This is a genomic window from Microvirga sp. VF16, assembly GCF_016864375.1.
GTDB lineage: Bacteria > Pseudomonadota > Alphaproteobacteria > Rhizobiales > Beijerinckiaceae > Microvirga.
This window is the reverse complement of the sequence record NZ_CP069358.1, coordinates 57672-113581: the sequence shown is the minus strand read 5'-3', so window position 1 is coordinate 113581 and position 55910 is coordinate 57672. Positions and strand designations below refer to the sequence as shown.

At 59.4% G+C, this 55910-nt stretch carries 54 protein-coding genes and 8 pseudogenes (1 of these 62 only partly in view); 21 read left to right on the top strand and 41 right to left on the bottom strand.

The annotated features are described in order from the left end of the window. The 5 genes and pseudogenes from JO965_RS43430 to JO965_RS43410 all read right to left on the bottom strand — a co-directional run. Nucleotides 1-270 carry the beginning of an amino acid ABC transporter permease gene (locus JO965_RS43430; RefSeq protein WP_203447777.1) on the bottom strand. Its footprint begins 402 nt before the window's first position, so the window shows 270 of its 672 coding nt (coding positions 1-270); the start codon lies at nt 268-270; its stop codon lies beyond the left edge, outside the window. Nucleotides 271-335: 65 nt separating this feature from the next. Beyond that, nucleotides 336-1133, bottom strand: a complete 798-nt coding sequence (locus tag JO965_RS43425; protein ID WP_203447776.1) for a transporter substrate-binding domain-containing protein — start codon at nt 1131-1133, stop codon at nt 336-338. Nucleotides 1134-1163: 30 nt separating this feature from the next. Continuing rightward, a complete protein-coding gene (locus JO965_RS43420; protein WP_203447775.1) occupies nt 1164-1847 on the bottom strand; it encodes a GntR family transcriptional regulator in 684 nt (227 codons plus the stop codon). A gap of 518 nt (nt 1848-2365) precedes the next feature. Beyond that, nucleotides 2366-2734: pseudogene (locus JO965_RS43415) on the bottom strand (transposase); the annotation flags it as partial. Between the two features lie 56 nt (nt 2735-2790). After that, a pseudogene (locus tag JO965_RS43410) lies at nt 2791-3036 on the bottom strand (IS6 family transposase); the annotation flags it as partial. A gap of 123 nt (nt 3037-3159) precedes the next feature. On the opposite strand from JO965_RS43410, the gene JO965_RS43405 reads away from it, so the two are divergent. Then, the gene (locus JO965_RS43405) at nt 3160-4125 is read left to right on the top strand and encodes an IS5 family transposase (protein ID WP_203447773.1); all 966 of its coding nucleotides are present in this window, start codon (nt 3160-3162) and stop codon (nt 4123-4125) included. Between the two features lie 218 nt (nt 4126-4343). Here JO965_RS43405 and JO965_RS43400 read toward each other — a convergent pair whose 3' ends face one another. The 4 genes and pseudogenes from JO965_RS43400 to JO965_RS43385 form a co-directional block, all read right to left on the bottom strand. Beyond that, nucleotides 4344-4598 (bottom strand): hypothetical protein, encoded by a 255-nt coding sequence (locus JO965_RS43400; protein WP_203447772.1) that lies wholly within the window; start codon nt 4596-4598, stop codon nt 4344-4346. Between the two features lie 162 nt (nt 4599-4760). Beyond that, nucleotides 4761-4964 (bottom strand): hypothetical protein, encoded by a 204-nt coding sequence (locus JO965_RS43395; RefSeq protein WP_203447771.1) that lies wholly within the window; start codon nt 4962-4964, stop codon nt 4761-4763. Between the two features lie 412 nt (nt 4965-5376). Then, on the bottom strand, nt 5377-5562 hold the full coding sequence (locus JO965_RS43390) for a hypothetical protein (protein ID WP_203447770.1): 186 nt from the start codon (nt 5560-5562) through the stop codon (nt 5377-5379). 43 nt (nt 5563-5605) lie between these two features. Beyond that, a pseudogene (locus tag JO965_RS43385) lies at nt 5606-6025 on the bottom strand (transposase); the annotation flags it as partial. A 71-nt stretch (nt 6026-6096) separates the two neighbouring features. On the opposite strand from JO965_RS43385, the gene JO965_RS43380 reads away from it, so the two are divergent. Then, nucleotides 6097-6789, top strand: coding sequence for an IS6 family transposase (locus tag JO965_RS43380; protein ID WP_203447768.1), 693 nt, complete (start codon nt 6097-6099; stop codon nt 6787-6789). A 470-nt stretch (nt 6790-7259) separates the two neighbouring features. Then, nucleotides 7260-7706 (top strand): annotated as a pseudogene (locus tag JO965_RS43375) (RNA polymerase subunit sigma-70); the annotation flags it as partial. 69 nt (nt 7707-7775) lie between these two features. On the opposite strand, the gene JO965_RS43370 reads toward JO965_RS43375, so the two are convergent. From JO965_RS43370 to JO965_RS43340, 7 genes and pseudogenes are all read right to left on the bottom strand, one after another. Continuing rightward, nucleotides 7776-8474, bottom strand: a complete 699-nt coding sequence (locus JO965_RS43370; protein WP_203447897.1) for an IS6 family transposase — start codon at nt 8472-8474, stop codon at nt 7776-7778. Between the two features lie 196 nt (nt 8475-8670). Continuing rightward, a complete protein-coding gene (locus JO965_RS43365) occupies nt 8671-9615 on the bottom strand; it encodes an IS5 family transposase (RefSeq protein WP_203447767.1) in 945 nt (314 codons plus the stop codon). Nucleotides 9616-10706: 1091 nt separating this feature from the next. Further along, nucleotides 10707-11003 (bottom strand): annotated as a pseudogene (tnpA, locus tag JO965_RS48740) (IS200/IS605 family transposase); the annotation flags it as partial. 79 nt (nt 11004-11082) lie between these two features. Beyond that, complete coding sequence (locus JO965_RS43355) at nt 11083-11427, bottom strand: VanZ family protein (protein WP_203447766.1); 345 nt, start codon at nt 11425-11427, stop codon at nt 11083-11085. Between the two features lie 93 nt (nt 11428-11520). Next, a complete protein-coding gene (locus JO965_RS43350; RefSeq protein ID WP_203447765.1) occupies nt 11521-11970 on the bottom strand; it encodes a PACE efflux transporter in 450 nt (149 codons plus the stop codon). 53 nt (nt 11971-12023) lie between these two features. Beyond that, the gene (gene folE, locus JO965_RS43345) at nt 12024-12698 is read right to left on the bottom strand and encodes a GTP cyclohydrolase I (RefSeq protein ID WP_203447764.1); all 675 of its coding nucleotides are present in this window, start codon (nt 12696-12698) and stop codon (nt 12024-12026) included. Nucleotides 12699-13083: 385 nt separating this feature from the next. After that, the gene (locus JO965_RS43340; protein ID WP_203447763.1) at nt 13084-14346 is read right to left on the bottom strand and encodes an RNA-guided endonuclease TnpB family protein; all 1263 of its coding nucleotides are present in this window, start codon (nt 14344-14346) and stop codon (nt 13084-13086) included. Nucleotides 14347-14635: 289 nt separating this feature from the next. Here JO965_RS43340 and JO965_RS49925 point away from each other — a divergent pair, with 289 nt between their 5' ends. Next, nucleotides 14636-14938, top strand: coding sequence for a PilZ domain-containing protein (locus tag JO965_RS49925; protein ID WP_203447762.1), 303 nt, complete (start codon nt 14636-14638; stop codon nt 14936-14938). 446 nt (nt 14939-15384) lie between these two features. Here the strand turns inward: JO965_RS49925 and JO965_RS43330 are convergent, their stop codons facing one another. The 6 genes and pseudogenes from JO965_RS43330 to JO965_RS43305 form a co-directional block, all read right to left on the bottom strand. Then, nucleotides 15385-15543 carry a hypothetical protein gene (locus JO965_RS43330; RefSeq protein WP_203447761.1) on the bottom strand — a complete coding sequence of 53 codons (159 nt, stop codon included), beginning with the start codon at nt 15541-15543 and terminating at the stop codon, nt 15385-15387. A 228-nt stretch (nt 15544-15771) separates the two neighbouring features. Further along, nucleotides 15772-16224 carry a hypothetical protein gene (locus tag JO965_RS43325; protein WP_203447760.1) on the bottom strand — a complete coding sequence of 151 codons (453 nt, stop codon included), beginning with the start codon at nt 16222-16224 and terminating at the stop codon, nt 15772-15774. A 357-nt stretch (nt 16225-16581) separates the two neighbouring features. Next, complete coding sequence (locus JO965_RS43320; RefSeq protein WP_203447759.1) at nt 16582-17487, bottom strand: Hint domain-containing protein; 906 nt, start codon at nt 17485-17487, stop codon at nt 16582-16584. A 1937-nt stretch (nt 17488-19424) separates the two neighbouring features. Beyond that, nucleotides 19425-20758, bottom strand: a pseudogene (locus tag JO965_RS43315) (IS5 family transposase). A gap of 1652 nt (nt 20759-22410) precedes the next feature. Further along, nucleotides 22411-23160, bottom strand: a complete 750-nt coding sequence (locus JO965_RS49920; protein ID WP_371827042.1) for a thermonuclease family protein — start codon at nt 23158-23160, stop codon at nt 22411-22413. A gap of 366 nt (nt 23161-23526) precedes the next feature. Next, entirely contained in the window at nt 23527-24273 is a 747-nt protein-coding gene (locus tag JO965_RS43305) for a response regulator transcription factor (RefSeq protein WP_203447758.1), read from the bottom strand. A gap of 483 nt (nt 24274-24756) precedes the next feature. Here JO965_RS43305 and JO965_RS43300 point away from each other — a divergent pair, with 483 nt between their 5' ends. Both JO965_RS43300 and JO965_RS43295 read left to right on the top strand, forming a co-directional pair. Continuing rightward, complete coding sequence (locus JO965_RS43300) at nt 24757-24975, top strand: hypothetical protein (RefSeq protein WP_203447757.1); 219 nt, start codon at nt 24757-24759, stop codon at nt 24973-24975. Between the two features lie 98 nt (nt 24976-25073). Beyond that, nucleotides 25074-25868: an NYN domain-containing protein gene (locus JO965_RS43295; protein ID WP_203447756.1), complete on the top strand. Its 795-nt coding sequence runs from the start codon at nt 25074-25076 to the stop codon at nt 25866-25868. Nucleotides 25869-26107: 239 nt separating this feature from the next. Here JO965_RS43295 and JO965_RS43290 read toward each other — a convergent pair whose 3' ends face one another. Beyond that, a complete protein-coding gene (locus JO965_RS43290) occupies nt 26108-29101 on the bottom strand; it encodes an EAL domain-containing protein (RefSeq protein WP_203447755.1) in 2994 nt (997 codons plus the stop codon). An 804-nt stretch (nt 29102-29905) separates the two neighbouring features. Continuing rightward, nucleotides 29906-30202, bottom strand: coding sequence for a VOC family protein (locus JO965_RS43285; RefSeq protein ID WP_203447894.1), 297 nt, complete (start codon nt 30200-30202; stop codon nt 29906-29908). Nucleotides 30203-31803: 1601 nt separating this feature from the next. Here JO965_RS43285 and JO965_RS43280 point away from each other — a divergent pair. Continuing rightward, complete coding sequence (locus JO965_RS43280) at nt 31804-32082, top strand: hypothetical protein (RefSeq protein WP_203447754.1); 279 nt, start codon at nt 31804-31806, stop codon at nt 32080-32082. 224 nt (nt 32083-32306) lie between these two features. Here JO965_RS43280 and JO965_RS49915 read toward each other — a convergent pair. Beyond that, nucleotides 32307-32351, bottom strand: a pseudogene (locus tag JO965_RS49915) (hypothetical protein); the annotation flags it as partial. 260 nt (nt 32352-32611) lie between these two features. Then, nucleotides 32612-32734 carry a hypothetical protein gene (locus JO965_RS49120; protein ID WP_256451964.1) on the bottom strand — a complete coding sequence of 41 codons (123 nt, stop codon included), beginning with the start codon at nt 32732-32734 and terminating at the stop codon, nt 32612-32614. Between the two features lie 115 nt (nt 32735-32849). On the opposite strand from JO965_RS49120, the gene JO965_RS43270 reads away from it, so the two are divergent. Next, the gene (locus JO965_RS43270) at nt 32850-34196 is read left to right on the top strand and encodes an IS5 family transposase (protein WP_203447753.1); all 1347 of its coding nucleotides are present in this window, start codon (nt 32850-32852) and stop codon (nt 34194-34196) included. A 209-nt stretch (nt 34197-34405) separates the two neighbouring features. Here JO965_RS43270 and JO965_RS43265 read toward each other — a convergent pair. Beyond that, a pseudogene (locus JO965_RS43265) lies at nt 34406-35605 on the bottom strand (RNA-guided endonuclease InsQ/TnpB family protein). An 894-nt stretch (nt 35606-36499) separates the two neighbouring features. Between JO965_RS43265 and JO965_RS43260 the strand changes: the two are divergent. After that, nucleotides 36500-37924 (top strand): M10 family metallopeptidase, encoded by a 1425-nt coding sequence (locus JO965_RS43260; protein WP_203447752.1) that lies wholly within the window; start codon nt 36500-36502, stop codon nt 37922-37924. Between the two features lie 634 nt (nt 37925-38558). On the opposite strand, the gene JO965_RS43255 is transcribed toward JO965_RS43260, so the two are convergent. After that, complete coding sequence (locus JO965_RS43255) at nt 38559-39266, bottom strand: YecA family protein (protein ID WP_203447751.1); 708 nt, start codon at nt 39264-39266, stop codon at nt 38559-38561. A gap of 464 nt (nt 39267-39730) precedes the next feature. Here JO965_RS43255 and JO965_RS43250 point away from each other — a divergent pair, with 464 nt between their 5' ends. The 3 genes from JO965_RS43250 to JO965_RS43245 all read left to right on the top strand — a co-directional run bounded on the left by JO965_RS43250 (nt 39731) and on the right by JO965_RS43245 (nt 40734). After that, nucleotides 39731-40060 (top strand): hypothetical protein, encoded by a 330-nt coding sequence (locus JO965_RS43250; protein ID WP_203447750.1) that lies wholly within the window; start codon nt 39731-39733, stop codon nt 40058-40060. Continuing rightward, a complete protein-coding gene (locus tag JO965_RS49230) occupies nt 40045-40281 on the top strand; it encodes an HGGxSTG domain-containing protein (RefSeq protein ID WP_305846616.1) in 237 nt (78 codons plus the stop codon). The genes JO965_RS43250 and JO965_RS49230 overlap by 16 nt, the downstream gene beginning before the upstream one ends. A 198-nt stretch (nt 40282-40479) precedes the next feature. Further along, entirely contained in the window at nt 40480-40734 is a 255-nt protein-coding gene (locus tag JO965_RS43245) for a hypothetical protein (RefSeq protein ID WP_203447749.1), read from the top strand. Nucleotides 40735-40802: 68 nt separating this feature from the next. Here JO965_RS43245 and JO965_RS43240 read toward each other — a convergent pair whose 3' ends face one another. The 5 genes from JO965_RS43240 to JO965_RS43220 all read right to left on the bottom strand — a co-directional run bounded on the left by JO965_RS43240 (nt 40803) and on the right by JO965_RS43220 (nt 43242). After that, nucleotides 40803-41054 (bottom strand): hypothetical protein, encoded by a 252-nt coding sequence (locus JO965_RS43240; protein WP_203447748.1) that lies wholly within the window; start codon nt 41052-41054, stop codon nt 40803-40805. A gap of 279 nt (nt 41055-41333) precedes the next feature. Then, entirely contained in the window at nt 41334-41654 is a 321-nt protein-coding gene (locus JO965_RS43235; protein ID WP_203447747.1) for a hypothetical protein, read from the bottom strand. 266 nt (nt 41655-41920) lie between these two features. Continuing rightward, entirely contained in the window at nt 41921-42355 is a 435-nt protein-coding gene (locus JO965_RS43230; protein ID WP_203447957.1) for an IS5 family transposase, read from the bottom strand. Then, nucleotides 42274-42702, bottom strand: a complete 429-nt coding sequence (locus JO965_RS43225; protein WP_203447746.1) for a transposase — start codon at nt 42700-42702, stop codon at nt 42274-42276. The genes JO965_RS43230 and JO965_RS43225 overlap by 82 nt, the downstream gene beginning before the upstream one ends. Before the next feature lie 126 nt (nt 42703-42828). Beyond that, complete coding sequence (locus tag JO965_RS43220; RefSeq protein WP_203447745.1) at nt 42829-43242, bottom strand: hypothetical protein; 414 nt, start codon at nt 43240-43242, stop codon at nt 42829-42831. Between the two features lie 257 nt (nt 43243-43499). On the opposite strand from JO965_RS43220, the gene JO965_RS43215 reads away from it, so the two are divergent. Next, nucleotides 43500-43982, top strand: coding sequence for a hypothetical protein (locus JO965_RS43215; protein WP_203447744.1), 483 nt, complete (start codon nt 43500-43502; stop codon nt 43980-43982). Here the strand turns inward: JO965_RS43215 and JO965_RS43210 are convergent. Next, nucleotides 43979-44191, bottom strand: a complete 213-nt coding sequence (locus JO965_RS43210) for a hypothetical protein (protein WP_203447743.1) — start codon at nt 44189-44191, stop codon at nt 43979-43981. The two genes, JO965_RS43215 and JO965_RS43210, sit on opposite strands and share 4 nt — an antisense overlap. 296 nt (nt 44192-44487) lie before the next feature. Between JO965_RS43210 and JO965_RS43205 the strand changes: the two genes are divergently transcribed. Continuing rightward, nucleotides 44488-44715 (top strand): hypothetical protein, encoded by a 228-nt coding sequence (locus JO965_RS43205; RefSeq protein ID WP_203447742.1) that lies wholly within the window; start codon nt 44488-44490, stop codon nt 44713-44715. Between the two features lie 14 nt (nt 44716-44729). On the opposite strand, the gene JO965_RS43200 is transcribed toward JO965_RS43205, so the two are convergent. Continuing rightward, nucleotides 44730-45140, bottom strand: a complete 411-nt coding sequence (locus JO965_RS43200) for a response regulator (protein ID WP_246777304.1) — start codon at nt 45138-45140, stop codon at nt 44730-44732. A 160-nt stretch (nt 45141-45300) separates the two neighbouring features. Here JO965_RS43200 and JO965_RS43195 point away from each other — a divergent pair, with 160 nt between their 5' ends. Continuing rightward, nucleotides 45301-45501 (top strand): hypothetical protein, encoded by a 201-nt coding sequence (locus tag JO965_RS43195; protein ID WP_203447741.1) that lies wholly within the window; start codon nt 45301-45303, stop codon nt 45499-45501. 244 nt (nt 45502-45745) lie between these two features. Here JO965_RS43195 and JO965_RS43190 read toward each other — a convergent pair whose 3' ends face one another. The 4 genes from JO965_RS43190 to JO965_RS43175 all read right to left on the bottom strand — a co-directional run bounded on the left by JO965_RS43190 (nt 45746) and on the right by JO965_RS43175 (nt 47997). Continuing rightward, on the bottom strand, nt 45746-46258 hold the full coding sequence (locus tag JO965_RS43190; protein ID WP_203447740.1) for a MucR family transcriptional regulator: 513 nt from the start codon (nt 46256-46258) through the stop codon (nt 45746-45748). Nucleotides 46259-47203: 945 nt separating this feature from the next. Beyond that, complete coding sequence (locus JO965_RS43185) at nt 47204-47392, bottom strand: hypothetical protein (protein ID WP_203447739.1); 189 nt, start codon at nt 47390-47392, stop codon at nt 47204-47206. 29 nt (nt 47393-47421) lie between these two features. Further along, nucleotides 47422-47736 carry a type II toxin-antitoxin system RelE/ParE family toxin gene (locus JO965_RS43180; RefSeq protein ID WP_203447738.1) on the bottom strand — a complete coding sequence of 105 codons (315 nt, stop codon included), beginning with the start codon at nt 47734-47736 and terminating at the stop codon, nt 47422-47424. Nucleotides 47737-47742: 6 nt separating this feature from the next. Beyond that, nucleotides 47743-47997, bottom strand: a complete 255-nt coding sequence (locus JO965_RS43175; protein ID WP_203447737.1) for a transcriptional regulator — start codon at nt 47995-47997, stop codon at nt 47743-47745. 842 nt (nt 47998-48839) lie between these two features. Between JO965_RS43175 and JO965_RS43170 the strand changes: the two genes are divergently transcribed. The 5 genes from JO965_RS43170 to JO965_RS48730 all read left to right on the top strand — a co-directional run bounded on the left by JO965_RS43170 (nt 48840) and on the right by JO965_RS48730 (nt 50446). Next, nucleotides 48840-49106 carry a type II toxin-antitoxin system Phd/YefM family antitoxin gene (locus JO965_RS43170; protein WP_203447736.1) on the top strand — a complete coding sequence of 89 codons (267 nt, stop codon included), beginning with the start codon at nt 48840-48842 and terminating at the stop codon, nt 49104-49106. Continuing rightward, entirely contained in the window at nt 49103-49498 is a 396-nt protein-coding gene (locus tag JO965_RS43165; RefSeq protein WP_203447735.1) for a type II toxin-antitoxin system VapC family toxin, read from the top strand. Before JO965_RS43170 ends, JO965_RS43165 begins: the two co-directional genes overlap by 4 nt. A 213-nt stretch (nt 49499-49711) precedes the next feature. After that, nucleotides 49712-49912, top strand: a complete 201-nt coding sequence (locus tag JO965_RS43160) for a hypothetical protein (protein ID WP_203447734.1) — start codon at nt 49712-49714, stop codon at nt 49910-49912. Continuing rightward, nucleotides 49912-50190, top strand: coding sequence for a hypothetical protein (locus tag JO965_RS43155; protein ID WP_203447733.1), 279 nt, complete (start codon nt 49912-49914; stop codon nt 50188-50190). Before JO965_RS43160 ends, JO965_RS43155 begins: the two co-directional genes overlap by 1 nt. Before the next feature lie 82 nt (nt 50191-50272). Next, nucleotides 50273-50446: a hypothetical protein gene (locus tag JO965_RS48730; protein ID WP_246777303.1), complete on the top strand. Its 174-nt coding sequence runs from the start codon at nt 50273-50275 to the stop codon at nt 50444-50446. Nucleotides 50447-50508: 62 nt separating this feature from the next. Here the strand turns inward: JO965_RS48730 and JO965_RS43145 are convergent, their stop codons facing one another. Then, complete coding sequence (locus tag JO965_RS43145; RefSeq protein ID WP_203447732.1) at nt 50509-51984, bottom strand: hypothetical protein; 1476 nt, start codon at nt 51982-51984, stop codon at nt 50509-50511. Between the two features lie 51 nt (nt 51985-52035). Between JO965_RS43145 and JO965_RS43140 the strand changes: the two genes are divergently transcribed. After that, a complete protein-coding gene (locus JO965_RS43140; protein ID WP_203447731.1) occupies nt 52036-53382 on the top strand; it encodes an IS5 family transposase in 1347 nt (448 codons plus the stop codon). Nucleotides 53383-53396: 14 nt separating this feature from the next. Here JO965_RS43140 and JO965_RS43135 read toward each other — a convergent pair whose 3' ends face one another. After that, nucleotides 53397-55376 (bottom strand): AAA family ATPase, encoded by a 1980-nt coding sequence (locus tag JO965_RS43135; protein ID WP_203447730.1) that lies wholly within the window; start codon nt 55374-55376, stop codon nt 53397-53399. Nucleotides 55377-55910: the final 534 nt, after the last annotated feature.

Below are 55910 nucleotides of genomic sequence, written 5' to 3'. Positions count from 1 at the left end.
GAGTTCGGACAGCTGAAGACCAACAGACGGCAGCCCGAAGAAAATGAAGAAGAGCTGGATCAGGAATGGCGTGTTGCGGATCAGCTCTACATAAGCGGCCACACCTGGGCGAAGCCATTTCGGTCCGAGACTGCGAGTCCAAGCGCAGGCCGTGCCGAGGGCGATGCCGAGGACCGCGCCCACGACAGTGAGCTCGAGCGTGATCACAATCCCTTTCAAGAGGATGGGCAGGTATTCGGCCAGCCAACTGAATTCGAACTGGTAGGTCATTTACGCTCCGATATCATGGCGCAAGCGACCGCGCTGCCTTCAACAGCACGGCCTCAGCCATGGAGTTAGATGCCGGCGGGAAGGTCCGCCCCGAGCCACTTCTTGGCGATGGCATTGAGCGAGCCGTCGGCTTTGGCTTCAGCAATGATCGAGTTCACCTTCCCCAGGAGACCGGCCTCGTTCTTGTTCAGGCCGATAAAACAGGGAGAATTCGTGATCAGGAACTTGAGCTCAGGCCGCTTCGGCGGGTTGCGGGACAGGATGGCGGCGGCAACCACGTTACCGGTCGCGACAACATCGACCTGCCCGGAGAGGAAGGCCGTGATCGTGCCGTTGTTGTCCTCGTAGCGTTTGATGACGGCATTCGCTGGCGCCACCTTGGTGAGCTCGAGATCCTCAATTGCACCGCGGGTGACCCCGACGGTCTTTCCAGACAGATCCTCGGGTCTGGTCACCGCGATCTGCGCTGGCGCGAACACGCCGTTGAAGAACGGAGCGTAAGCGGCGGAGAAATCGATCACCTTCTCGCGATCCGGGTTCTTCCCGAGGCTGGAGATGACAAGATCAACCTTGTTCGTCTGAAGGTAGGGAATGCGGTTGGCGCTCGTCACCGGCACCAGCTCGACTTTGATGCCCATCTTTTTTGCGATGAGGTTTGCCATATCGATGTCATAGCCGACCGGCGCCATGTCGGAGCCCACGCTGCCGAACGGAGGGAAGTCCTGCGGCACGGCAACCCGGAGCGTTCCGCGCGATGCGATGTCCGTGAGGGCGTCTGCCTTGACGGATTGCTCGGAGCCAAGCACGGCGACGGCGCTCAACGCGGCTGCGGCGGCGAGGGACAAGAGAGTTCTACGTTTCATATAAGCTTCCTTTCTTGGTTAAGACGCAATTCAACTGTTCTTTGCAGGCAGTACGGGCGATAGAATTCGCCGCAATCCGGCGAGGTGGTCGGGCTTGGTCGTGAGGTCGAGACTGCTTTCAACACGGTCGATGTGTTCGGCCATCAGCGCTGCGGCCTGATGAAAGTCTCCCATCTCAAGCGCATCGATGATGCCGGCATGGTCGCCATTGGAAGCGGCGGCATCCTCGTTCGACTGGTAGAGCATCGAGACGAGCACGGTACGTGCGGTCAGGTCCTGAAGAATATCGGTCAGCAGCGGGTTGCCTACGGCACTTGCTAAGTGGACATGAAAGTCGCTGAGAGCACAGGTTCGCGCATGCGCGTCCCCTGACTGGACCTCAATCCGCTCCTGCTCGACATGTCGGCGAAGAGCGGCGAGCGCCTCAGGAGTGATGGTTCTGAGCGACCGGAGCAGACCTGTCTCGACCACCTTGCGTGCGTGGAACGCTGCCCGGGCTTCCGCGGCTGACGGCTCGATGACGAACCATCCGCGCCGAGCACAGACGCGGACGATGCCGCGCGCCTCCATCTTCATCATCGCTTCGCGGACGCGTGTCCGTGAGACGTTGAAGAGCTCAGCGAGCATGGCTTCGCCAAGCCGCGCACCGGGCTGTATCTTGCCGGCGAGAATTGCGGCAATCACCGTTTCTTCGATGTTCGGTTGATCGGCCATTCAGTGGTTCATCACCGTTGCATACAAGCTGCTTGGCACTGCCGTAGGCAAGAAATATGCCAATTCTGAAGAGTCGCTATCCGCACTACGAACCGAGAAACCTGAAAAGTCCCGAACGCAAGCTCATATCCCCAATGTGCCCAATCGCGCGTCATAATGGGCAAAAAGCAGTCGCAGAGGATACTCTAACGTCTCTGATGGGTCGTCTAATTGCGAACCATTTTGCAAGTAGTTTTTCAAAAATTCGCTGGCTCGACCCTGGGATCAGGGTCGAGGGGAACGAAGGAGAGCTCAGTCCAAGCGGATCAAAGGCGCACCGTGTGAGTGTGTGCCGAGAGCAGGGTCGTCTTCGCGGTCGACAGCAGTCGCCGCATGATGGCGCTTCGCGGGAGGAGCCTTCCTATGTGGACGCCGCACTCGGCTGAACCAGCGGTGCATCCCATCAGGCGGAATGGCGCGGCCCACGTCCCGGCAGGGACATCTCAGTGGCTTAGAGGCTGAACGCGATCCTCAATCCATCAAGCGACTGCGCCAACAGTCCGGTCGAAGAAGGTGCCGGTCTTGAGCATCGCGTGCATGATGACCGCCAACTTTCGGGCGACCGCAACGGCGGCTCGCTTAAAGCCGACCCGCTCGCGGAGTTTGAGGCCCCAGGTCCGCCGGCCGCTCTCGGCCGAGCTGCGGGTCAGGATGACCGTTGCGGCCTCAAACAGAAGCCCTCGCACCTGACGATCGCCGCGGCGGGAGATGTGGCCGTCATAGGCGACCTCGCCCGACTGGTAGCGTCGGGTGGTCAGGCCGAGCCAGGCGCCGACGGAGCGGGACCGCTTGAAGTTATCCGGATCCTCGACAGCGGTCGCAAACGATGTCGCGGTGATTGCCCCGACGGCATTGTCACATTAACCAGCGTTCAACAGCATTCAGGACGAGATGAGCCTCGATTTCAGACGGCGAGTGCCGCATAGCTGATATCCGCCCATGCCTCGAAGGCTTCCTTTCGAGCACTGCGATAGGTGGTGGCAGTCAACTGATGACGCCGCAGGTGAAATAGATTGCTGATCGGATCATGAATCGAGAGAAAACGTTGCGCCTGCCCGGCCGACTTGAAGCGCTTCATCTGGCGCTCTCGTCGGCGGGTGGGTTGGCGGGAGTTTTCCACCCGGTTATTTAACCCTTTGTGCTGCCGATGCTCGATGCGCAGGCCCATGTCCTTGCGAGCCGCACCGTAGAACCTTGGCGCATAAATCAGGCGGTGAGTGGCGACGAGGGGCTTAGGCGGGTATAGAAGCGTTCCGCTGAAACCGAGAGCCGCATGCCGTACAAGGCGAACGAGAGCCGCCGTCACAGGATCCCGAAGGCCCGTTACCGGATTCAGAACTGGTCGGCTTACGATGCGGCACTGCGTCGACGTGGTGACCTGACGATCTGGGTGACGCCTGAGGCAATCACGGCGTGGACGCCCGCCAGCACGAGCCGACGAGGCCGGCCGCGGCGCTACTCAGAGATCGCGATTGAGGCCGGATTGATGCTGCGCCTCGCGTTTGGCCGTCCGTGGCGGCAGACTGAGGGATTGCTGGGCTCGCTCATGCGCCTGCTCGGCCTGGACCTGCCAGTCCCTGACCACACGACCTTCTCGCGCCGGAGCGCCGACCTGACCATCGCTGCGGCGCTGAAGGCCGACGGAGCGGTGAACGTGGTGATCGACTCCACCGGCCTGAAGGTCTTTGGGGCCGGCGAGTGGCACCTGGAGAAGCACGGAGGAAAGCCGCGCCGGAGTTGGCGGAAACTGCACTTGGCCGTCGATCCAGACACTGGCGAGATCCTCGCCTCGGAGCTGACGAGCTCGGAGGAAGGCGATGCATCGCTGGTTGGCCCCTTGGTGGAGCAGATCGACCGGCCGCTTAGCGCGGTCCTGGCTGACGGCGCATACGACGGCGAACCCGTCTACCAAGCTGTCGCCGTGCACAGCCCAGGGGCGGAGGTGATCATCCCACCACGCTCCACGGCCGTGCCGAGCGATACCGCCCAGAGCGCGCCGACCCAACGCGACCGACACCTTCAGGTGATCTCCGCGTGTGGCCGGCTCGGCTGGCAGAAGGCTGTCGGATACGGCCGCCGCTCCCTGGTCGAGGTAGCGATGCTCCGCTACAAGACGCTGATCGGGCGCAGCCTTCGCGCTCGGACACTGCGCACCCAGAAGGTCGAGGCGACTGTCGGATGCAAAGTCATGAACATCATGATCCGCCTCGGTATGCCGATCTCCCACAAGGTCCTCTGACCACACGGCCTTCAAGGAAAACCCTGCTCGCATGCCGAATTGCGCACCAAAGTCACTATTTGGTGCTTCATTGGCAGACCTGAGAACGCTGCAAAGTGACGTCCCGGCCCAAGGTTTCCGCGAACAAAGGACTGGGGCGCCGTTCACACTCAGCAGGCAGTGGATCGGTCGTGAAAAACATGAACAAGGCAGACACGTCAGCCCAAGAGCCAATTGCTTCAGCGCATACGAGACCGAAGCAGAGTGACCAAGAGGCCGCCGAAGATCGCGCCTGCGCTGCTCCAGAGCATTCCATCAAGCCCAGGGTGCCGACCGGGAGAGAAGGTCTGCAAAAGCTCCATGAGGCCGCTATAGGCTGAAAGTGACCCCATGATCAGCCATACGGGCTGAACGGGATAGGCCAGAACCAAGAGACCAGCAGTCATCCCATAGGCAAAGGCGTGTTCAAGTCCCGGGGGCGCAGGGGTCCGCATCTCCAAATCCTGTGGGATGAGCGACAACCAAGCGATCAGGAACACGCAAAACCAAGCCGCACAACGGAAGATGAGCAAACGGCGCTTTGGAGACATAGCACCCATTGCTCACCGCCCCCGCTCGACTGGCTTTGATATCCATTGATATCTTATCAGTCGCTCTCAGGTCCGAGAACTCTCATCATGCCAGGGGGATCGGGTGGGAAATGTCAGGTCATAGGGATGGCGGGAGCTCTGGAGAATGCGAACGATCTGCTGGAGTGGTTCAGGCTTGCTGGGCTGCTCCTGATCGTCGGTGGGATGCTGCTTGATCTTGAGGATCATCTCTTTGATGTGCTTGGCAAGCTGATCGTCCATGTGTGTCATCGGGCACCCTCCCAAGGACACATCAGGCTCTGAGCCAATCGCGGCAACAATGCGCCCAGCTTAAGGCCATTTGGGTTCGACCACGACTGAGTGCTGAAGGATCTCTGATCACATTCCAAGAACAGCCTTCCACACGGTATGGCCGTTATTCCTAGATAGGAAACTGCTTGTCGGCTGCGTGATCCCGTAGAAGCGGCTTCCATCCACCAATTTGCCTGTCGGAGCAAAAGCGCGGGGGATCTCCGAAGATCTGCCAATAGCCCATGCGTGTCCGAGGGTTGAAGATCCAAAATCCCACGGTCAGAGGGAGAACGGGCGGGTTATCGTCCTCAGCCATCCAGAGGATCACAGGCGTGCCGTCGCGTGGCGCAGTGCTGATTGGAGACCAGTCGCCACTCATGGCTTTTTCCGATCACCCGTCAGCAGGAACGCCATGTTCCTCGGCGATCTGTTCGATAGCCTGCGCAAGGTCAATTTCGGCTTGGCTCAAAGCCTGCGAGCGAGTGATTTCGGCGCGGGTCTGCTCAATAGCCAGATGGGCCAGTTCAATCGTCTCCTCGACTGCCGCATCGAGAGATTGCATGTTCTGTTCAGCCATGTTCCTGGGCTACTCGCCCAATGGGGCTAATCCTTGGCCGGCATTATGAACCAAAGACAGCTACTTTCGAGAGAAGGTCGATGCCGCCAGCTTTCGTTCGGCGCATCTCGCGTCCGACCGCTGAGCGGAACACGGCTGGAAGTTGAAGTGCGGGCGGTACTCTCGCCCACAAGGTGTTGGTGACCTGCCGTCCCTTGCGTGTGCGACGGGGTGCTTGGCCCGTGACGACACGCTGTGACCAGCGAAAGCCAATCTCGTTGAAGTAGAGGTCCGCCAAATGCGGGCTGATGTGATGGAATACGCCGGAGACGGTGCGGCGGATCCGATCGTTGAAGCCCTCCGCCGAGTTGATGTGAATCGGACCACGCGCATACTCGCGAGCCTTATGGTGGACAGTGTCGTGGGCCGCGAAGGCGCTGCCCAGGGACACAAACGCCTTCCACTCATCGCTCATCAAATGTGCGCGGCTCTGTCGCAAACTTTTTGTTTCAAAGTTTCAGCTATGGTGCTTCGGTCTCGGTAGCGGAGGATGACGTGTTCAAGGGCAGGCATATTGATCGATCTGTGATCCTGCTCTGTGTGCGGTGGTATCTGGCCTACAATCTCAGCCTCCGGAACCTGGAAGAGATGATGGCCGAGCGCGGCATTGGCGTTGACCACGCGACAGTGCATCGCTGGGTTGTTCGCTACTCACCCGAATTGCTGGAGCGCTTCAATCGAACCAAGCGCCCTGTCAGCAGAAAATGGCATATCGACGAGACATATATCAAAGTGCGCGGGCGCTGGATGTACTTATACCGGGCCATCGACAGCAATGGCGACACCGTCGAGTTCTGGTTCAGCGAACGGCGTGATCTGACTGCCGCGAAGCGGTTCCTGCGCAAGGCACTCAAGCGGCATGGCAGGCCGGAACGGATTGTGATCGACGGCAGCCAGACCAATCGCGAAGCGATCCTGTCCTGTGATACGACAGACCGGCTCCAAGAAAGACGTAAACTGAAACTAATCCGAATCCGGCAGAGCGCCTACCTCAACAATCGTATCGAGCAGGATCATCGGGCCACCAAGAGGCGGGTGCGGCCGATGCTTGGTTTCAAGTCAATTGGCAGCGCTCGCGTGATCCTGGGCGGCATCGAGGTGATCCATATGATGCGGAAGGGACAGGCGAAGTATGCCTGCAATCCGCGGCCTTCACTTGCCGAGCAGTTCGAGCTGCTCGCCGCCTGAGATTGCTACTGAGTAATTGTCCGTTTCGCGTCTCCTCTCCGAGTTTGCGACGCAACCGTCGAAGGTGCACAGGTCGACGCAATCCGCACGGCGATCGCAAACAACCTTCCGGAGCTAGCAATTGAGTTTCCGGTTGGCCGACTCTGTGCTCGCTATGCGCAACAGACGGTACCGAACCAAAGAAGATCCTGAAGTCGCTGGAGAGAGCAGCCACGTTCAAGAAGAATCGTGATGCTTTCCTGCGGGCGAGACAGCAGGCTAGCATCGGTGATCTGAAGGTTGCATCTCGTTGATCGCGTGATTGCCCTAAAGAGAGCGGTGCATCGTTGGCCGCTCGTCTTGGCAAATTGGAAATTCCGGGGATTATTGCTCCGGGGGCTGACTTTTGCCCGAATTGGATGGCGTTGAATTCCTATAACAACCAGCTTTTCACCTGGCGGGCTTGGCTGACATCGATGGAGTGCGCTTCATTGACGACATTGAAGGAGTTTGAAGAGGCTCTGCGCGAGCAGGGCATGCACATGGCACTGGCGATCCTGGAAAAGCTCAAGGAGCGGGATCGTGCCCAGCGGACGATCCGGCCTGCGCGGCGCATTGCTGGCAAGAAGATGACGCCGGAACTGGCGCGGCGGATCATCGAGCTCAATCAGACGACTGCTATGACCCAGCAGGAGATCGCGTTTCAGCTCGGCATCAATCAGGGGAGAGTGAACGAGGTCTTGAAACGCGGGAAATGGCTTGAGGACAATCCGACCTCAGAGGAGGCCATCGCGTGGGACCGGGCCAAGGCTCGGATCGAGAAGGCCAAGGCCGAGAGTGTGCCGGTTAGCAGACGCAGGACCGCAACTCCACCGGAAGAGGTGCCGCGCCGTTCCCAGTTGAAGCCGCGGAATTCGTCGCAGCTGTCGATCGAGGACTTTATCAATTCGGCGGGCTTTGTTGCATTAACTTGGAATGGGCATAACGAACCCGGTCGACAGGGTCACTCAGGCCGCAAGACCAAAGAGTTGGTTCACAAGACGGATTTCGCCTATCGCGCCGTGTCGTGCCAGGATGCATTGCCCACGGCGGATCATTCGCATGACCTCAAAGCCTTTGAGGCTCGCCCGCGCCGTTTTTATCCGCTGGAAGCCGCGGGTCGGTCGGATCACACGCTTGAGTGCGCCGTGATCCGCCTCAATGATATTGTTCAGATATTTCGACGTCCGATGCTCGACATTTTTCGACAGCAGCCCTTCATCCTGCAAACGTCGAATCGCCTTGGGATAAGAAGCCAGTTTGTCGGTTGTGATCGAGGATGGTGGATGATCGCTCATCGTCTTCAGAGCTTTGCGCAGGAAGCGATAAGCCGCGCCAGTATCGCGCCGATCAGACAGCATGGAATCGATGAACTGACCGTGCTTGTCGACAGCTCGGAACAGATACTTCCATCTCCCTCCGATCCGCACGTAGGTCTCATCCACGCGCCATGATCCAGAACGGGAGCCCTGGTACTGGCGAATCCGCTGCTCGATCTCTGGGGCGTAGCGCTGCACCCAGCGAAAGAGGGTGGATGGGTCGACCTTGATACCACGCTCCTGCATCATTTCGGCCAAGTCGCGGTAGCTGATCCCATATTTGCAGTACCAGCGCACGCACAGCAGGATAATCTCGACCGGAAACCGGCGGCGTTTGAAGATCGACAACAGAGCGGCTCCTCGATTAGTCGCCCTTCGCTACAATGCCAAGGTTAATGCAACGGTGCCGTTCATCGCGGGCGTGGCTGCTGATGAAATGCGTCAGACCTGATGCGCCAGCACAAGACCACGCGGCGATGTCACGGTAACTGGCATTGGCGCAGGGATCGTGAATTTCACGGATTATGGTCTTTGATGCCGTCGTTTATGCGGTGGTTCCAATGCGACGGACGGATTTCGGGCGTGCGCATGCCAGCATGCGATTGAGGACGGTGCAGCCGAGGGCGGCCTCCGTCTGCTGGGCGCCGAACGACCGCGCCCTCAACCGTCTCCCGATGACAGCCTTGGATCGGCCGATCGCACTCTCGACCAGAGACCGTTTGCCGTAACCCATGACGGCTTGCCATGTCATCCGGCCATCCGTGGTGATCGCCGCAATATGGCGGTCCCGCTGGCTGGGCGGTTCGATCCTCGACCGATCGACGGCGTTGACCCGCGGCGGGATGACGACCGCCGCATTGGCGCTGTGGCTGGTGACGGCGTCGTAGGCCGGTTTGCCATCGTAGGCGCCATCGGCGGTGAACTGGCCGATCGGGACGTCGATCTGCTCGAGCACCGGCTCTACCTGCGAGGCGTCGCCGGTGTCCTGATCGGTCATGATATGGGCAATGATCTCGCCGCTGTCGGCATCCAGCGCCAGATGCAGCTTGCGCCATCCCCTCCGCGACCTGGCGCCGTGCTTTTCCTCCCGCCATGGGCCGGCGCCGTAGACTTGGAGCCCGGTGCTGTCGATGAGGATGTGAACAGGCCCTTCTCCTGGAACCCGGCGCCCCTGCCGTCCTACAGATGATTGCCAGGTCCATGCTCGCCGGCTGAGGGTGGTGTGATCGGGCACGGCGAGATCCAGCCTCATCAACTCCAGCACCGATGTGAGCAAGCCCTCCGTCTGGCGCAGCCGCAGGCCAAACACCAGGCCAACGGTCAGGGCCGTTTCGATCGCCAGATCGGAATCGCGCGGCTGCCCGCCGCGCGTCGTGCGCTTCGCCGCTTGCCAAGACGACAGCGCCTCCGCGGTCATCCACAGCGTCAGGCTGCCGCGCCGGCGAAGACCTGCCTCATATTCTGGCCAGTTCGTCACCTTGAACGTCATCGTGCCGATACGATGGCGGCGGGCAGCAAGCTATTTCGATGACCGCTCGACTACACAAGCACCGCTAACGATCCATGCACCAACGCCATGCGAGAGCTGTGTTTGCTATCTCGCGGATGGCCCGCGGCGGATGATCCGCGCACACCGAGCTTCTAGATCGACATAGGAGAATAGCTTTCTCGTCCGTTCATCTCGCCCGCGCGTTCGCTCCCTCCGACTGCCTGCGCCGAGTGAATCATACGAGAGCCTGCGTCGCCACGGACTTTTTCACCAGCCTGCTCGAGCGTCAGTCCCCCGTTACCAGCCCGCTCAACGGGGTTGTGGGCAGTGAACGCAGCCGGCAAAGGCCTTCCAGTGAACTCTGAAGACAGCTTTAGTATAAGAGTTAGAATCCCTTTGGTTACTGTTTTATCCGTTGGAATCGTTGCGAATCGAGAAAGCCGAGCCTTAGACCGTATTTGGTAAACGGTACGACTAGAATAAACGGTCTCCGAAAGGGTTCATTGGGGGCATCTTGGATTATCAAATAGGGCGTCTCGTTCGATTAGTTTACGGCACTGAGAGCGAGACCCGACTAAGGGCACATCAGCGCGAACTAAGCAGGGACCGGTTCCGCCTTTGTAATAGCAAATCGATCAAGCATCTCAACCTGCTCAAAGACATTAGCGTTGGGGAAGTGTTCTGTTCGGTGGCGACGATTCTTGGTCCACTGAACTTTCCAGCAGCGCAAAAGGTGCCTCCAGTAACAGGGGGTACAATCCAGTTGCGACAGGAGTCCTGAGTATATAAACCTTTCATGCAGAGTATAGCAGGTTAGCCTCTATGGATGACAATGACGACATACTAATCGTTTCTCAAGTCTCACCTGCAACTGATGGGCTCGCCCGACTCTTTAACTGGCTTGGCTTGTTCAGTGCACTAGGCGTTCTCGGCTGGGTGTTGCTGCAGGGACTTGCATAGTTGCAGAAACCAGAATTGACGATGACGGTCTGTCTTCCAAGAACTGAGTTTAGCAAACCTTGCGTCGAAAGCGGTCTCCCTTCGAGGGAGAGGATGTAGAGGCGCACGCGGCGTAAGCCGCGTCCCAGGTTCTTGATGTACGTCTTGAGGATTTCTAGGGGCGCTCCGCCCACCGACCCGGCAAAGTAGCTCGGCGACCACAGCATGCCCCGTCTCTTCCGCACGGACCAGAACGCGTTGATGGCGGGGAACTCCTGCTGCAGCCTGCGGCTCGACACGCCCTTGAGGCTGTTGACTAGGTCCGAAAGCCGCACCTTCGGCGGGTAGAATACAAGGAGATGGACATGGTCCGACTCCCCGTTGAACTCCCGCAGATCCACCTCGAAGTCGGAGCAGACAGAGGCGAAGAATTCGCGCAGGCGATCCAGGTGCCCAAGCTGAAGATCTCGTCACGCGTTTCACCGGGTCGCTTTTTGCGCGATCGGCCGCGGGATTCCGAGAAGTCCATTACTGACTGCGCTTATAGGGGGCCATGAATGTGGCAAAAGCCACTCCGAGGAGAACACCTGATGCCTTCACGATACCTTCCGGAAGGCGACCATGGCGGCCCGGCACATAGTTTTGAGCAATCTCCAGAAATCCTACAATTCCGAACAGCAGCATAAGGATGTGGAGGCGGTGTTTCGGGTAGCCCAGGCAGAACGCGGCCCCGATTACTGCGAAGGCCAAGAACCGCTCTAAACTGACTGGAGCCGCAGTGACAGGTCGAAGCTCGATTGGCGAGAGGGTGAAGATCGCAATGGCGCATACAAGCAGCCATGCCATCCAGCGGAAGAAGGTCTTGGGTGTCATGGTGATCGGTTTAGCTGGTAGCGTCGAGAAAATGCATATCTCTTTTGCGCCGTTGATAACACTTATGGGGGTGCGTGATCCTGAGACGGCTGCTTATAGGAGTACTTGGCTCGGTCTTGAGGCTTCGTGCCAAGTATGCAGGGGGAAAATGCGGTCATAAGCCCAATTGAACACGAATGTATAGACGACGTAAAAAAGGGCAAATGCCACATCCACGAGAAAAGCATGGAGGAGGCTTATGCCAAGATACCATGCAAGCATGGGCGTCAACATGGCCAATAGCCCCGTCTCAAAGAAGACAGCATGCAGGGCCCGCAGCTGGATACTCTTTTGAGTTCCGCCAGCCATACGCTGCATGAGGGCATCGAAGGCGAAATTATAGACGTAAGTCCAAACCGTTGCGATGATTGCACTCGCAATCCTGACCATGGTGATGTCAGCCGCCGGCAAACCCAACGTCCAAGCGCCAAGCGGCGAAACAAGAGCAAGCCCACCAAGTTCAAAGCTGATCGCGTGGCGAATGCGATCACGTGTCGAGCGCATGGTTTAAGGACCTCCATGGGATAAGTCGATGCGCCCAGCTGGGCTCAGAACGTCTATTCCGATCCTGCATAATCGAGTGCGATGCACTCCTGTAGGAACTCCCGCTTGGACTCAGCATTCTCCGCCATCTCGCCCCAGTAGTAGGTGTTGACCATGCGGCTGCGATGGCTGGCGCGTACGCCGCGCTGGGTCTTACACATATGTACGGCGCTGATGCGCACGGCTAGACCTCGGGGTGCGGTCATGTCCATGATGTACTGACCGATCTGCTTGACGAGTTCCTCCTGGATCTGCAGACGCGAGGCAAAGTACTCGACGATGCGGTCATATTTGGACAGGCCGATGATCTTGCCGTCGGCTGCCGGCAGAATGCCGATAGTGGCCTGACCATAGATCGGCATCAGATGGTGTGCACACGTGGAGCGCAGCGCGATCGGGCCGGTGACAATCAACTGATCGTAGGCCTGAGCATTGTCGAATTCGGTAATGCGCGGGGGCGCGTTGAAGCGACCCTCGAGGATCTCCTCGACATACATCTTGGCTACCCGCTGGGGCGTCTCGCGGGTGTTGTGGTCATTCCGATGGTCGATGCGCAGGATGTCGAACAGCTCTTCCACCTTTCGGGCGGCAGCTAGGATCATCGCCTCGCGCTCGGCCTCCGTCAGCGGCTTCGCAAGCGCGTCATTGCATAGGCGCGCAAGCCCGAGTTGATGCGTATGAAAATTCATAATGCCCCCACAGGCGATTTCTTGATTAGTGAACTGTTCCGAAAAGGCACGCGGCCAATAGGCCAAAGCCCACGACAGCGATGAACAAAACCCCAAGGATGGTTGCTTGACCTATCTTCTCATGACGTGCCAGTCGTGCATTGATGGCCTCTAGGCTTCGTTGCTTGGACTGCTCATGCTTTGCCCGCTCACTGTCGTTGTAGGCCTTCATTTAGTCCCCAAGCCAAAATCTGCCGTACAACCCCCTCTATCAGTTTCCTGCTGGTATGGGAAGATCGTCCGCAAGGTGCGCGTCGAAGTGTGCGACAGCTTGTCCAGGAACCCGAATTGCGTCCACATCTGCCACTGGTGAGACTCCTCGTCCTGAAGGGCGAGGCATCTTAGGTTAGGCGGCAAGCCGCTTGATCCCTTGATCTTTGGTTCCTGCTTCGCGGGCGCGTCTCGTACGGAGGCCTCCGCAGGCTGCCACCGGCGCTCCACCGGCGGTCGTCCATGATGCCGACCAGCGATGGCGGCCCAGCGCGAGGATGTTCCTTGCGGCGTTAATATCGGCATGCGCCTCATACCCGCACAGTGGGCAGACGAAGCGGTCGCGGGTCACGCGCCCATGCGGCAGGTGTTCGGTGCTTGCATCGTCCTGCGGATGCTGACCACACTCGGAGCAGCGCTGTGAGGTGTGGCGGGCATCGACCTCGACGCACTCGCCGCCGCTCCAGGCGGTCTTGTACTTCGTCATCGACCGGATCTGACCCGGCGACACGTCCAAAATCGAGCGGTTCAGACCGGCTTTCGCGGCCACGTTCCGGCCCGGCTCGGACAGAGTACCCTTGGCACTCGCCGTCATGGGCTTCAGGCGCAGGTCCTCGAAGGCGACGTGCGTGTGCTTCTTCGCGATCTGGCACGAGATCACGTGCGCCGCATTCCGCCGGCGCCGGGCGAGCTTGGCATGGAATCGGGCCAATGCCCGACGGGCCTTCATTCGGTTGCTCGAACCCTTTTTCTTCCGGTCGAGGCTTTTCTGGAGCCGCGCCAGCTGGCGCATCTCCTGGGGAGTGACCCGCGGCATCGGCCGGATGGCGCCGTCCGAAGAAACGGCCCCGGTAATCACGTTGAGATCGACACCGACCTCCGCGATTTCGCGGTGCTGCGGGTTCGGAACGTCAACTTCGCACGCGATCGAGGCATACCAGCGGTCGCCCTCGCGAGAAACAGTTACCGAGGTGGGACGGCCCTTCACCCTTCGGTGTGCCGCCATCTTCAACCAACCGAATTTCGGCAGCTTCAGGCGATGCCGCTCGATCGTGAACCCTTGCGGAAAGCGGCAGCTCTCGTACACGAATTTCCGCCGCGGTTTCGGATAGCCGGCAGTCTTCTGAAAAAAGCGCTGAAACGCATCTTCGAGATCACGCAACGCCTGCTGCAGGCATTGGCTCGGGGCGTCAGCGAAAAACGGAAATTCCCTTTTCAGCGCCGGAAGATCATTCGCTCCCGTGTTGTAGTTCAGGCTGCGCCCCTTGCGGCTGAACAGCCGGCGCTGTTCCAGCGCCAGATTATAGACCAGACGGCAGCAGCCGATCGTCATGCACAACAGCACGATCTGATCGAGCGTCGGATATATCCGAAAGCGATAGGCTTTTCTGACCTTCATCAGGCCAGAACATAGCGAGAACAGTCAGGCTGTTCAAGAGCCGCTATGTCACTTTACATTCTCTCCCTGAAGGAAGAGGTCTTTCAGTGAAGTTTGATAAGCTTCCGGCAAGGGAGAGGAGGCTACGAAACTGGATTCAAGAGCTTGTGCATTGCTGCGCGACCCACGGTACTTGCGCATACGGACGTCCCTGACTTCCCAGGCGCTGAAAACAGCGGCCTTTGTGCCTCGCATGTGTGTATGAAAACATGTATAGCCTAGACATCTTTGCCGGTCGGGGAGGGCAGCTATGAAGCGGGAGAGCGAGCGTCGTTGGCATCACCGGCGGTCGTCAGCTTTCAGTGCTCGAATAGTGTTCAATGACCACGCCCCAGAGATGACCTGCACCGTGCAGAATCTGTCCTCTGGTGGGGCGCAACTTGCTTTTGCGACCATCGTTGAACTTCCGCCCGAATTTGTGTTGGAAGTACCGAACCTGAACCTGCGGGTCGAGGCGGGCGTGGTCTGGAGTCGAGCCAAGCTACATGGAGTTACGTTCCTTTGGCCGCAACACAATAGGCGCATGAGACAATCATCGACGGATGACGCGTGAAGTCGTGCCTAGGGCGCTTGTGGAAGCCTAGCATGGTCTCAGCAACGGCCGGTAAGGGGTCTTTGGCGGAAGTTGATGGGATGTCACAACGAGGCTGGCTTCCGTTGAGGGCCTGACCAGTTGTCAGTAGAGCGCTCGTCGTCACAGGAGAGGATCGTGCCCCTTGGCGTGATGTGACCGAAGGCGGGTCATCACAATCACCGGCCATTACCAATTCGGCGCACGCCTCAGCCCACTTTTGGTCGGTCAGATCGCTGATGAAGCCTTCCAAGGTGAAAGGTTCGCCCGTCTGATCGTACACGAACCGGCCTCGGGCCCGAACCCATTGCACCTTGCCGTCGCGGGGGTCATGATCCGGTAGTCAGCGGCGAACAGATGACGGCTCCCGCAAGCCCGTAGGGCCGCACGCCGCAGCTTTTCCAGATCCTCCGGGAGGATATCCCAGCCTAGGCGACCCGCCCACTGGTGAATTCGCCGGTGGGGTAGCCTGTTAGGTCCTTGGCGCCGTCGTTGATCAGGGTTGGCGACCATGGTGATGTGGGGTCGGCCGTGTAAATGACGCCCGGCACGTTGTTGATGAGGGTAGTGCGAGCCTGGGAGCTCAAGTCCTCCGGCCGTCGATCCTTCGGTTCACGGGTAAGCCCGTGGGAGACAATGGCTGCCCCACTCATCTCATTAAGCTACCGCTGACTCGTGGTTCGGTTAAAGGACCGATGGAGCGCAAATAAGCTATCATTAGTATCGCTCTGACAACCAGTAGAGCCTGCAGCACTTAAGGAGGCAAGGCTGGGCTCCAGCTAGCCTTCCGCCAAAAGTTGAAAGAGCATTTGGGCCTATGCTGTTTGATTGAACCTGCTCCTGATCCACGCAATGCCAATGCCAAGTGCATACAGCAATGCTGATGCAGCCAATATCGAACAGCTAAAGATCGCCATCAGCGGATAATAATCGTCCAACTTTCGGGCGGATTGCTGAGCGTCATATGCCCCGATCGAATATGGGCGAATATCCAGGCTGCCTGCCGCCCTGCCGAAATAGATTGCACTGCAATCCACCCCATAGAGGGAAGTTGGCGGCTCCCGTAATTCAGCAATGGGCTGATTAATGTAGGGTTCGCACTTCTCCGATCTAAGCTCCTTGAGAAGCACTTGCCTGTAAGCTTCCTGCCCCGGGTTGCTGCGATAGACCATCGTCAGCGGATAAATCAACCCAAGAGACATGAAGCTTAAAGAACTAACAAGCAACCATAGCTGCTGCCATCCATTCATTCGGCCTAAGAAGCTCATCGCCCGCCTTGTCCCGGATCCTCATCGATTTGATGGAATGACGCTTCTTGCCGCCGCCGCGGCATGCGAGCCGCCGCCGTTGCAGAAGCGCGTGAAGAGGCGGTGGCTGACCGAGGGCGATAGTCGTGCTCTGGCCCGGTACTCGTGTTCTGACCTCGTTCTGCCAAACTGACGCTACAGGATCTATGGCTGTGCGTTGCAAGGCTGAAGCGGGTTTACACGACGTGGATCACGTGTGCGGAACGCCTGTGGATGCCGGACAGGCGACCATGACCGACGGAGAGACACCTGTTGGGTAACGGGGAGTGAACCCGCCCGCCGGTCCACTTCCCCTGTTGTTATCGCGCTGCGGATGGATTACGCAGCTCGTGTCGCAACGGCACCGAACAGCCCCTGGCCTCGGGCCGCGAGGCGCTCGCGGATAGCTACCGGAACCTGGCGGGCCGCTTTGGCGCGCGGGTAGGCCATCTCGACCAGCGGTGCCGTCTCGTCCAAAGCCTCGTGCTCGTCCCAGTTGTCAAAGGCCATCCGGTCGACGTTGTCGATGAAGCTTTCGGCCGGGACATTGTCGGCCAGCAGCAGTGAGTGGTCGGCGAGCTCGACGTGGTAGTAGGTGAAGGTCTGGGCCGGGGCGGGAGCGCGCACAATCGAGGTGCCGTTCACCAGCGCGCTGGCATGAACCAGGATGTCGTCGATCAGGATGGCATGATCGGGCGAGACGTAGAGATCGCGTGAGGGTACGTTTTCGGCCAGAGCGCCTGCCTTGATGCAGATCGGCAGAACCCGCAGCGGGTCGGCAAAGAACGTTGAAACGGTCTGACGGCCAATCCACCGCACCGGTACAGTGCGTCCGTCGGCGGTCTGGACCAAGTCACCGCGCTTCAATGTCTCGATGGGCACTTGGCCTTGGGCCGTTGTGATCTGTGTGCCCGGTAGGAAGCAGATGACCGTTGAAGTGCCTGGCTGCGGAACAACTGTTGTATTCTTTGCAGTCGAATCGCTGGTAAAGAGTACATACTCTGTATTATTATTTTTAGGATTAACTGTTGAGGCAATAAACCCATTACCGACTGCACCAACATAGGTGTACGTCGCGCTGTTGTAGGTAAATTGATCTCCAGTGACTTCACCCAGGGTCAAAGCGCTGTCAGACCCGAGGTTGTCGCTAATTGTAGCTGATCCACCGTCTTTCTGCTCAACAGTGTAAGTGGTGCCATTGAATCTGACGTCATAGGTATGAGTGAAGGTTCTGGTATCTGCCACGGTCGCCCCCGCTATTTTCTTTGGGAATACATTGCCGCGTCATGCTCGATCGCGGTGCTGCCTCAACGCATAACATTTGGAAGGCGAGAGCCGATGGCTGCGTAGGGATATAGACCCAGTCCTCTGGGATCGAGGATTATCCCAGAAGATATGCGGTCTATCCTGTGGGATAGGAAATCAGATTAGATCGATCAGTCATCCGTCTTGCGCCGGTTCACTTGGGATAAGAAACTGCCATACGCATAGCTGTCGGCCGCAACCGCAGGCGCTGGTCATTCACCGCAGGGCTCGCGGTGAGCTTTGCTTGAACCGATCGTCAGAGGATTCCTGAGCTCTTTTAGGCTCGCGGGCCTCGCTCGGCTGGATCGAGGATGCGGCGGCACAACCATCCTGCGTCAAGCGGTTGGTGCGGCGTTCAATCCGTCCACAAAATTCTGGAAGGCCGCCAACATCCGGCATTCGGTAGCAAACGCCACCAAGTTGGGCCTTAAGTTTTGATCCAGTTGGGAGTTCTTCAACTGAAAGAGACTATCCCTGTCACTCCTTGGTGCCCATTTCCTTCAGGAAACAGTAACGGAGCTCCATCCTTTCTCGCCCAGTTACCGTCATGGAGTTCCCTGGCCAATAGGAGGGATTATATTCAAAACGGAGGTATTCACCATGAAGGCACCGAAAGCTGCAACCTTGATCTCCCTCGGCATCGGATTGCTGTCCGCAGGCTTGGGAGTTGGAACTGGAATGGCCTCCGAGCATGTCGCGTTAGGCTTGATCGTTGGCCTTCTCACCTGCCTAGGCTCCGTCAGCTTGTGCTCTCTCCTGGCATGGATTTTCGAATGGCCAAGGCTCCGATGGGACGACGCTACGGCCCTTGGTTATCTTCTGCCTTGGCCCTGATAGACCTCAGCGGTATTCGCCCGACGGGGCACAGACGGGCATCAATGGACAAAACGACGGGCGAGAAATGCGACATTCGGCAGCAAAAGCCACCAATCGCAGTTGTGGTCTTCGCTTGGGACAAGTTACCTAAGGAACTTCAACATAGTTACGGTTCACGATTGTCTCATGACGATAAGCCTCCCTCGGACAAGCCTCCTGGCCCTTCTTTCATTTGCTGGTATCGGCACAAGTGCTGCTGTCGCCGATCCTCCTATACATGAGCCGCTACATCGTCTCCGGGTCATATGCCTCTTCGAGGTTGACGGTGAACGCTACATCGATGGCGAATGCACGATGAAGAGATCCCGACCCGTCGGAACAGAGACATTGGGGTCATTGCAACTGGAGGATGAGAGCTGCTACGTGCAGATGAATTACACAGCGGGCAACGAAGCCTATCTCCATTGGAGTGGGACCACCGGAGAGAAATGGACGCGTTCCGATCTTGGAAAACTCAAGTCCGATGGACTGGCGTGCTTTTTGAGCGACACGGTCAAGGCGTGCATGTGACCAATCCCGAAGCTGGGCAAGGGCTCGGCAGTCACGGCTGTGCGGTGCCTTGCGCAAGGGAAGGTCTGCAAAGGGAAAACCCAGCCTTAGTTCGTCGATCCTATTCCCTGAGCAACTTCGAAGGCGATGATCGGTGATAGGAAGGGGTCCGCCCTTCCCGGGCGATCTACTTAGGTTTCGCCGGCCTCGCACCGCCTCATGCCCGCTTCGAGATCTGGACCAACATGCTGAACATAAGGATCGAGATCCGAAGTTGCTGGTGGCGTTTGCTACCTAATCCCGAAATGGTCCGGAAGCACCAGCGTTCACGCTGGGGAGGCATCACACCAGCTTATAGCAGAGACGTCACGTCGGTCTGTGGCCTTTCTGCGCAGGGCTCAATACGGCGCGGTCCGTTGAGCAGAGAGCGACGCGGACCTTGATCGCAAAGCATCCCGTCTCCGAGACCTTGGGTAAAGTGTCGTCCGTGAAGAATTGTTTGGTAGCTTGAGTCACGCCCGTTGAGGCGATGGAGCAAAGCCGACGAGCAACAGAGTAAGGGCGCACAACAGGGCCGCTAGGCACCGCAGCAGGAGCGAGAAGTTGTATCCAACGGCTGCAGAATGGCATTGATGCGGTCGCCGTCACGACCTTTCAGATAGTTGCGCCCCATCCGGTGCTCGGCTTTCAAGTGCCCGATCACCGGCTCGATCGCCGCACGCCGCTTCATCTCACGCCGCAGGGCGGCTGTTGTCCGGCGCACCTGGCCTGAGATCCACACCTGGAAGCGGTTCGGGTGGTTGTGCCCGCGATAGCCCTTGTCCACATGGGTTCGTCTGACTTCAATCCCGGTCGTCGCCGCCACATCGGCGACCACGGCCGCCAGCGTGTGGCCGTCATACGGATTGCCGTGCAAGGCCCGGGCATGCAGCACGAACTGACCGCCCTTGGGCTGTGTCACCGGAGTGGCGATGCTGACCTTGCAGCCGAACTCATAGGGTGTCCGGGCTTTGCCCTTGCCGATGCACTCCACCTCCGGTGCATGCAGGGCGTAGACCTTGGGCCCGCGCTGGCGCTGGGTCTGCTGCCGAACCCTGATCGCCAGGGAAAGCAGCGGCTCAAAGCGCTCCTCCAGGGCCGCATCGCCGTGGATCTTGCGGCGCACGTCCCGGATCACCCGCCCGAGCCGGGCACGCAGAAACCGCAGCTCGCGGTTCGCCCGCTTGAATTGATGCGCATGCTGATAGCGGCCGATCCGGATCAGGGCGTGTTTGGCCACCCGGCGATAGCTCTGCCGCAGCCGGACACCGCACTTGCGGGCGAGATCCACAAGCTTGATCAGGGCCCGGTGCATCAGGCGGGCATCGGTGGGATAAGCGATCGCCTTGGGCTGAACCGTGGTGTCGACGGCGACCCGCTCGAGATCCCTGGTGGCCAGAGCGCCACTCTGGTGCGCCACGGAGAGGCTCTCCTGCAGCAGGGCGGTCAGATGCTCCTCGCCCAGCCGCTGACGCCAGCGCGTCAAGGATGAGCGGTCGAACGGCAGATCATGGCGGAAGCTGACCTCACCGCAGAAGAACTGCACATAGGGGCTGTCGAGAAAGCGGGCGCACAGCGCCTCGTCGGACAAGCTCTCCATGTGCTTGAGGATCATCAGGCCGGCGATCAATTGCACCGGCAAGGGCGGCTGGCCGGCTCCTGGCTTGTAGACGCCGCCGAGCCGGCGCTCGAGGAAAGTCCAGTCGATGCGCTGGGCCAGCAGCACCAGCGGATGCTTCAGGTCGATGATGCTGTCCAGGGCGGGGCGGAACAGGTCTTTCTGGCGCTCGTCTCGTGGGGTCGACATGAGCATCTCCGGCCGGGTGGAGTGCTCCCGATTGAATCAGACCCCGAGCCGGAGCGGCAACGGAAAACGCAGGAAATTCACCGCTGTCGCCCTGCAATCTTGCAAAATCGAAGGCGATAATGCGCTTGATATCCTAATCGTCTCAATGAGATCGGGATTCTTCACGGACGACTAAAGTGCCTTATGCCTGTAGGCGTGAGAGCAAGGTTTGATGGGCTCAGCAACTGAGGGGGCTCTTCTCAAGAGATTCAGTGCAAAATGCCCTATGAGAGGAGCACGACATCTCACTTCGCGCTTGGCCGAACGCGCTCAGGCATTGATATGACTGCATCGCAATGACGTCTACCTCTCCGCGTTGATCGATGAACGATGTGCTGGGGTAAACAGCCAAATATATCCCCATCCCCACATTTCACTGTAGGAGCGCAATGTCGCTTTGTCTCGTTGAGCATAACCCTTGTATCTAGGCCGCAGTTGAGCAATAGGAGCCTGTACAACAGAGGGCGAGAAATGACCGAGGAAGAGATCGACCATGTGGCGCAAGAGTTGGCCAAAGTCGGGGGTACGTCGTGGTATCCAGGGCGTACCACAGGCGGCCTGTTGAGGGATGTGGGCGAGCGCTACCGGGACCGGGCTCGGGTTGCGATTGCAGCTCTGGATCGACTGAGGGCCAGCAAGCAAGCGACTGACACAGCCACATCTGTGAGCGCTGGATTGGAAGACAACACTATCAGCGACAACTCAACTCGCTCTCCCGATGATAAACTTGAGGTTGGCACCATCGTTGTTTACCGGCCTCCGGGAGAGAAAAGGGCGATCTCCTGTCAGGTCACACAAATTGAAGACGGCCGCGCCTACCTAGTGCCACGTCCCCGACCTGATGTGGGATGGGTGGCCATCGAAAGCGCTGTACCCGTCACTGAAACAAAGGCTGGAACCGGAGAATAGCTACCGCAACACCACACCTGCTGTCGTCCAGTCCTTGGTGGGACACACGAGAGTTTACTGGGCTCCGACAGAGTGGGTGACTGGTGTCACGCATAAACCAGCGGAGTGCTGAAGCCCCGTGCCGCTGGATCTCACGCGGATCAAGGCTGGACCGGACCTGACTTGGGCCGAGTTGCTTGCGTAATGGAGAGGAAGCGGCTGGCATGCGTCTGATTGGCAGAGATCGCCTCATCAGGCATGTGGGACAGGTCGTGATTGAGAGATCACAGCTGACTGACTCCCACTCATAGCGGCGGGGGTATGCCTTCAGTAAAGCTCACAGGCGTGATAGAGGAGCAGTCTCTCGGGACCATACGAGGGCCGCAACGCAGGTGCTGCTATCACCTGCGAGACCACCTGATCGAAGCTCTTCGCGAGCTTCAAACGGCGTTGCGCCTATACTCCCAGGGATCAAGCGCAGGATGATAGTGGTACCGGCTCGAGCCGCGCCAGCCCCTGTGTCTCTCCTCGTACCCGCGAGGCTTCGGGTTTCATAATGTCAGTATCACGCATTTCTGGCGTCCACGGATTGTTTACCTCGGCTGTAGCAGGACGCCTAGGCCGGGCGCGTTGGGTATCAGCCCGACCGCGCTCCATTGCCCGGAGCGTGGAGGATGCACTGGCTGAGGATCTGCGACTCCCTCAGCTGGGGCGTTTTATTAAGGCTAACACCAACTCCGTCGAGCCCCATCCCAACGCCGGGCCAAGCCCTCGGCAATCAGCACATTGCCCAATGATCGCCCGTCACGCGTAATGAGGCGGAGTTTGCGCCCATAAACGTCCTCATCACGTCCGCCAGTGGCGGCCACCTCAAACGGGCCGGCATTCAGAAGGTCTAGCAGCCGGAGTTTTGCCTTCTGACCAAGTGCCAGCTCAGAAGAGCACTTCGGGCTGGAGATCTCAGGGGTATCAATGTCGGCCAGCCTGATCTTGATCCCACCCCAATGAATGGTATCGCCGTCGACCACGCAGTTCTCTGCAGCCGACGAGCCGCACAGTCGAAAGCTGACAGAGGAGGCAACGGCGCCCGAGCGGACTTCGAAGTGGGGGAGAAACTTGAACGCCAAGCCTCCGGCAACCGCACCGCCGACCAGACCCACCACGACCAACCAGACGGTCGACAGCTGCCCCCTGTGGGACCACGCCTTGGCCCCGTTTCCTGGCCGGAGTTCAAAACCCAACACTTTGCCCGATGCCGAGCCCTGCCTCTGTTCCCAAGGTCCAGAGGCGGCAATCGTGAACGACGCTCGTTTGCGGGTTCTGAACGCAGACCGCCAAATACGTTTCCCGAGGACGTACATCCCCCAGATCAGTGCCAGCACGACGGCCCCGAGCCCCACAAACTCCAGGGGTTCATCCAGTTTGAGCGAAAACTTGGGGACGGACTTCGCCACCACAGCGACGAGGACGAGCATAAGCACAATCAGCAGCTCGAACTGGTTTGGGGTCAGTCCCAAGGGACGCCGCCAGCGGCGTCCGCGGTAGCCAGAGTACGCCTGGCGAGGATGGAACCTGTTAGGCCTATAGGTTCCACTGTGGCTCGGTCGTCGAGGTTCATCCATTCAGTCAACGGCCCTTCTTGAGCTATATCCGGCTCCAGTTGCAGACTGATTTAATTGAAAACCTCATCGCCTTCGCAATCGCCATATCCGTCTCCCCAGCCGCGAAGCGCCTGTGCATTTCGTCCCTGCCACTTCCGACGGCGATGAGGCTTTCGGCGGATTCCGTCGACGCCGCCATATCCAAACGAGCAAGACTGCTCGACGCGCGTGAGCGGCAGTCTACGACGTTGAATCTTCGTCGTTCTGACTGAGGTACTCTGAGGCCCAGATCGCGGCTCGGGTGCGATTTTCCGCGCCAATCTTCTTCAGCAGCGCTTTGACGTGCAGTTTGACCGTTACTTCGGCGACATCGAGTTTGCGCGCAATCGCTTTGTTGGGTGCACCGTCCCGCAAGCCCCGTAGGATCTCCAGTTCGCGATTGGAGAACTCGCTGGTCGGGTTCGGGCCTTGCACCCTTCCGGTTGCAGCCTGTCCGCTGGGTTGGTGTTTTGGGTTGTGCTCGAGGCTGCCCATCATGGCAACGACCATGTCAGCCGGGAAGAGCGTTTCGCCTAGTATTAGCAACTGAAGCGATGCGACGAGCACTTCGGCGCTCACGGATGTCGACAGGAAGCCGTTGGCGCCGGCGCTGTGGGCCTGCTGAACGGAAGCCGGTTCAAACCGCTCCGCCAGCACAGCAATCCGCGCGCGCGGGCATTGCGCCTTCAACTGAGCGACAATCTCGGAGATGGTGGCTGAGTAACAGTCCGCGTCAACCATCGCCAGCACCGGCATGGTCTCCGGAGGGGAGGGCAGGCCTGAACGGCCGTCGAACGCTTCGTCGAGAACCAGGAAGCGGGAGCCCGACAGCATCTGCCGGAGGCCCGCGCGGAACACGGAACTTTTGCAGGCGATGACAGTGGCAACACCGTTGCTGTCGTGAGAGGCGCCCCCGCCCTGTGCTTCGTTCTGGTCGACTAAATACATTGTTGGTCCCAACAAGACGGAACGAACAGAGTCTTAACAGGCTCGCAGGGAATCGCAAGACTGCCTTCCTAGAACGTCGGGGACAAGCCTGGCTTACTGCAGCTTGTTCTTTAGGACGATACTCTCGCACCCTGAAGGGAGTGAGTTTCTTGGTTTTTAGGCAGCCTTAGGCAATGTCTGATGATGCGCCAGTGATCCAGATTCCCTTGGCAGGCCTAAAGTTACGCTTTGAAGGGCGGCCCAAACGTCTGACACCGACGCCCCGGGCCGTGTCCAGGCTGATACGGCGCATCTTCGCTAAAGCCCTAGAAATGACCCTTTCGATGTACCCACTTTGATATATAGCCAAATCAGGAACCTTAGCCATAGCGTGATCTTACTTGATGCTCAAATGTGGAGTGCAAGAAAAAATAAGTATTTGGCAAAGGCGCTCTCGAGCTAAAGTGAAATCAGGAAGAAACTAAAGAGTTAAAGCGGGGCAAAATGGGCTACCAAATTGAACACGTCGCACGCGCATTCTATGATAATGTGCACGATGGGAAAGTATGGGACAACGAACTGGACATCATAAAAGAAGAGTTCCGTCTGTGGGCTCGTGATGCTATCGCTCTTCTTCATCAACGGGAAGATGGAAGCCTGGTGGAGGCGTTCTACTCGGTTGCAACTTCAAAAGATCAGGTTGAACTCTCCGGCGTCGCCTAGGTCTGTCCTTAATGTACCGTGAGGAAACGGGGCGGCTGGCGCTGCGCCAGCCGGATGCTTCATAGATCTCATGGGCTCGCACATTCCCCGGAAGTCTTATGGCCTCAGAAATCCGATCAACCCGTCTCGCCGTCCTCATCGACGCCGACAATGCGTCGGCCAAGATTGCAGGCAGGCTCTTTGAGGAAATTGCCAAGATCGGAGAGGCCAGTGTGCGCCGTATCTACGGCGACTTTTCAGGCCAGCGTCTGAAGCCTTGGGCCGATATCCTGGCGCAGCATGCCATTATTCCCCAGCAGCAGTTCGCCTATACAGCAGGCAAGAATGCGTCGGATATCGCCCTGGTGATCGATGCCATGGATCTCTTGCATAGCGGCCGATTTGACGGGTTCTGCCTCGTCTCCTCCGACAGTGATTTTGCTCGCCTTGCATCCCGCATCCGTGAGCAGGGACTAGATGTCTACGGGTTTGGGGAGCGGAAAACACCAGAGAGCTTCCGGCAGGCGTGTCGTCGCTTTATTTACACCGAAAACCTCCTGCTTCCTGAGACTCCCACGCTTGGGGAAGAGACACCTAAAGCAGTGAGGCCACTACAATCCCCGAGCGCCGCAGTCCCGCTCCTCCAGAAAGCCTTGTCCCAAATCGAAGGCGAGGAGGGCTGGGTGAGCCTTGCGATGTTGGGCAAGCGGTTATTCAATATCGCAACAGACTTTGACCCTCGCACCTACGGCTATCGCAAGCTCAGCGATCTCGTGCGGAAGACCGGAGCATTTGAGGTCGCTCAGCTAGAGACTGGTGGATTGCGGGTCCGCCTCATGCTCCCGGAAACCAAAGCCCCGACCAAGAAACAGTCTCGGCAGAAAGGTACAGCCGCCAAGAAGCCGAGTTCCTGATTTTTCCTCGGATCAGTCTCAGCAAAAATCATTTTGTGGGTGCAGGCACAGCCAGCCTGATCTGTCCGAAGTCCGATCCCCGCCTAAAATAATTTTGCCCCGCAGCTCGATACCGTCAGATACCCTATGCGATGCTCCCCGGACTTGTTGGTCCAGTTCAGCAGCCTTCGGGCAGACCCGGTCGCCAGATCTCGAGAGGGTCCAAAGTTTGCTTCGGCTCTCGACAGCGCCTATGCGCGCTATTTCTCGATAAGAAGCAGTCGCTTCGCTGATATCTGCTGTGGGAACCAACCAGCCAGAAATCCCGGCACATCTGCGCCAGCCATCGGACTGGCATAGAGATACCCCTGAGCGCTGCCACAGCCCATCTCCCGCAGCCGCTGCGCCTGACCGGTGGTTTCCACCCCCTCAGCCGTGACCTTCAGGTTCAAGCTCCTGCCGAGACTGACCACTGCCGTGACGATAGCCTCGTCATCCGGGTCCTCCTCGATATCTCGAACAAAACTCCGGTCGATCTTAATGTGATCCACCGCGAACTGCTTCAGATGCGTCAATGAGGCATAGCCCGTCCCGAAATCGTCGAGCGCAATCTGGACCCCTCGCGCACGGAACCGGTCCAGCGCATCGGAAACGGCCTCCGATTGTGCATCGAGCAGCACCTTCTCGGTGATCTCAATCTCAAGGTGCTTAGGCGGGACCTTCGCAAGGTCGAGGATGCGAAGGATGTCCTCGGCTAAACCCGGTTGGATGAACTCCACCTGAGACAGGTTGATCGCCACATGGCCAAAGCTCAGGCCGCTGTTGAGCCAGCGGCGCATATCCGAGGTCACTTTTCCGATCAGGCGCTTGCCGACCGTGGTGGCAAGCTCAGGATCGTCAAAAGCATCGGCGAAGCTGCCGGGTGTGACGAGACCTCTGGTCGGATGTTGCCAGCGTGCGAGGGCCTCGAAGCCAACGATCTCGCCCGTCGCGAGGCAGACCTTGGGCTGGTAGAAGGGCTGGATCTGATCGAGAGAGATGGCTTCCCGCATCTCCCGTCTGAGTGTGACCCGGTGTTCGGTCGCGGCTCGCATTTCGGGCAAATAGGTCACGACGCGGTTCCGGCCCTCGGCCTTGGCCCGGTACAGGGCCATGTCCGCATCCTTCATCAACTCGGGCGCTGTCGCATCGTGGTCCGGGAAGGCTGCGACCCCGATGCTCGCATGGCTGGCGATCATCTGGCCTGCGTAGGGCACAGGCTGGCTCAGCTTTTTGGCAAGACCCTCGGCCAGTGTGGCGGCATGTTCCAGGCCAGTTGAGCCCGCCAGCAGAACCACGAACTCATCCCCGCCGAATCTTGCGACGGTGTCACACTTTCTCGCTATCGAACACAGTCGCACAGCTGTCTCCTTCAGCAGCGCGTCGCCCGCATCATGTCCGAACGAGTCATTGACATCCTTGAACTCATCCAGGTCGATGACCAGCAGGCTGATGCTGGTGCCGTGTTGCTTGGCGTCCGCAAGAGCCTGCTCCAGCCTGTTCTGGAACAGCATGCGGTTCGGCAGACCTGTCAGCGCATCATGGTTCGCCGACCGCCAGAGTTCACATTCGGCGACTTTGCGGTCATGAATATCAGAGAGACCTCCCACCCACTCCCGAATCGAACCGTCCGCATTCTTGATAGGTACGGCTCTGCTCAGCATCCAGCGGTACTCCCCGCTCTTGTGCCGCACCCGGCACTCGGCCTTGTAGGCGGTTCCCGATGCGACTGCTTCGAGCCATGCTCGCGTGATGCGATCCGTATCATCAGCATGAAGCGTATCGACGCTGCCCAGCCCGGCAGCCTCGTGATCACTCTGTCCCGTGATGTCTGCCCATCCTCTTGTCTCGGTGATCATCCCATCCGGTGTGGCGACCCAAAGCACAACCGAACTCGCCTGAACGAGCGCGCGATGCCGCTCCTCCTGCTGACGGATATGCTCGGCAGCACACTTCTGCTCATGAATATCCGTAATGGTCCCAACCCACTCCTGGACCGTTCCATGCTCATCGAGCATCGGTACGCCTTTGGCGCGGACCCACCGATCCTCTGCATCCGGATGCTCGACCCGGAACTCGGCCACCACAGGTTGGCGGCAGGCCAAGGCGTCCTGCCAGAGAGCCATGACCCGCTCCCGATCAGCCGGGTGGACTGCCTTCAACCAGCCATTGCCGTGACCCTCACCGGGTGCTTGACCACTGAGCGCTTGCCAATCGTGAGAGTTGCTGATCAGAGAACCATCAGGCTCCGCACGCCAGACAAGCGCAGTGCTTGCCTCAATGAGGGTGCGATAGCGCTTCTCACTTCTCGCAAGATCCTCCTCGGCTTGTTTCCACTCATGAATGTCGGTGTTAGTTCCGTACCATCGCCGAACCCGCTCTTGAGGATCATATGAGGCTGTCGCACGAGACAGAATCCAGCGGTACTCACCAGAGTGGTGGCGCTGACGATATCGACACTCATATGGCTCGCCTGTGTGCAGGGAATGCTGCCAGAGCGCTGTGATTTGATCCCGATCCTCGGGATGAATGAGACTGGTCCAATGATTTCTCTCGGCGAAACCGGGCTCGGTTCCAGTGAACTCGTACCACCGCCTATTTTTGTGATCGAGGCGTTTGTCCGGACAGGCCGACCAGATCATCTGCGGCAGCGCATCGGTGAGCGTGATCAGTTCCCTTTGGTGTTCCTCAAGGACTCTGTTGGCCTGTCTGAGCTTGAGTTGGCTCATGACCGCGTTGGCAAGAGCGGGCAGCGCCTCCCTCTGTGCGGGAGTGAGCCCCTCAGGACGGGGTTTGGTATCGAAGACGCAGAGCGTGCCGAGAGGCAGACCCTCTTCGGTGATCAGGGGAGCCCCGGCATAGAAGCGTAGGTGCGGCTCACCGGTGACCAGAGGATTGGTAGAGAATCGTGGGTCCTTCGTCGCATCCGGAACAACGAACAGGTCTGGCTGAAGGATAGCCTGGGCACAGATGGCGATCTCGCGTGGGATTTCCCGAACACCATTCAGGCCGATCGCACACTTGAACCATTGCCGCTGCTCGTCGATCAGGGAGATCAGGGCTACTGGGGCATCGCAGACGTGCGCGGCCACCTTGGTGAGACTATCGAACGTAGTCTCTGGCTCGGTATCGAGAACCGCGAAGCTGCGAAGAGCCGCCAGCCGGTCCGCCTCAGCCCAGAGCGGAACACTGCTCTCGGTACCACACATTGACATGGAGATCTGCCCAACAGAACATTGTTTCTTTTGATCTGGGCAGCATAGTACTTCGAAGGGTATGCTGAGGCGAAGTGCGGAAGTGTCTCAGTTGCCGAAATTCGTGAATGCCTCGTCCGGGAATAAAACAGTTAGGGGTGATGACCGCTGTAGCTGACGGTTCCTGATGCGATCTGGCGATGCGTCGAGGCTCCGCAATTCCCTCGCTCCAGGCCGTCAGCCCTCCTCGCTGACCCCAGTCGCCAGATCTTCAGACCATGAGTAAAATGATTTTAGCGATGAGGGAACAGTTGGTGCCAGCGCCGGACCGTGAGGAGGCCGACCCAACAATGGGGAACAATCTTGATCGAATGCCAAGATGTTCCTCGACGAGTTTTCAGCCAAAAATTGAGGATGGCTTTCAAACTCTTCGCCCTCAGATCATTTCTCCCAGGACGATGCCGCAGCGGCAACTACTTGCCCTGGTCGGCTTCATCAAGCTACTCCAGAGATCAGCCACCACACGAAACATAGGATCGAAAGACTGGAAAAGCCCAGCCCAGACGCCGTCCAGCGAGTGACACGCCTCTCCCAAACATGAGTTAGATGTTCGACTTCCTCTGTCAGGGGAGCCTTCAGGAAGGCCCGAAATTTTCTGTGAGCGTACCAGCCGTATCCGAGCGAAATAACAGCCAGCCATCCGGAGGTGAGGGCGAGATACCAGAAAACATCGCGTAGGCTTCCGACCGTCATGTTGCCTCCGGACAATCAGAGCTAAATGACCGCCGCAACCATGAGAAGCAGCCACGCTGGGCGCTCGTAGACCTAGTATCCCTTCCACAAGCCAGGTGTCGCAATCTCCAGCAGATGCCCGTCCGGATCACGAAAGTAGATGCTGACGCCGCCCCTCGGCCATTGCGTGCGGCCCTCCAGGGAGACACCAGCATCGGTCAGGTGCTGTTGCCACTCCTCCAGTTCATGTGCCGAAATCGAGAAGGCGATATGCATCGGCTCTTGACCGTCCTGCGAAAAGAGGAGAACCCCGTTCCCGTCCATGTCATAGGCCCGCATTCGGTGATCTTCATGGATGCACGGGAGCCCGAGAACATCGCCGTAGAAGATTCCATACTACGGCTTATGCAAAATTCATGTCGCGGTCGAATGACGGGACCAGCCTCATCAGGGCATCTTCTTTGAAGATGATACGCGAGCGAGTTCCTCTCGGATCAGTCGTGCCGTCTCGGGGCCGATGCCCGGGAGCCTGTGGATCTGGGCAGCCTGAGCCCTGAGCCGGTCCAAGGTCGTGATGCCCCTTTGCGCAGAGCCTCCCAGCGTGGAAGGGCAACCGCAACTCCCTGATTGGTCCGCCGATGCATTCCCACCTGGAATTAGGCATTCGTCTCTTCCCTGAGTCGGGCTCGTTTCAGGTGCAGGGGGTGAGATGACGAGCGAGCAAGTTCTGCTCTGATCATGCGGGCCGTCCTAACCCCGATGCCGGGAACCCAGTGGACCTGATCAGCGACGGCCCTGAGTTGATCGAGGGTCGTGATGCCTTCTCGCCGCAGCACGCCCCACACATAGGGAGGCAGAGACAAACCTCCGACCGGCCCCTGACAATCCTCGTGGATCTATTCGACATTGGCTCGGCTCCGACGTCTCCTGGAACTACGTAGCCTCGCGCGAGGAGTTCTGGGCGCGAGACTTGAGCCGGGAGAGGATGGCGCGAATATGCTCTCTGATCCGGGCGGCTTGGGCGTCCTTGACCAGGCTCTCAGCACTCTGAGCATCGGGGAGACGGCTGTCTTTCTTCATTACGGCTGGGCTTGGTCGATGGGAGCCAGCAAATCGTAACGTTAGGGAGTAAAGTCACAATACGTCAGAGGTAGTAGGACATAAGTCCATACAGGGCTCCTCGAACCCTCGCAGGAAAAGCGCCCCGGCCAAGGGGAGTCGTGGACCCTCAGCCAGGGCGACAGCGGAGGGCACCCCGCATCAAATCGGGCTGATACCGCAACGCGCCTGGCTCGCGCATTATGTCTTAATTGAGGTAAAGAATCCGTAACTGGCGGAACTGGTACATAGTCCCGCTGGAACGAGCGATTCACGCGTGTGAGAGCCAAAGGAAAAGGGCCGCGCCCGGTCTTGTGACCATGTTCGCGACCCTTGAGCCCGTTTCGCCCCTACGGGAGAAGCCCGCTTAGAATACCTCCGAGGGATTATCAAGATAAATCAGATTATTTGAAGATAATCCCAGGCGTCGGAATGGCGCGCTTTAGGTGTTGACACGCCCCATTCAGAACACGAAATGTCACATTTATGCCACAAGGCCAATCAATACACCAAACAACCGGCCTTTTATTTGCCCCTACGGGTCGGCTCCTGGAGCGCCCCTCGAAAGAGTGGGCGCTTTCTTTTTGTCGGCTTAGATTTTCAGGAACATTAGCCTCGCACCGCGACCCAGTCCATATGGCGCCATCTGCGAATCCCACCGCCCTTTTCTCAACCATCAGTGAACTGCCGCGGCTGCCGTCCTTACAAGTCCCGACAGCATCGTTGCTGGCGGTCACACCCCGTCCGAGGAATGGACTTCACTTCCGGGGGATAGTTTGTCGGATCCCGATGGCCTATCCTTCCCGTCGCCTGCCATTCCTTGACCTCACGGCAGGCTCTCGCTGCGCCACGACGCACAAGGCGCCGTTCATCCCTCCAAGGGAGGTTTTGACATGCACACAAGGATCCTAGCTGCCCTTGTTGTTTGCGTAGCTACCTCAGCTCCGGTCACTGCCGGTGAAATCAAGGGAACCGGCCAATTCATCGAGCATCGCGCATCGACTGGCCAGTCGGCCTGCCGCTTCTCGGGCCTGAACGACGGCTATTTCGGGGATCCCACAGCCCCGCGCACGCAGTCCTTCGGCCAGCTCATGCGCCAAGGCGGAAGGGAGGAGTACGAGGGGCCAACCCCCGGTGAGGCCTGCAATCCGACGAGCGAGGCCGACGAGTAGCCCCACTCGCAGGAATAACCTTTTGCGATTGGAGCGGTCGGCCGGTCTGGCGAGCTCATTTGCCTCCTGTCACGCCGGCAGGCATGACCGGATCGGCCGGCGTCATAGGTCCCGATAGCCTCGCCGGCGTTTCGCCCCGGCCAGGCGCTCGAGGCGCTAGCCGGCCTCTCCTCGCTCGCGAAGGTCTCGACGAGCTCCTGCCCGTTGGTGCCGATCCGGCCCCAATTGCGCACCAGGCGCACGGTCCCGAAGAGAGCCCGCTCGCTCATGAGGGAATAGAAACGGGTCACATGCTGGGCATGGTCGACCCGGTGCACGATGGAACAGATTGGGGGAACGCTCGTCCATCACGATCCTAGCTCATTCAACTCCCCGGTCTCCCGGCTGCGAAGGAGTTCGCGATGGATGACTTCGGCGGATATTTACCGTGGCTCCTGCTTGCGCTGGGGGTTGCGATAGCGGCCACACTGCTACTGTATGGGCTTGGATATATCCTGTAGACCTCCAAGAACCCAGCTCTGCCCTTCCCTCATCCGCCTCGCACATCAACAGCTTTGCCCTTGTAGGTGAAGGTCCAACTGTGGGCGATGACGAGCAGCGACCGAAAGCGCGACAGAGCCGCAATAATTTCCTCAACGATTCCATCGGCCAAGTAGTCGGTCCTGAATAACCCACAACTTGTTGGGACAGAAGGATTCTTCGTCGTCACGAAGCATTGTAAAATGCCGGCATCTGGGGATGGACCCGCTTAAACCTGGTGTTTTGCCATGGGACCCAAGCCGACGCTGCCGAGTTCCGGCGATCTCTACCGCAGCCGTCTCGATCAGATCCTCGATCAGCGTCACGAGTTGTTCCGGCTGGCTGGTCTGATCGACTGGGACAGGTTCGATCAGGAGTTTGGCCGCTTCTATCGTCCGCTCGGACGGCCCGCGAAGCCGACGCGCCTGATGGTCGGGCTGTCGTATCTCCAGCATACCTTCAACCTGTCCGATGAGGCAGTGGTGCAGCGCTGGATCGAGAATCCGTATTACCAGTGGTTCTGCGGCTGCGAGTACTTCCAGCATGAGCTGCCGTGTGATCCCAGCTCGCTGACGCGCTGGCGCAAGCGGCTCGGACCCGAGGGACTGGAGAAGCTGCTGGCGGCCACGATCCAGGCTGGGCTGGAGAGCGGCGCGGTGCGACCGTCGAGCCTGGAGCGGATCAGCGTCGACACCACGGTGCAGCCCAAGGCGATCACTCATCCCACCGACGCCAAGCTCTATCTCAAGGCCTTGCAGGCTCTGGTACGACAGGCCAAGCGGCACGGCCTCGAGCTGCGTCAGGCCCACACCCATTTGGCCAAACGCGCTGCCGTGCAGGTGGGGCGGTATGCCCATGCCCGTCAGATGCGGCGCATGCGGCGAGAGCTCAAGCGGCTGAAGACCTATTTGGGCCGGGTCTATCGCGATGTCGCCAGGAAAGTCGCCAGTGATGAGGTTCTCTCACGCCGGTTTGCTCCTCTGCTCGGCCTCGTAGAGCGCCTCCTGACGCAGGAGCGCACGAGCAAGAACAAGCTCTACAGCCTGCATGCGCCAGAGGTGGTGTGCATCGCCAAAGGCAAGGCACATCGGCCGTACGAGTTCGGCAGCAAGGTCGCACTGGCGGTGACCAACCGCGAAGGCTTCGTGCTCGCTTCCAAATCGCTGGAGGGCAATCCGTATGACGGCCACACGCTCAACACGACGATGGATCAGGTCGTGGCCATGACTGACGTGGAGCCCTCGCGCATCTACGTCGACCAGGGCTATCGCGGGCATGACTACGCCAAGACGGATCGGGTGTTCATCACCCGACAGCGGCGTGGCCTCACACCGACGATCAAGCGCGAGCTGAGACGCCGGTCTGCGATCGAGCCGATGATCGGGCACATGAAGGCGGACGGGCGACTGGGACGCAACCACCTGCTCGGCGCAGCCGGCGACGCGATCAATGCGCTGCTGGTGGCCGCCGGACATAATCTGCGGCTGATACTGACGTGGCTCAGACTGTTTATCGCTTGGCTCATGGCGGCTCTAATGGGCTCATCCGCGCAATCGGATACTTTCCCCGAACCCTGGAATCCAATTGCCGCCTGAGCAAACTGCATTGTTCAGGGCCGACCAAGTAGTCCTGTTCAAGGGCACCGCTCATGTTTCTGAACGGAAGCACCGCAATGGAGGGCTTATCGGGCAGGGGGAGCGATATGGGTAGCACGGCAATCCCATAGATGCGGAACCGAAGTGCCGTGCAGGAATGGACCTTGCGTGAATGGCTCCCCGACCCAAAGGACGGGGCTTCTCACGGCTCACGCCGCAATGTTTTCTGCTTCATCGGCCGCTGCGGTCACGTGGACTGTCTGACGCAGGCCTCCACAGCCAGGGACGTGCCAACCACCCGCCCTTAGTTCCAGAACGCCCAAGCGCTTGATGTTCCGCGCCGCGTTCTCATCCCGGTCATGCTCAGCGCCACAGGCTTCACAGGTCCAGCAGCGCACCTTCAGGTCCAACTTTTCGAGCTTGTGCCCGCAATACCAGCACGTCTTCGAGGTGGACGCCCAGCGGTCGATCTTGACCAGATGCTTGCCGCACCGCTCGGCCTTGTAGCCGATCTTCGCGATCGGGCCAGACCAGCCGGCATCCGAGATGGCTCGTGCGAGCCTTCGATTCTTGAGCATGCTTTTGACCGCCAACGTCTCCACAACGACCGCTTGGTTTTCGTCGACCAGTCGTTTCGGCAGCTTGTGCTGGAAGTCATCTTTTGCATTTGCCGAGCGCTCATGCGCCTTGGCGAGCGTCAGCCGGGCCTTAGCCCGGTTCTTCGATCCTTTATTTTTACGGAAGAGCGCTTTTTGCTTCCGCCGCAGATTGCGCTGCGCCCGCCTAAGGAAGCGCGGGTTCTTTGTCTTACGCCCTGAGCTCTCAGTCATAAGATCAATGAGCCCAGCATCGGCGCCAACAATCGCCTCTTCCCGCAGCACGGCAACCAGTTCCGGTTTCGCTAACCCGTCGTCTGCCAGGATTGAGGCGAAATACTTGCCCGTGACCGTCCTTGAGACCGTAATGGATTTGAGTTTGCCTTCGATCGGACGATGAATGACGGCCCTGATCCGGGTGGCGACCTTCGGCAGCTGGATCCAGTCTGCACCAAAGCCGATCTTGCCCGAGCAGTAATAGCTCGACTGCACACCATGTTTGCGCTTGAAGCGCGGGAACCTGGCGCGTCCCTCAAAGAAATTTTTGAACGCCTTGTCGAGATCGATGCAGGCCTGCTGCAGGGACATGCTGTCGTAGTCGGCGAGCTAGGCATACCGCCGGCTCTTTTTGGTAACGGCAAGCAGCTTCTTCAGATCGTGCTTGGCCGAGAGTTTCTGGCCGTGCACGCGGTACCGGTGCACCTTGATCGCCAGGGCCTTGTTGCGCACGAAGCGCACGGCCCCGAACTGCCGGTTGAGAAACTCAACCTCTTCAGCCGTCGGATACAGGCGGACCTTCGTGGCGCGGAGCATCCACCACCTATAGAACAGATAATGAACACTGCCAAGCTTCGAGCTTGGGAAAGAGGCCTATCTCTCCTCTCCCTGAAGGAAGAGGGCTCTCGGCCATTTTTGCTGAGAGGAAAGGGTCTCCCACGGATTGCTCTGGTTGGGCATGGTTCACCATTCGAAGCGATGGATTGCGTATCGGCGTGAGCTCAGGTTGTCTCTCCCCAACGCTTAAAGGTTGAAGGTCACTGATCCGATTTAGTATACCTAGGCGAAAGTAAGGCTCGCTCAGAGTCAAAGAGGATCCAGATGAGGGGATCTCCTGCCCAAGCCGAAGGGCATGCGGTGGGCGATCCATGATCGATGGATGACCTTTTAAGATGTCGGCAAGGAGATGCTCGATGAGCAACTCCTCAAGGCTGCGGCGCGGCTCATGAGTTAGCTGTCGGTAGGAGGAGAGGAAGCGCCTCCATCCGTGACAATTCTAGATGACGAAGAGGGCGTCGTACTTCAGCGCAAGACCTTTCGTCGGTGAGCGAACTCGACTGCCTGCCTAACCCCAGCTCGTTGCCAGTCTTATAGTCGGTCAGCGATCGAGCGCAACTCCCGCACCAAGTGTTTCCGACGAGCGGCTCGGGTGTGCGGGCGTGGGGACAGGCAAGATCAGATCCTGCACGAGAATGGGTGCCGCGAGTCATCGATGCACCAACCTGCTCGCCAATTGCCCAGTGCACTCGGTCCCACCAATGTTCGACCGAACAAATATCTCTGTATTTCCGCGAGGATATTTCTCCGAATCGGTAATACTGTGGCCCCTGTACTTAATCACAACTGGATATGACGTAATCCCCATGAGCCGATGAGAAGGATTTGGTTCGGGTCAATACTTTCTGAGGCCCGTCTTCTCCCGGTGAGATTATGGCTACTGCAGTCGTCGCAGGTCGAGCGAACAGTCCGTTGACTGACGGTGCTTTGTCTGGTCTGCAGTGGAACGGTCCGGAGGTGACTTACAGCTTCCCGGCCTGGGCCGATTTTTATGGACTAGGGTACGGATCGGGAGAGCCACAAAAAAACTTTGAACCCCTGAACGAGCTTCAGATCGCGGTTGCCCGCTCGATCTTCCGCATGATCTCAGCCACGACAAATCTTACCCTCACCGAAATTGAGGAAACTGCGTCCATACATGCGGACATTCGCCTTGCCATGTCCGGATTCGCAGAGACCGGTTGGGCCTACACCCTCGATGAGGCGGGGGCGGGAGGGGATGCCTGGTTCAATAGTTTAAGCGGTCGGTACCATGCACCGGTCATCGGCAACTTCGCGTTCTGGACCTTCCTCCACGAAATTGCACACACCCTTGGCCTGAAGCATGCTCACGAGGATGGAGTCTTCGGGCGGGTTCCGGTTGAGCTCGACTCCATGGAATTCTCCGTCACAACCTACCGATCCTATGTTGGGGCAGCCGGCGCGCGAGTGGAGAATGAGCCATGGGGCTATGCCCAGTCATTGATGATTGGTGATATCGCCGCCCTGCAATACATGTACGGGGCCAATTTTTCGGCCCGTGCAGCTTCTACCACTTACCGGTGGGATGCCAAGACCGGGCAGGCATTCATTGACGGCGTGGGTCAGGGCCTTCCCGGCGGGAACAGGATCTTCTGTACGGTGTGGGACGGCGGTGGGATCGACACCTATGATTTCGCGAATTATCGGACCGACCTGTCTGTTGATCTCCGTCCTGGTCACTGGTCGACGCTTTCACTCGGGCAACTCGCTTACCTAGGGGGATTCCGCTGGGCCCGTGGCAACGTCGCAAACGCTTTGCTCTATCAGGGTGATCCTCGATCACTCATAGAAAATGCCATTGGCGGGAGTGGCGATGATCGAATTTACGGAAACAGCGCCGGCAATCATCTGATCGGCCGGCAAGGCAAGGACAGGCTGTTTGGGCTTGATGGAGCGGATACCCTCAACGGAGGGCACGATCATGATATCCTTCGCGGTGGAGAGGGTAGCGATGTCTTCATCTTCAACACGCCGCCGAGTGCAAAACGCAATCGGGACGCCATCCCCGATTTCGACGTCAGGGATGACAGTCTCTATCTCGACAATGCTGTTTTCAGGTCCCTCGGTGCAGGCTCTGCCCATCATCCTCAGAAACTGAAGAAGGCTTTTTTTGTCATTGGGGAAGAAGCCCGAGATCACAATGACTTCATTGTCTATAACAAGGAAAACAAGGTTCTGCTTTACGATCGCGATGGATCGGGGCCAAGCAATGCTGTGCCGATCGTTACCTTCTCCAAAGAGCTGAAGATCACCAGCCACGATATCTTTGTTGTCTGAGGATCCTGGTGGACTCTTCAAACGATCCCAATGCAGGTGGTTTCCGCCTCCCGTGGGGTGGGTATTCATTTCATGGCGCCCAGCGGTTGCTGCGGCCAGTGCGAGCCTATGCAAAGGCGCGAGTAAGAACGCACGCTTGCTGTTGGCGACATCCGTCAACCCGAGGCTCTTGGCAAGGGCGGCAATCCAGCGATCGTTGTTGCCGATGAGATCACCGTGAGCCGCAAGATCACTGCGGATGACGCCATAAACATATGCTGCGTCGACGGCCGTCGGTCGGGCCAAGGGATATATCTGGGAAGTCTGGACCCGTCACGGGGTTCGTTCTGCCAAAGGGCAGAGGCCTGAGGGAAAAACTGACGGCTCACAATCTGATGAGTCCCCGATCAGCGGCATAAATCCACGCGTTCGAAAGATTGGTCCAACACCGCCTTGCACCATGGCACTGATAGCGGATCGAGGTGCCGCGTCACTATCTGACCTTGGAGCCGCAGCATGTGAGCCCAAAGATGTTCGCTGACTCTCTGCAGTGAGCGTTCCTGTTGCGTTGCTTTTGCCATTCGGCTCTCGTGTTCCGACGCCAACGTTGCGATCCCGGTTCATCTGTGCGGATCGGCAGGAAGGGCGATCCTCATCAGTGCAGTGTGGGTTTGCCGCAGCACCGCTTGTATTTCTTCCCGGAGCCGCAGGGGCACGGATCATTGCGCCCGATTTTGGGGACGGTGCGGCGGTAGGTGGATTGGCCACCCCTGAGCTCTGAGAACATCCGTCGGAGCGGCGCAAAGTAGTGATAGATCCCCGTGACCCCGGCGGCGGCGCCAGCGATGAGTTGCTCGCGCCGGTCCGCATCCACGGGCTCCTGACAAGGGCGCATGGTCGGATCGGGGTCGTGCTCATACGCCAATGCCAAGATCGGGATAAGCCAGCCACCATGATCTTCGTCGTCCAGGAGGTCTGCCCAATCCTCTCTTCGCAGATCCATGCCGCACATGAACCCTCGGGCCCAGTCGTTCGCGTGGGCGACGCCGTGATCGTCCTCGAGCAGCAACGGCAAAAACACATCACCGGATTGCAAGGTCTCGGCGACCAAGGTCCAATGGCGCATGAGGAGATCCAGGAAATCCTTGAGTTCCTGTTGGCTCGAGAAGGCCTCCTCGTCAGCCATTTCGCCTCCCCAAATCTCGGGCAGGTGCTCGCTTGGGTGAACATGAGCGGGGCCGCAGATGAGGGCAGCGAAGAAGCCATCAAGCTCTTCCAAATTCATCGCCTGCTCATTGCGGAACCGGTCGAGAACAGACGACATACGGTCGTATTCCGCGTCTGTCAGGGGTCTTGCAGTCATATGTGCCTCTCAGCGGCTGAAGGTTTGCTCACTCGCGAGTTGGCCGTCATCGCGGGACAGCGCCGTTAATCTCTGCCTCCGTCGGCGACGGCATAGCGGCGCACTGCTCGCAGAACAGCAGTCTAGCGTCAAAAGTCGAATTCAACCCTATGCAAAGTAACGACGGGGCATCACGAGATCAGCGTAAGCATTACTGTCACAGCGAGCGGCCATGCCTACTTACACTGTCTCGATGCAGTCAGTAATCCACAACAGACCTGCCAATTATCGCAGAAAGGCGGCTAGCGATCCACCCAACGGGGACGGTAAATCGTCTTTGGATCAAGAAGGGCCTTACACATGCCGACCTTGCCACAAACCAGCCCATGGGGCGATGAGGCTCCCACCGGCGTCGCCTGAAGGCGGCGACCGGCACCAAGGACCCTGGCCTGCAGGAGGTGCTCGTTCGCCAAGTCCAGGACACCATGCCGGCCTCACCTTGGGCCAATGCAACAAGTGATGCGAGCCTCAGCGAGGCAGCTATTGCGGCCCTGAGGGAGATGGGACCGCAGGATACGGTCGAAGGAATGCTCGCCGGGCAGTTCGTGGCGGTGCATTGCTCGAGTATGGACTGCTTTAAGCGAGCCGCATCCGCGGGCGCCTCGCCCACGGTTCGAGACATGAACCTGCGCCATGCCGAAAAGCTGATGGCCACCGGTCTCTGGCTGCTTGAGGCCCTTGAGCGGTGTCAGGGCAAAGGGCCGGCGCCGTGGCTGATCACCCGCGCAACACAGGGCCTATGCGCAGCAGCCTGAGATGTGGCGCCACAACCCACTCTGGGCTCTCCTGTCAAGCGCCCGCTGTGAGGGGCAAGCGGCGGTGTCGGATGCATGGTGGAGCTTCGGGCACGGGTGCGCCAAAAGAAAGCCGGAACGCGCTCAAAAGCGGGCTGCACACTCGGTCGATGATCGAGCAGCGCCGTGCCGTCAGCGCGTTGTTGCGACGCTCGCGGCACATGCTGGATGAACTGGAGTAGGCCGGCAAGCAGTGACCTTGGATGGCTCTGGTCCTTGGGGTATCCCGCGGTGGCTTGAGGTTGAGGCGGATGCTCGCGGGACCCGCTCTCTGTGTGCGGGAAGGCAGGTCCTCGCGGGGCGATCGAAGGTCTGGCCTGCGGTGGTGGACATTGGCAGTGACTGGTGTCGTTGTCGGATCGGTTAACTGATAACTGGAGGTGCAGCACCCTGACGTCGTCACTCACCCCTGTGGTTCTGACACGGTCGGGCGGATCATCCCACCCGGCGCGGCGAGGAGCGCCGGAGGCGCAGGCGCCCTTGCCGATTTCGGTTGGTCGTTGAGGCCGAAGCGGCTCCGTGTGGCACTGTTCTCTCCCGGCATGGCGCTGATGCACCGCCAGGCATGCTCACCCAAAGCCGAGTTCGGAGGGGTCGAGGCGCTGGCGCAATATGGGGATCCATCGGCGGCATGAGCGCCGTGTTGTGGCGGGTCACTGGATCAGCCGGATGGCTCTGCACCCTGTGGCTGCAATTCAGACGATCAGCGGACCGCAGGGGCCAAGTCGGTGACAAGGATGTCGCTGTTGGACAAGTCTGCGGAAACCTTGCCACTGGCGATTTCGCTCAGGATCACCTGCCGGGCGCGCTCCTTGAATTCGGACCATGAGCTCACCCGCACGCCACAGCCCGCACAAGCAAGATCGGCTGCCGCATGGATGGTGGCCGGGACGCTGATCGAGGGACTGCCGCACGCCTCGCAAGCGAACGGACGAAGGGAGCCGAGCGCGGTCAAGACATCCTCCCTGGTCCGGCTGAATGGGGCGCGCACCGTGGACTGAGCCCACCGGGTTGTCAAATGCCGGCAGGGCAGGGATGTGGTCCAACGGTCGAAACGACTGGGTCGGGGATTGGTCGCATCGCAGAAGGGGCTGGTCAGTTTTGAGGGAAATAGAATTTGCTTGCGCCGGGAGGGCACCTGCTGGCCTGCGCAGCCGTTGCGCTTGCGCGATCCACCGCGGGCACGGTTGCATAGCCGACAAGCACGATCCTCAACATCACAGACCCGCTCGCGTCAGCGCTTGTTCAGCGGGATCACGTTGGCTCCAGTCGTGCTGGTGCCCTTGGCCGGCTTGACCCGGCTGAGGACGGCAGGCGAGACGTTCCACCTCTGCCCGGTGTCGGTGATCACCGTCACGGTCTTCCTGTTGTAGCGCGTCAGCATGCCCTCAAGCTGACCCTGGCCGGGAGGCTGGAAGCTGACCCGGTCCCCAATCTTGAACTCCAGCATCTCCACATGAGCGCGCATCTGGTCGAGAAAGCGCAGGCGCTCGACGATGCGGTGGTTGAGATCGATCAACTCGGCCTCGGTCAGCTGGTCAATGTCGATCGTCATAACAGTGCCTTGGATGAGAACCGGGCTGGGCCCATCGAGCAACTGTCCGGTCAGCGCTGTTGCGTGTCAAGAGTCCGATGCAGCCTTCAAACACTGTCGTGCGGGAAGGCCGTGGTGCCTGGAATGGGGAGAAAAGCGCGAAGAAGGTTCCGATGGATGGAAGGGGCGAAGGATCTCGCTGGCGCAACCCAGCTTCCCCGGCAAGCAGGGTTCGAACCAGACCTTCAGCCGAAGCATCGCGGGGGCGGGGCCGAAGCGCCCGGTTATTAGGTCGTGTGGACGGATTTGATCAGGATGAAGCTCAAAGCAAGAGCAACGAACGAGCCGTAGTTCTCATCAGTCTTCTCGCAGCGTAAAGCAACGCGCTTGAAGCGCTTGAGCTTTCCCATGGTCTGCTCGATGCGAGCCCGTCCGCGGTAAAGCGCCTTAGGGAAGTACTTCGGCTTCTCTTTGGTGGTCGTCCGATATGGAATGGCCGGGCAGATGCCGCGCGAACGGGCGGCCTGTCGGTTGGCCCTCGAGTCATAGCCCTTATCGCCTACAGCAGCCCGAGGCGTGATGTTTGGCCCGAGGTCGAGCAGCGTCTCGAAATGCGGGCTGTCGCTGACCTCACCACCGGTCAGGTGAAAGCCCAGCGGATCGCCATCCCAGTCGGTCTTGAGGTGGATCTTGGTCGAGAAGCCACCCCGGGAGCGGCCCAACGCCTGTCGGCTCTGCCCCCTTTTGCGCCCGCGGCCGAGACATGCGCCCGCACGATGGTGGAGTCGAACATCTGCACCAGATGGGCGGTCCCGCTCAGCGCCGCCAGGGCCTCGAAGAAGGCCTCGAACACGCCGGCCCGGCTCAAGCGCCAAAAGCGCTTCCACACCGAGTTCCAATTGCCGAAGCACTCAGGTAAGGCCCGCCAGGTGATGTTGTGAACCGTGAAGTAGTGCAGGGCCTCAAGGAAGCGCCGATCGTTGCGGCCCTTAGCTCCTCGGCGAGAGCACGAGGCGGCAAACACCCGCAGCACCGTTGCCCAGTCTGCCTCTCTCATCCCCGTCAGCATGGTCGCGCCTCCTGAAGCCGACCCGCTATGAATCATCGCCGCACTGATTTGGGAATCTACCTACCCGTTGTTCGGCTCAATCCGTCCACATGGCCTAGAGAGCCTTCCAGAACTATACTTCGGGCACTAACCGACAGCTTGGGCTGTGCCAGCGTACTTTTCCAAGAGTTCCTCGCGAGTGTAGTATTCCCGCTGTCCATCCCCATCGGCGTCGAGATAGTATTCGAACTTGGCATTGAAGTTCTCATCGACCGCTACGATGTTGACGCCGTATCCATTGCCTTTGCTGAGCATATCGAGCAGTTCCAAGAACCGCACATCCTCATCCGAAGGCGGGCGGAGAGTGACGTGAGGAAAGTCTCCCACGAGAATTTCTGGCGCAGGCTCAGTATTACCGATGGGAGCAGGGATGCTGGTGGTGTGCGAGACCGCGACATCGAAGAGAGTGATGACAGCAGGCTCTGGTATGCTGAAGTCTGGCATATCAAACGTCAGATCGATGACAGGCTCGTCCATGATATAGAAAGGGATATCGTCCATATCGTTCTCCCCACCACAGCGAAAGCGTCCATAGGCTAACGATCTGTGGCAACGCATCCAAGAACGCACGCGACGTAGGACCTGAATGCAAAGGACGTAGGGCGGCACCCATCCTTTCCCCTCTTCGGTCGAGTCTTGGGGCCGAAGAAGTGGGGACAGGTCGGGGACGGGACTCAATCAGGTCAGGCAGATTGGTGGTTTTTGCTACCGAATGCCGGTTATTCCAACCGTCCACTGGGTAGCTCTGGGGAGACGCCATGCCTCGCTTCTTCTTTCACATGCGCTGCAAGGGTCGAGGCGTGAGTTGCGACGAGGCCGGCCTCGATTACCCGGATGTGAAGACGGCCTGGAGCGCAGTGGTGCAGGCTGCCCAAGACCTCAAACGTGTGTTCGCAGCTCGAGGTCGGGATCCACGGGACTATGCCATTGAGGTCACGAATGAGACAGGAGAGGTGACTTTCCGCCTGCCGTTCTCCGAAAACTTGAGGCCGATGTTGCCGCACTCTCACGCCACTTGCAAAATCGTCGGTAGCCATCTCGGCTGGCTGATTTATTGCGACGATGAGTTTGTTGGCGGCTTCGCACAACGGTCTTCGGCTGAGTTGTTGGTCTGGCAGATGGTCGAGACCCGATGCGCCGAGCACAAGGCGTCGCAAATCCTGATGGAAGACGAAGTTAGCTGCGAGAAGCGCCTTTGCCGCTGCTTCAAGGAAGCGCCTCCCGCAACCCTGCTGTCTTAGTCAAAATCCTGATAGCCCCGCTGCCGCTTGAGCCGGTTACGGATTGCGGCAGCGAGTGCAAACACAAGCGCACATGCCGTAACAGTGGCGATCAAGTGGGGAACAAAATGCTCGACCAAGGCTGCTGAGGCGTACCCGAGGTGGTCATGGCTGAAATGACGGATGGTGGCAACGAAGATGCCAGTCATAAATCCCAGGACAGCCGCCATGGGAATGCTCCACGGCTCTCCTGATGCGGGTCTCTTGCGAAGGCTGGTATTCATCGTGACGGCCCAACCCGAACTCTTGCATTCCACCAAAGCCAATACATGACCACCCGATAAGAAAGCTTAACGGATCGCGGCGGCTTTTATTCCCCGCGCGAGGGTCACCCAGTGGTTCTATTGGCAGAGGCCTAATCTGCGGCTAGATACCTGAATAGGACCTTAGCGATACTGATATCCCCTGAGGTCTCGGCCGGGCCGCTTGGACCCGCCTAGCCCGGCCGTGGATTCAGAGGCTATTGATGCGCTGTTACTTTTACTTGGTGAACGGCCACGAGACCGTCCGCGACAATATCGGCATTGAGGTCTCGGACTTGGCCACTGCACGGGAAATGGCCCTGCAGACTATTGAGGAGATCAGGAACGAGGCGATTCAAGTCGGTGCACCATGGCAAGGGTGGCAACTCGATATTGTGGATCCCTCCGGCCGTACCCTCGCATCGATCCCCTTGGAGCCCACCATCCACTGAGTGCATACAAATCGTCAGGCGCTCTGCACCATTGGCGGCTCCACCACCTGCGGCGTGGCCATTTGCCTGAACACGGCGATGATGGTGTTGGGCAGGTAGGGCTTTCCGAGGAACGCGACCCGGTCCGACAAATCGTCAGGGCCAGGGCGCTCCCGGCGCGAGGAAATCACAACGCCGACGCCGGACCAACGCTCCTGGATGGTGCGAGATAGCTTGAGGCCGTTCATGGAGCCTGTCGGCATCTCGATGTCGGTGACCACCACCTGAATGTCAGGGCGGGCCTGAAGGACGGTGAGAGCCTCGTCGGCATTGACCGCCTCGAAGACCTTGAACCCGGCCTCGTCGAGGAAGTCGGCCATGAACATGCGCACCAGGGTCTCGTCTTCCACGACAAGGACCACCATCCGGGGATCGGAAATAGACATATGAAATGGATCTACCAACGACCTAAGAGAACTCTCAACGGAGGAGGATGACCTCAGTTCCCCTGAACAGGGCGTTGTCCCCAAGGCTTCTCGGAAATTCGGAGTAATGTTCTCACGCACACGCGAGGCTGATAAAGCTGGGCGAGTGCGGAGATAACCTATGAAAGATGAGCGTTACGACGAACAGGAGCAACGCGAGAAGCTGAAGGTCACTCAGTTCAACTTATTCGGGAACGAGAGAAGGACCCGTATCACCCTGCTCCTGCTCGCCCTTCTGAACGTGGGCATCCTCGCTCTAGTGGCCGGATACCTCTTCAATTTGTCTTGGGACCCTTACAGCCCCGCCCGCCACCTCTGGTAGCCTGTTCGCCTCGTGAACCTTTAGGAGCAGCCGAGTATCTCTGTACTGTTCCCCAGCGTGCCAAAAGCGGCTTCCACGAAGTTGATTGCCTCTCGGCAACGGGATCCGAATCGCCCGATCCCTGCCAACGGCAGATGTAAAACCGGGTTAGGCTGCAAGCCTTGAACGGAGGGGGTAGGCAAGCCTCGCCCGAGTTAGATGGTTGGGACGGTGGTTTGCCAAGCCGTCCAGGGACGCTCGGAGCTTACTCGCTGGTCTTCTTCTTGGAAGGTGCGCGACGCTTGGGCTTTGAAGCCGCAGCCGGAGCCATGGCGGTCTCCTCCGGCGCTGCAACTGCTTTCGCGGCGGTCTTCCGCCGCTGCTGGCCGAGGCCGCTGCTTCTGGCGAGTTCAGAGCGCTTCTGCGCGTAGTTGGGTGCAACCATCGGGTAATCAGCCGGAAGCCCCCACTTTGCACGATACTCCTCAGCCGTCAGCCCTAGCCTCCCGAGATGGCGCTTGAGCGTTTTGTACTTCTTGCCGTCTTCAAGACTGATCAGGAAGTCAGGCGTGACAGACTTGCGGATCGCAACGACCGGCTGCAACTGCTTCTCAGGCTTCAGCTGCTTGGGAGCGACCAACCTCGCGAGTGCAGCATGTACGGACGCGATCACGGCCGGCAGATCGGCCCGATGGACTGCATTGTTCGCAACATACGATGAAACGATGTCGGCGGTGATGCTAGGAAGATCCGGCTTCTGCTGTTCTGACTGACCCATAACTCATCCAATACCAGGGAAGGCAGGGCGCAATCAGTTAGCCGATTGCGTTGTGGGGTCAAGCCATGGGTACACCGGCACTTGCCGATGGAAATCCGGCACTCCGGTTGAGTGCATCAGGATCGCACAGCAAGACGAGGCGGCCGACCATTGATTCCATCGATCGCCATCCACGACGCCTGGACCGCAAGGAATCATTTCAACGAAGCATAAGATTTTCCCAGATCTGTCGGCTATCCGACTGACGCCACGAGCATCGGACGCGTACGCAGGTTGAACCGGCTCCGTGGTTAGCAGCGGCGGGCCGCACCTTGAAGCGCCCTGGAGACGGTGGCGCTTTCTTCTTATCGGGGGCGCTTGCTCATCGGTCTGGAAGAGAACCCGTGCCTCTCCGGTCCGGTATCGGATCGATGTAGTCTACCGCCCCAAGATACGCCACGAGCGCCCGCGGCCGATTTCCTTCCTGCCGAGGCAGGCGAACGATCCTGATGTAGGACGGTGCGGAGCCAGCTATCGTTTGCAGGCCTGGAGATGCGGCGGCTCCGACTGATGATCGGGACCAGGCAAGGAGAGGCCGGAGATAGTGCCATTTCCGGCCTCTCCTCTTAGCCACGTTGAAACGCGACCGGGCCGGACGCATTGTAGACATGAAGGCTGTCCGTAGCCCAGCCTTCTGGCTCCCAGAAACCGGCCTCCTTGCCCGCATGTCTCGTAGGCAAGGAGGCGTTTCTTTGGCCCATGCCGTGCTAAGCATTCGTCAGTATTCGCGCGCTGGCTGATATCTGCTTCGAAGCCGGTTCTACTACGGCGCGGCGTTCCATAAGCCGACGGGAAGACGTCACGAAACCTTCAAAGCGCGTTCCGTACAACGTCTTCTCGGAAATTCTCGGCCCCGAAACGCCAGAATCCCCGGATCGCTCCAGGGCTTCAAGTGGGGGAGGTTCGTTACTTCGGAAAGTGCAAAGGAAGCGGCGCTGCCGCATGCATGGCGGGGCCGCCGGATCCGGTGCACCCCGCGGCAACCGCCATGCGCTCAAGACCGGGCTGCACACCCGTGAGATGATCGAACAGCGTCAGGCCGTGAGCGCCTTGTTGCGATGCTCGCGCCGATTGCTGGATGGCCTGAATTGACATCCTCCCCTCCGTGAACGGAGGGGAGGATGTCAATATCCAAAGTCGTCCTGAAATCGATCGATCTGATGCATGCGCTCATGCAGGATCGTCACGATGCCGATGTCGCCATTGCTGAGCTTCCGCCAGTAGACGAAGTGCCGCTCATATCGGAAGAAGTAACCATCAACCCCAAACTCGGCCGGAATCGGGCGAGACAACACCTCGTGCGTGTCAATCTTGCCAAAGGCGTCGAACAGCCCGGTGATATACCGCTCGGCCTGTTCGACACCCCATTGGTCGCGTGTGTAGCGGTAGATTTCGTCTAGGCGATGAGACGCTGCCTCCTGGACGCGGACAGAGGCCATGCCGCACTACGCCTTGTTGCGCGTGATGACTTCGGCGGCCGTGAGCGGTTGGTAGGAGGCCTCGGGCGCTGCGAAGGCTCGTGCTAGCTCCGCTTTAAGCCGCTCGAACGCTTCCTGCTCTACCCGCTCCTTGTCGCGCCGGATCAGATCGCGGACGTACTCGCTGACATTCTCGTAGGATCCAGTCTCGCTGACATTCGCGGCGACAAAGTCGCTCAGTGCACCACTGAGCCGGACCGTCATCGTCGTGGTGCGGGACATTACGATGCCTCCTTAGATTGATGTGTCTTAAATATAAACAAAAATGAATACAGAACAAGGCCTGACCCTGCTGCTGCAACCGTCCAGCTTTAGCAGTTGGGGAGTAGGTCTGGTGACGATTAAGACCCAATTCCTGTTCAGCCGACTACGCGCAAGCGTGTCGTCTCGCGTCATCTCCTCGTAGGCCAAGGTGGCCTCCGAGAGAGCCATCGCTTCTCGGTCTCGGCACGCTTATCCCCTGCTGAAACAGGCCGGCGGGTCAGCGCTGTTCGATCCGTATGGCGTTCTCGAAGAAGGAAATCCTGTCCTCCCTCGGGCACTTGGGACAGCCCCTGGCTACGTGACGCAATCGCGCCGGTCCTTGAGTGTACCGAGAGGGTTCGATCATCACCCATCAGAGCCTTTCCCGGTCCGAGGGGGGAGACAAAAGGCCAAATGCCGAAGCCGCACGTCAATGTGTCTTCTGCACTGGGCTTGTCGGTCGCATCACGCCAGCGCCGGTTCGTGAGCCTTCCGGGTTCGGGGTGCGCCCGGGAGGAGCAGCCTGGTTCAATCCGCGGCCTCGCCCGGCAATTGCAGTGCCCTCAAACACGAGCTGACCACGCAGAGCAAGGCTGTGAATGCCCTGCTGCGGCAGTCTCGGACGATGCTCATGGAGATAGGTGGAGCGTAAGGGCTGATGAACCCTGTCGCCGCTGGATCCACTGACGCGGAACGGACAATCGACTGAGCGCCCGAGACGATTCTCCGAGCAAGCTGGGTACACGGATGAGGATCCGAACGGGCAGGCTTGCGCATCGCACAACAGTTGCGTACACATAAGAGTACACAAAGGGATTGTCATGGTTCAACCGCAGAAGGACAAGCAGGTTCGGGTCGGCGTCCGTGAACTGCGGGCGAACCTCAGCCGGCTGCTCCGGCAGGCCCGCCAGGGCACCTCGTTCCTTGTCATGTCGCGCAACGAGATCATCGCCGAGATCCGGCCACCCTCTGGTGCGGAGCGTCCCCGTCGGGTCCCAGGCATGTTGAAAGGCAAGATCCGCATGGCGGAGGACTTCGACCTGCTGCCCGACGACGTTCTGTCCGCCATGGAAGGGAATGGGGATTGAGGATCCTTCTCGATACCCACGCTCTTCTCTGGTGGCTTGAGGGTGATCCGCGGATCGAGCGCCAGGCCCAGGACCTCGTCACCGACCCTGCGAACGACATCTTGGTTAGCATCGCGTCATTGTGGGAGCTCGTGGTGAAGGTGCGCGTTGGAAAGCTGGAGGCCGACATCCGTGACATCGGTGCCGCCATCAACGCTCAAGGTTTCGAAACGCTTGCGATCCGCCCCGAGCATCTTGAGGACCTCATCCGTCTCCCAATGCACCACCGGGACCCCTTCGATCACCTGCTGATCGCCCAGGCCATCGCTGAAGGCCTTACCCTCCTGTCGGAGGACCGGCATGTGTCGGCATATCCAGTGGCCTATGTCACCTGCACCGACAAGGGTCCGTGATGGCTCCCCACCGTGAACGATGGGGCTTCCCGGGCTCACGCCGCGAGAGTTTCTGCTTCATCGGCCGCCGCGGTCGCGATTTGGATATTCACTCTGCTGCAAAATTCACCTTGGGCCGAGCGAATGCCCGCAATGCCGTCTGCGCAACGCAGAACGGCAGTTGCAACCGGCAGCGTCGGACCAGAACCAGACATCTGATCAGCAGGCTGGCGCTTGGAACTGCGGAAGCAAGCCATCGTTTCAATGATACTTCACGGTCTGGGGAGGCAAGCGATGGGCAAAGGCAGTGAGAAGGTGCGCACCAGCGCGAAAAAGAACAAGCTGCGCGAGAAGGCCAAGAGGCTCATCAGCGAAGGAAAGAAGCTGACAGGCGAGCTTGTGAAGTATGATCCTCGCCATAAGAAGGCGACTTGATGGGAAACAAGACAGCGCCCGAAGGCGCCGTGTGGTGCGGCGTTTCCTTGCCCCTTGGCCCTTTGGCGCTCGGGCAAAACCACCTCGCTGTCGGTTCAGGCACGAAACTGCCCTCCCATCATGCGGGAGCCTGCCCGCTTCAGATCGTGCGCCGGGGTCGATCCCGCAGTCCGGGGCCGGCCCGCGTCGTAGTGGCCGATGAAGACCGCCCCGTCGGAATTCTGGCACATGCGATCGGCCGTGCCCTCGATTGGACCCACGACAGCACCACGGGGTGACCATGGGCGTAATCCGGCCTGTGCGGAACAGCCCCGGTGTGGGTCGCGCCCCGCTTCAGGGTTGGCCTGTCAGGCGCTGGCGGTGCAGGGGAAGAAACAGTGTCGGATGCCCGGCGGGGCGGGTGGCTCGGGAGCACTGAACGGCAACCGCCATGCGCTCAAGACAGGGCTGCACACCAAGGAGATGATCGAACAGCGTCAGGCGGTGAGCGCCCTGTTGCGGCGCTCATGCCAGATGCTCGATGATTTAAAGTGAGCCTGCGGGCGCCACTGACCCGTGGACTCATGAGGCATGAGGCACAGATCGAGGGGCTGTTTTCAAACCGCCTTGGGGGACATCGATAGCGTATCCAACAGTGTCCGCGCCATCTGTAGTTCCCGTGTACTGAAGCCTTCGCTGAACCAGCCATAGATCGGTGCTAGGAGATCGTGTGCCTCGGCCACCCGGCTTTGTTCGCGTAACATGTCGGCGAGGCCACATGCAGATTTCAGCTCCCACATGCGAGCTTTCTGCTCACGGGCGATCACCAGAGCCGTGCGGTAGCTCTGTTCAGCCTTGGCCGGTCGTTTGGCCAGCAGGAGTAGTTCAGCACGCGTCCGATAGACCTCCGCGTCGAAGAAATGACTACCCGTCGCATCCGCCCAGGCTGAAGTGGCTTCGAGGATCCGCAGCCCCTCGTCAGGCTCGCCACCGCGGCCATAGGCTCTCGCCAGCACGGCATCGTGCAGCGAGCGTGCGAAGCCTGGCTGCGGGTGCTGGCGCTTGTATTCCATCTGCTCTGGATCGCAGTGGAGCGCCACTGCAACGAGCCGCTCACGTCGGGCGACCATCTCCTTTATCCCGGAGAGACCCCATTCTGTGGCAAGGGCCATGGTCTCTTCGTTCGCCTTCCGAACGCCCTCCCAGTCGTCCATGAGCTCAGACAGGTGGCCCATCATGTGAGTGGCGTGAGCCAAGGTCAGATGATGCCCACGTTGACGCGCGAGGACGAGGGCATCGGCTGCCGCTTGCCTTGCCCGATCTGGATACCCCAGGATCCACAGCGTGCAGGCACCATAAACCAGCAGGAGCGGGCCGAGGCCTAGGTCATCGTATTCAATGGTCGCCTCAGGCCAGGGGCGCTCCTTGTACAGGCTCATCCCGCGTTCCAGGTGCTCTTGTGCCCCTTGAAACGCCCCGAGCTTGTAACAAGCGTTCAGCAGCGCCTGGTGGCCATTGAGCTGGAGGGCCGTGTCGTTTCGAGACTCTCCCAACCTGAGGAGCTCAAGGCCGAACGTCTCTGCGGTGCGCAACTCCCCGTTCGTCACATGGAACGCAAAAAGCCCCTCCAAAATGGAATGCAGCAGGCTATCGTCTCCCAAATCGGCGCAGAGGTCTCGCGCCCGGTAGAGCGCCTTTCCGACTTCTGCCGCGTCCCACCCCTTTGCGCCAGCAGCAGAGTTCCCCATTTGCACCAGCAGCCGCAGCTCATGCCGTTGGCGTTGCTTCTGGTCCTGGATCAGATCCACTAGCGCAAGGCCGCGGTTGGAATGCGCTATCGCCTCCTGATGCGCCTGTCGGCGTGCTGCGTTGTCGGCGGCGAGTTGCCAGTACACGACAGCTCTCTCTGCAAGACGGGCCTCACTCAGATGATGAGCAATGAGCTCTGGTTGACGGATGGTCACATCCGCGTCGCTCTCTTCGAGAATAGCCGCGATCCGCGCGTGATACTCTTGGCGGCGGCTCTTAAGTAGTCGGTCCTGAATAACCCACAACTTGTTGGGACAGAAGGATTCTTCGTCGTCACGAAGCATTGTAAAATGCCGGCATCTGGGGATGGACCCGCTTAAACCTGGTGTTTTGCCATGGGACCCAAGCCGACGCTGCCGAGTTCCGGCGATCTCTACCGCAGCCGTCTCGATCAAATCCTCGATCAGCGTCACGAGCTGTATCGGCTCGCCGTTCTCATCGACTGGCGCCGCTTCGACCACGAGTTTGGTCGCTTCTACCGCCCGCTCGGACGGCCCGCGAAGCCAACGCGCCTGATGGTCGGACTGTCGTATCTCCAGCATACCTTCAACCTGTCCGATGAGGCAGTGGTGCAGCGCTGGATCGAGAATCCGTATTACCAGTGGTTCTGCGGCTGCGAGTACTTCCAGCATGAGCTGCCGTGTGATCCCAGCTCGCTGACGCGCTGGCGCAAGCGGCTCGGACCCGAGGGACTGGAGAAGCTGCTGGCGGCCACGATCCAGGCTGGGCTGGAGAGCGGCGCGGTGCGACCGTCGAGCCTGGAGCGGATCAGCGTCGACACCACGGTGCAGCCCAAGGCGATCACTCATCCCACCGACGCCAAGCTCTATCTCAAGGCCTTGCAGGCTCTGGTACGACAGGCCAAGCGGCACGGCCTCGAGCTGCGTCAGGCCCACACCCATTTGGCCAAACGCGCTGCCGTGCAGGTGGGGCGGTATGCCCATGCCCGTCAGATGCGGCGCATGCGGCGAGAGCTCAAGCGGCTGAAGACCTATTTGGGCCGGGTCTATCGCGATGTCGCCAGGAAAGTCGCCAGTGATGAGGTTCTCTCACGCCGGTTTGCTCCTCTGCTCGGCCTCGTAGAGCGCCTCCTGACGCAGGAGCGCACGAGCAAGAACAAGCTCTACAGCCTGCATGCGCCAGAGGTGGTGTGCATCGCCAAAGGCAAGGCACATCGGCCGTACGAGTTCGGCAGCAAGGTCGCACTGGCGGTGACCAACCGCGAAGGCTTCGTGCTCGCTTCCAAATCGCTGGAGGGCAATCCGTATGACGGCCACACGCTCAACACGACGATGGATCAGGTCGTGGCCATGACTGACGTGGAGCCCTCGCGCATCTACGTCGACCAGGGCTATCGCGGGCATGACTACGCCAAGACGGATCGGGTGTTCATCACCCGACAGCGGCGTGGCCTCACACCGACGATCAAGCGCGAGCTGAGACGCCGGTCTGCGATCGAGCCGATGATCGGGCACATGAAGGCGGACGGGCGACTGGGACGCAACCACCTGCTCGGCGCAGCCGGCGACGCGATCAATGCGCTGCTGGTGGCCGCCGGACATAATCTGCGGCTGATACTGACGTGGCTCAGACTGTTTATCGCTTGGCTCATGGCGGCTCTAATGGGCTCATCCGCGCAATCGGATACTTTCCCCGAACCCTGGAATCCAATTGCCGCCTGAGCAAACTGCATTGTTCAGGGCCGACTAAGTAAGCTTGCATAGGCGGCATCGCACACAAGGGCGTGCTTAAACGTGTAAGTCGCCTCGGGTGGTGCTCCCCGGACGAAGATCAGCCCAGAGGAGATGAGTTGCTCGAGAGCAGCTTGCAACCCGCGTTCCCTCTGAGGGCTGATGCTGGTAAGCAATCCAAAGGTGAACTCACGGCCGATCACGGCCGCTCGCTGGGCGGCCGACTTAGCGTCAGGGAGACGGTCCAGACGGGACATAAGAGTGTCATGGAGGCTAGCCGGAATAACGGAGGGGAGCGGACTACCACCTGCAGGGTCAATTCCCACCCCTGCGTGAGACCTGCTCTCCAGCACTGCCTTAGTAAGCTCTTCCACGAAGAGCGGTATCCCATCTGTCTTCTCAAGGATCTGCTTGAACAGCTCGTCCGGTAGCTTCGCTTCTCCTGCAATTCCTTTTGCAAGTTCGGTGGTCTGCCGCCGACCGAGGCGGTCGAGTGAGATTGGTGTGACATGGGGTCGTCGCTGCCACCCTGCTTCAAACTCCGGACGGAAGGTGATCAAGAGGAGGACACGCTGTGAGGCCATCCGGTCGATGAGCTGGTCGAGTAATTCCAAGGTCGTCGGATCAGCCCAGTGCACGTCTTCGGCGACGATGAGCACTGGCTGCCGCCGCGCAAGGCCGATGAGATACTGGGTCAGGGCTGCGAGTGTGAGCTCCTTCTGCTGTCGAGGATCATGAGCGGGCAGCGGGTATCGCCCATCGGTCGGGATCGAGAGCATTGCGGCTATCAGGGGTACAGATGCCAATGCATTGTTGCTGGTTCGGTCCAGAAGTGTCTCCAGCTTCATCAATCGTTTCGTCGGTGTATCCTCATTCTGGAAACCGGCATGCCTTTCGATCTGCGCAATGAAGGGATGCAGAGGCGAATTGCTGAAGAACGCGGAGCATTGATACTGCACCTGGGCATGCGCGTTGGACTGCAAGCGGTCGAGCAGCTCCCGCACGAGCCGCGATTTGCCTATTCCAGGCTCACCCGAGAGCAGGACCGCCTGCCCCTCACCGTCGCTGGCCTGCTCCCAGCAGCGCATAAGGATCCCAAGCTCTTCGCTCCTCCCGATCAAAGGAGTGGCGCCTCTGCCATGGGCCTCGAAGCGGCTCTCGACTACCCGAGTGCCGACAACCAGCCAAGCCGGGACAGGCGCGGCGAATCCCTTGAGATCCTGTGGTCCCATATCCACGAGCTGGAACTCGCTTCCAAGCAGCCGCCGGGTTGATGCGGCAATCAGCACCCCATCCGGTGGCGCGAGGCCCTGCAGCCGTGCTGCCAAGTTCGGTGTCTCACCCGCGACACTCTGCTCTTGAGCTGATCCGACCCCGATCAGATCCCCCACCACCACGAGGCCGGTCGCGACGCCAACGCGAGCGTGGAGAGGGTCCAGACCAGCAGGGAGCGCAAGGCGAGTGATGTGTTCAACCAGAGCCAACCCTGCGAGAACCGCGCGGCTGGTCTCATCTTCGTGGGCCTGCGGATAGCCGAAATAGGCGAGGACCCCATCACCCATATACTTCGCGAGGAAGCCATCGAACCGGCCGATGATGTCGGCGCACGCTTGCTGGAAGGCCGCGATGATCCCCCGATACTCCTCAGGGTCGAGGCGGTTCGACAGAGCCGTCGAGCCGACCAGGTCGCAGAACATGATGGTGAGCTGACGGCGTTCGGCCTCCGAATGCTGAGGTCGATCAGACCGGACCGGCGCTGCTGATCGTGCAGGGGCAATGGGCAGGCTATCGGAGCGACCGGCCGCATCGTTCAATGCTGCGATGGCGTCGAGTAACTTGCGGCGATGGCCCACCGAGACGATGCCAAGGTCCTTAAGGTCCTCGGCTGTCAGCTGCGCCACGAGTTCAGCATCGATGTCGTTGTCACGGAACGCAGGCTCGTATTGCCCCAGGCCCAGGCTCCGCAGCCAAGCCGCAATATCCACCGCCCGCCTCCGCTCGGTCGCCTCGGCTTCTGCGCGGCCTCAGCATACCGCAGATGAAAGGGAAATGCGCCATGCAGCGGCACGCGGGATAAGACCTGGTGCTAGTGCCGGTGCCGCAGTCGATAGGATCATGCCGGCGGGTACCGGGGCACCTCCGTTCTCAGGAGAAGACCGATCCGCACGGCCTCTCGCGCAGCCAGGGGAGCCAAGTCGCATCGTGGGCAGAGAAGGCTTCAGGCCTGAGAGCCGGGGGCTTGGGGACACCCGGGTCGGGGCGGCTTGGGCATGGCCCCTGGGGCGGCAGCGGCATCGGGCAAACCCGACTTGGAGACGCTTGGGCGGACCAAATGATCCTTCTCGTTATCAAGCAAAGTATCTAATACGTTGATATTTATAGCGAATCGGCGTAGATTATACTTAGTAAAGACAGAAGTTTAGCTGTGGCATGAACTATAGAGTGCGCAAAGACCTTCGGGATGTTTGCGTTCATCTGTCTGGTGCGGCCTCAGGAACTTGCCTTCTGTGTGTGGCGGA

Excerpts from the sequence above, each read along its gene's own strand:
- JO965_RS43235 (WP_203447747.1), bottom strand. The coding sequence starts at position 41,654 with ATGACGATCGACATTGACCAGCTGACCGAGGCCGAGTTGATCGATCTC.
- JO965_RS43210 (WP_203447743.1), bottom strand. The coding sequence starts at position 44,191 with ATGGCGGCTGTCCTGGGATTTATGACTGGCATCTTCGTTGCCACCATC.
- JO965_RS43215 (WP_203447744.1), top strand. The coding sequence starts at position 43,500 with ATGCCTCGCTTCTTCTTTCACATGCGCTGCAAGGGTCGAGGCGTGAGT.
- JO965_RS43260 (WP_203447752.1), top strand. The coding sequence starts at position 36,500 with ATGGCTACTGCAGTCGTCGCAGGTCGAGCGAACAGTCCGTTGACTGAC.
- JO965_RS43290 (WP_203447755.1), bottom strand. The coding sequence starts at position 29,101 with ATGTCAATGTGTGGTACCGAGAGCAGTGTTCCGCTCTGGGCTGAGGCG.
- JO965_RS43295 (WP_203447756.1), top strand. The coding sequence starts at position 25,074 with ATGGCCTCAGAAATCCGATCAACCCGTCTCGCCGTCCTCATCGACGCC.
- folE (WP_203447764.1), bottom strand. The coding sequence starts at position 12,698 with ATGAATTTTCATACGCATCAACTCGGGCTTGCGCGCCTATGCAATGAC.
- JO965_RS43170 (WP_203447736.1), top strand. The coding sequence starts at position 48,840 with ATGGTTCAACCGCAGAAGGACAAGCAGGTTCGGGTCGGCGTCCGTGAA.
- JO965_RS43425 (WP_203447776.1), bottom strand. The coding sequence starts at position 1,133 with ATGAAACGTAGAACTCTCTTGTCCCTCGCCGCCGCAGCCGCGTTGAGC.
- JO965_RS43220 (WP_203447745.1), bottom strand. The coding sequence starts at position 43,242 with ATGGACGATATCCCTTTCTATATCATGGACGAGCCTGTCATCGATCTG.
- JO965_RS43395 (WP_203447771.1), bottom strand. The coding sequence starts at position 4,964 with ATGACACACATGGACGATCAGCTTGCCAAGCACATCAAAGAGATGATC.
- JO965_RS43145 (WP_203447732.1), bottom strand. The coding sequence starts at position 51,984 with ATGCTTCGTGACGACGAAGAATCCTTCTGTCCCAACAAGTTGTGGGTT.
- JO965_RS43300 (WP_203447757.1), top strand. The coding sequence starts at position 24,757 with ATGGGCTACCAAATTGAACACGTCGCACGCGCATTCTATGATAATGTG.
- JO965_RS43140 (WP_203447731.1), top strand. The coding sequence starts at position 52,036 with ATGGGACCCAAGCCGACGCTGCCGAGTTCCGGCGATCTCTACCGCAGC.
- JO965_RS43225 (WP_203447746.1), bottom strand. The coding sequence starts at position 42,702 with ATGCTGACGGGGATGAGAGAGGCAGACTGGGCAACGGTGCTGCGGGTG.
- JO965_RS43405 (WP_203447773.1), top strand. The coding sequence starts at position 3,160 with ATGCCGTACAAGGCGAACGAGAGCCGCCGTCACAGGATCCCGAAGGCC.
- JO965_RS43340 (WP_203447763.1), bottom strand. The coding sequence starts at position 14,346 with ATGAAGGTCAGAAAAGCCTATCGCTTTCGGATATATCCGACGCTCGAT.
- JO965_RS43200 (WP_246777304.1), bottom strand. The coding sequence starts at position 45,140 with ATGTCTATTTCCGATCCCCGGATGGTGGTCCTTGTCGTGGAAGACGAG.
- JO965_RS43400 (WP_203447772.1), bottom strand. The coding sequence starts at position 4,598 with ATGCGGACCCCTGCGCCCCCGGGACTTGAACACGCCTTTGCCTATGGG.
- JO965_RS43350 (WP_203447765.1), bottom strand. The coding sequence starts at position 11,970 with ATGCGCTCGACACGTGATCGCATTCGCCACGCGATCAGCTTTGAACTT.
- JO965_RS43175 (WP_203447737.1), bottom strand. The coding sequence starts at position 47,997 with ATGTCCCGCACCACGACGATGACGGTCCGGCTCAGTGGTGCACTGAGC.
- JO965_RS43280 (WP_203447754.1), top strand. The coding sequence starts at position 31,804 with ATGCACACAAGGATCCTAGCTGCCCTTGTTGTTTGCGTAGCTACCTCA.
- JO965_RS43305 (WP_203447758.1), bottom strand. The coding sequence starts at position 24,273 with ATGTATTTAGTCGACCAGAACGAAGCACAGGGCGGGGGCGCCTCTCAC.
- JO965_RS43155 (WP_203447733.1), top strand. The coding sequence starts at position 49,912 with ATGGGAAACAAGACAGCGCCCGAAGGCGCCGTGTGGTGCGGCGTTTCC.
- JO965_RS43390 (WP_203447770.1), bottom strand. The coding sequence starts at position 5,562 with ATGGCTGAACAGAACATGCAATCTCTCGATGCGGCAGTCGAGGAGACG.
- JO965_RS43255 (WP_203447751.1), bottom strand. The coding sequence starts at position 39,266 with ATGACTGCAAGACCCCTGACAGACGCGGAATACGACCGTATGTCGTCT.
- JO965_RS49920 (WP_371827042.1), bottom strand. The coding sequence starts at position 23,160 with ATGCTCGTCCTCGTCGCTGTGGTGGCGAAGTCCGTCCCCAAGTTTTCG.
- JO965_RS43365 (WP_203447767.1), bottom strand. The coding sequence starts at position 9,615 with ATGACGTTCAAGGTGACGAACTGGCCAGAATATGAGGCAGGTCTTCGC.
- JO965_RS43270 (WP_203447753.1), top strand. The coding sequence starts at position 32,850 with ATGGGACCCAAGCCGACGCTGCCGAGTTCCGGCGATCTCTACCGCAGC.
- JO965_RS43190 (WP_203447740.1), bottom strand. The coding sequence starts at position 46,258 with ATGGGTCAGTCAGAACAGCAGAAGCCGGATCTTCCTAGCATCACCGCC.
- JO965_RS43185 (WP_203447739.1), bottom strand. The coding sequence starts at position 47,392 with ATGTCAATTCAGGCCATCCAGCAATCGGCGCGAGCATCGCAACAAGGC.
- JO965_RS43180 (WP_203447738.1), bottom strand. The coding sequence starts at position 47,736 with ATGGCCTCTGTCCGCGTCCAGGAGGCAGCGTCTCATCGCCTAGACGAA.
- JO965_RS43195 (WP_203447741.1), top strand. The coding sequence starts at position 45,301 with ATGAAAGATGAGCGTTACGACGAACAGGAGCAACGCGAGAAGCTGAAG.
- JO965_RS43420 (WP_203447775.1), bottom strand. The coding sequence starts at position 1,847 with ATGGCCGATCAACCGAACATCGAAGAAACGGTGATTGCCGCAATTCTC.
- JO965_RS43205 (WP_203447742.1), top strand. The coding sequence starts at position 44,488 with ATGCGCTGTTACTTTTACTTGGTGAACGGCCACGAGACCGTCCGCGAC.
- JO965_RS43250 (WP_203447750.1), top strand. The coding sequence starts at position 39,731 with ATGCCGGCCTCACCTTGGGCCAATGCAACAAGTGATGCGAGCCTCAGC.
- JO965_RS43355 (WP_203447766.1), bottom strand. The coding sequence starts at position 11,427 with ATGACACCCAAGACCTTCTTCCGCTGGATGGCATGGCTGCTTGTATGC.
- JO965_RS49230 (WP_305846616.1), top strand. The coding sequence starts at position 40,045 with ATGCGCAGCAGCCTGAGATGTGGCGCCACAACCCACTCTGGGCTCTCC.
- JO965_RS49925 (WP_203447762.1), top strand. The coding sequence starts at position 14,636 with ATGAAGCGGGAGAGCGAGCGTCGTTGGCATCACCGGCGGTCGTCAGCT.
- JO965_RS43325 (WP_203447760.1), bottom strand. The coding sequence starts at position 16,224 with ATGAGCTTCTTAGGCCGAATGAATGGATGGCAGCAGCTATGGTTGCTT.